Source organism: Hydrogenimonas sp., from assembly GCF_029932565.1.
Classification (GTDB): Bacteria; Campylobacterota; Campylobacteria; order Campylobacterales; family Hydrogenimonadaceae; genus Hydrogenimonas.
Map to the genome: position 1 here is coordinate 1 of NZ_JAOZPV010000003.1, position 57,671 is coordinate 57,671.

The window sequence follows — 57,671 nt, forward strand, 5'->3', positions numbered from 1 at the left end:
CAGATGCCGTTGCCGGCCACCTTGATCCGCACCTCGCCGGGTCCCGGTTCGGGCAGGGGAACGTCGACCAGCCGTGGCGGCTTTCCCCACTCGAAGAGACGATAGGCTTTCATCCTTTTTCCTTTCAGACTGTAACCCGATGTTACGCCAAAAGATGGTTTTGCGTAACGTCAGTTTGTAAAAAACAGGGTCAGATACCTTCGGCGATCATCGCATCGGCGACCCGTTTGAAGCCGGCGATGTTGGCACCGTCGACGTAGTTGCCCGTCACGCCGTATTCGTCGGCCGTCTGTGCGACATTGGTGCAGATATGGACCATGATATCCTTGAGCTCCGCATCGACCTTCTCGAAACTCCACCGCATCATCTGGGCGTTCTGGCTCATCTCCAGCGCGCTGACCGCCACGCCACCGGCATTGGCAGCTTTGGCGGGTCCGAAACAGATGCCGCTTTCAAGGAAATAGTGGATCGCATCGGGCGTGGATGGCATATTGGCCCCCTCCGTGACGCTCACGCAGCCGTTTTTGACCAGTGCTTTGGCGTCGGCCAGCGACAACTCGTTCTGTGTCGCGCACGGGAAGGCGGCGTAACAGGGGATATGCCAGGCGGCATGGCCATCTTTCGGATACTCCGAAACCGGAATGTACTGCGATTCCGGGTGTTTCCCGGCGTACTCTTCAAGCGATACTCTCTTCTCGAACTTCAGCTCCTTCAGAAGGTCGAGATCGACCCCCCGCGGGTCGTAGACCGTCCCTTTCGAATCGGAACAGGTCACGGGCACGGCACCCAGAGCATAGAGCTTTTCAATGGCGTGCAGCGCCACGTTGCCCGAACCGCTCACGGTACAGACTTTGCCTTCGAGCGGTTTCTTTCCTTCGATTTCGAGCATCTTTTCGGTGAAATAGACGACACCGTACCCCGTCGCCTCCGGACGCATCAGCGAACCCCCGAAAAAGAAAGGCTTCCCGGTCAATACCCCTTCGTAACTGGAGGTGATCTTCTTGTATTGGCCGAAGAGGTAGCCGATCTCTCTGGCACCCACGCCGATATCGCCGGCAGGTACATCGATACGCGGACCGATGTATTTGTGCAGCTCCTGCATATAGGCGGAGCAAAAATTCATCACCTCGAAATCTGTCTTTCCTTTCGGATCGAAGTCACTGCCCCCTTTGCCGCCGCCGATGGGCAGACCCGTCAGAGCGTTCTTCAGAATCTGCTCGAACCCCAGAAACTTCAGGACCCCTTCGTTGACGGAGGGATGAAACCGAAGCCCCCCTTTGTAGGGTCCCAGGGCGTTGTTGAACTGCACACGATAGCCCGTGTTGACCTGTATCTGATTGTTGCGGTCCATCCATTCCACTTTGAATTTGAAAATCCGGTCCGGCTTGACGAGCCGTTGCACGATGGCGTTCTCTTTGTATTTCGGATCGGAGAGGTAGAGTGGTGCGATGGAGAGGAGTACCTCTTCCATTGCCTGAAAGAAGACATCGTCCTCTCTGCAGTTCGGATTTCTCAAACTTTTGATGTACTTTCTCGCGCGTTCCAGATCTTTTTGATCGACGCTGGCCAGTCTGTTTTGTTTCATGTGTTTCCTTTGATTGATGTTATAGGCTGCAGGCTGTTGCGACCCTGTATTCCGACACTTTTCTCCCTTTCGTATCGACAATGTGAACGGCACACGCCAGGCACGGGTCGAACGAATGCACGACTCGCAAGACTTCCAGAGGTTTCGTCGGATCGGCAAGATGTATACCTATCAGCGACTCTTCGTACGGGCCTCTGATCCCTTTCGCATCTTTGGGCGACGCATTCCATGTCGTCGGCACGACGGCCTGGTAGTTACACACTCTGCTCTCTTCGATTTTCACGAAGTGCGCCAGAACACCTCGCGGCACTTCATGGATACCCCGCCCCTGCGCCGATTTTGGGAGTGTCTCAAACTCATATTTCGTCCAGGTCTCCTCATCGTAGTATTTGATGTTTTCGATCAGATCGCTGCAGAAGTCGAAAATGGTTTCACAGCAGATTTTCGCTTCGACAGCACGGGCGGCATTTCGGCCGATCGTGGAAGAGAAATCGATAAGTTCCATACCCGTCTCTTCCATGAAAGCCTCCACCGCAGGCTTGATGATAGTCGAATCTTTCAGATAACCGATGATCATACGTGCAGCGGGGCCCACTTCCATCGGTTCATTCTTGTAGCGTGGGGCCTTGACCCAGCTGTATTTTCCTTCCGTTTTGAGCGATCCGTCGTCGTTAAGGTCGGTATAGAACGGTACCGTCGATTCGTCGTAGGGCGATGTCGGTCCATTCTCTTCATACCATGAACGTGACGCTTCTTCCGTGATATGATCGTCGTCGAAGGATTCGATATGTTCGAAATCGTGTCGATAAATGACACCATTTTCAAACAGTACCGTACCGCTTGCGAGTCGGTATCCGCCGGCCGCCATGAAATTGCCGCTGCCGCGTCCGACTCCCTCTTTCATCTCCTGGTTGTACGCTTCGACGAGCAGTTGCATATCGGGGATATAGGCGCGCTCGATGAAATCACGTGTATCCTTCATGATGAACATGTAGTCGTTCAACCGCTGGGGGTTGAGCATATCGGCCACACTGGTGACACCTCCGACGACCAGATTTTGCGGATGGGGTGTTTTGCCTGCGAAAATGGCGACCGCTTTGCTCAAAACCCTCTGGACACGCAGCGCTTCGAAATAGTGGTTTATGAGAACGAGATTCTCCTCCGGAGTCAACCGGTAGGCGTCGTGTCCCCAGTATCCATTGGCGAAAAGCCCCAGCCGTCCCGCCTTGACAAAAGATGCAAGTTTCTCTTTCAATGACGAAAAATGACCGACCGACGATCGATAGGGATAGGAGTGATAGCGTTTCGCGACCTCCTCCGCTTTGGCGACATCCGCTTCGAGTGCACTGACGATATCGACATAGTCGAGTGAATGAAGATGGTAGAAATGGATGATGTGATCCTGCACGAAAAGTGAGAGCGTGACAAGATTGCGTATGATTTCGGCATTGGGCGGCGGTACGATGCCGTAGGCATCTTCAACCGCCGCAATCGATGCACGATAATGGACATTGGTGCAGACACCGCAGATACGCTGGGCAATCAGCCCCACATCTCTCGGGTCGCGTCCTTTCAGAATCACTTCGATGCCGCGGAAAAGCTGTCCCGATGCCCAGGCCTCCCTGACTACGTTTTCCTCGTCGATTTCGATTTCGATACGCAAGTGTCCCTCGATGCGGGTGATCGGATCGATCACGATTTTTTTGAGACGTCCGTTACTCATTTTCGGCCTCCTCTTCCAGCGGTCGTTCGTTGGCGTAAAGATCAAAGGCAATTTTCCCTTCGCCGCATGCGATACAACCGTGCCCAGCCTGAACCGGCCAGCTCGTCCCTTCGTTGAATTTCACCTGCGGGCAGTTGAGGTCGGCGTAGGGACCTTTGCACCCCATTTTGAAGAGGCACCATCCCTGTTTCGCCCCCTCGTCACCCCACTCCAGAACAAACTCCTCGAGATCGTAATGGCCGCGACGTTCACAGTTGTCGTGGATACGGTAGCTGTAGGCCCATTTCGGACGTCTCTTCTCGTCGAGTTCCGGGATCTCGTCGAACATGATGTAATAGATCAGTGTCCCGACGACATTGGCGGGATTGACGGGACAACCCGGCAGATGGATGACATCGTCGCGTTCCAACGCTTCCGATACGCCGACGGCACCCGTCGGGTTGGGTTCGGCCGCGACGACCCCACCGTCGAGGGCACAGGTGCCGACCGCCAGAACCGCTGCGGCACTCCCGGCCACTCTTTTCAGAAGTTCAATCCCGGTTTCTCCTTTCGGCCCGATTCGCAGATATTTTCCTTCCATTCCCAGCGGAACCGCCCCTTCGACGATCAGGACGAAGCCCTCTTTCTCGTTTTCAACAATCGAATCGAGTGTACGTTCGCTCTGATCGCCCGCCGCCGCCATCAGAAGATCGTGATAGTCGAGTGAGATATAGTTGAGAATCAGGTCGGTGATCTTTGGCTGCGCCGTTTTGATGAATGCCGTGGAATTGCCGGTACAGTCGGCCAGTTCCAGCCAGACGATCGGAATTTTGTTGAGCTGTCTGATCGCCTGATCGACCAGCTCTTCATGCCGGGGTGACAGACGCATACTCGCCGTGATCATCGAAACCCAGCGATTGTATTCACGGTTCATATCGAGCGCTTTGATCGCCTCTTCGAGATTCTCCGTCGTGATCCTGTTTTTGGGATGGAGACGGTTGAACTTTTCGATCCGTTTCCTGATCTTTTCCATTTCGGCCGCCTCGCGGGCCGCCTCTTTCTCTGCCCGGATTCGCGCCGCCTCCTCGGGATCGACCGGCGTCTTCGCGATGAGATCGACGATATCCTGTTTGCAGCGCCCACAGACCCTCCCCGCCTCGGTCAACCCTTTGAGTTCCGCGAAACGGGTGACGGCGTTCTCTTTGATGAGTTCGACGAGGTCGAATTCGTACGTACCGGTACAGCTGCAGACGAGCCGTCCCCTCTCGCCCACCTTCCGGCTATGGTAGAAGAAAGTGGGATCGACCGGCTCGTCCTTCTCCATGATCCGTTTGAGCTCCATGACATCGACATTCGAGTTGAGTCCAATGAAGCGCCGCAGCCGGTCGTCGTTGACGATATACTGATCGACCCGTTTCTCTTTTCTCGATTCGATGATGATATCTTCGTTTTCCGGATCACGGGGATCGTATTTCGGCGACGAAACGTCGGTAAAGAGAAAGGCACCCACTTTCAGCCCGTCGATGGCCGGCTCGTGTTCAAATCGTTCCGATTCGATCCCCAGGATGTTGGCGACCGCCACATCCGCTTCCTGTGTGCTTTCCCTGACACGACCCGCGACAAAACCGTCGCTTCGCAGCTGGGCCGCCTCCCCTACCGCATAGATGTCAGGATCGGAAGTCCGCATCGTCTCGTCGACAAGGATGCCCCTGTCAACCTCCAGAACACCTCTTGCAAAATCGACGTTGGGGGTGATACCGACACCGAAAATGAGGAAGGGATCGTCGATGGTATGATGCTTCGTCACGATCGTCGCAAGGCGGTTTCCCTCGATTTTTCTCTCGACGATTTCGTCGTGATAGGAGATCGTCACACGCGGATCGGCTTCAAAAATCTCCGATATCCACGCCACCGCCATCGGATTGAGTGCACGATCGTAGAGATGCGCTCCGCGTGAAAGAAGAAACATCCTCTTCGGATCGGGCATTTTGACCAGGGTGTCGAGAAGTTCCAGGCCGATGGGACCGACGCCGGAGATGATGACGTTACGCCCCTTGATGCCTTTCGCGATTTTGAAACTGTCATCGGCACTCCGAAAGGTCGCAGCGTTTTCGATCCCACCGATGTCGAAAAGCGTTTTCGGCTTCGAGCCGGTCGCGATGATCAGTTTGTCGTATCCGAAGAGGGCATTTTCGGTCACCACCTTTTTCTCTTCCGGCTCGATGGAGAGAACGCGTTGATTCAGCTCCACGTTTACATCGGGGTGGAGTTCGAGCAGAATATCTTCCAACGCCGCGCTTCCGTCGACCAGCCGGCAGAGATGAATCCGGTCGTAGGGCGGATACCTCTCGGCAGAGAGAATCACTACCTCGTGCCCCTTTTCCCGCTCCATGATGGTGTTCGCGGCGTGTGCCCCCGCGATACCCCCACCAATGATGACGATACGCATCTCAATCTCCTTTCGGGCCGGCAGGCTCACCTTTTCGGGCCGCTCTCTTTTCCGCTTTTTCGGCCTTTTTCTTCTCGGCATAACGTTCCCGGCTCTCTCGGGCAACCGTCTGCCAAACAAACCACTCATCGTTGACGTTCTCGGCCTTCGATGCGGGATTCGGCTTCTCGGAGGAGTGGGTCAATGCCTCGTCCGCTTTTGGACATGCCCGCACACACTCCCCACAATAGATACAGAGCCAGGGGTTGTATCGGTACTCCTTGTGCCCGTCATCGTGCTGGTAGAAGACGATCGCCTTTGGAGGGCACGCCTTCTCACACCGGTCACAGAAGATGCAATGCTCCACATCGTAGAGAATGAGTCCCCGATAGTCGGAAGGCACCTGCACATCCCCAACGAAAGGGTATTTCACCGTATGGGGTGGTTTGAACATATTGCTCCAGGCATTGGCCAGTGATCTAAACATCCAAATCTCCTTCTCTGCCATTCGATAAAAGCGAACCGCAACGACCCTTTCTCAATTCTTCACTCTTCACTTTCCACTCTTCACGCATCTATTTTGCCGTACACGACATACAGGGATCGAACGATGCCAGTATCGCCGGTGCATCGGCGTATTCGCTCCCTTTGAAAATTTCGACCATCGCCGGTATGCCGGAAAAAGTCGGAGTTTTGATACGTACACGGTCCAGGAAATTCTTGCCGCTGCCACGCACCAGATACATCAGTTCCCCCCGCGGTGCCTCGAGTCGGACGATCGCCTCACCTTTGGGTTTGCCTTTGATCTTCAGCAGATGCTCTCCCTCCGGCAGGTTCTGCACGATGTTTTTGCACATCTCGATGCTGTTGAGAATCTCATAGAGCCGCACCATATTGCGGGCGTGGATATCGCCTCCCTTCTCGAGAACCACTTCGAAACCGACCTCTTCGTAAGGCAGATCGGAACTCTCCAGACGTACGTCCGTCCGCAACCCGGCAGCGCGGGCGAGCGGCCCGAGGGTATTGTAGATGCACGCCTCCTCGTAGGTCAGCATCCCGACACCTCTGTATTTCAGTGAAAGGGACCAGTTTTTCGAAAACTCTTCCAGCAGTCGTTCGATTTTCGGTTTCAGCGCATCCAGTGTCGCCACGACCTCTTTCGCCGTCTCGGGCGAAATATCGCGATGGACACCACCGATGGCGATATAGTCAAACTGCACCCGGTTGCCGCTGATCGCCTCCTGCAGGTCCATAACCGGCTCCCGTGCCGCCATCACTTCCATGAACATCGCTTCGAAACCGGCATTTTCCGCTGTATGGGAGAGGCAGAGCATATGGGAGTGGATGCGATCGAGTTCCACCATCAGCATCCGCAGATAGTCGATTCGCCGGGTGCTTTCGAACTCCAGCATCTTTTCGACGGCGAGCGTAAATGAAAGCGAATGGGTGATGGCGCACAGACCGCATACCCGGGCAACCACGTAGGGGAGTTTTTTCCATTCGAACTGGGTCACACACGCCCGCTCTATTCCGCGATGGACGAATCCGACATCGGCTCCGACCTCGACAATTTTTTCGTTATGGGTCTTGAATTGAAAACGGACCGGCTCCAACAGAGAGATATGCTGGGAACCCAACGGTATATTGATCACTTTTTTCACACTTCACACCCTCCCAATCCCATCGTTTTCAGAGGGGTTTTAAGCGAATCGTCACTCAGGTAGAGCTTTCCTTCGATGCCTTCGATTGTCAAACCGAACATATCCACCACCTCACGCTCACCCATGATGGCCGAGGGAATCAGTTTCACGATAGAGGGTACCTCTGTTTCGTAATCGGTAATGCAGTAAAACACAACCGTTTCATCCTTTGCACCATATTTCGCAAAGATCCACTGCAGCTCGATCTTCCCATCGTCCAGGTCTATCCCGTTGAGAGTCAGAAAGTGCCACTCGTACCGATCGTAGAACTCTTCGATCGTTTTGACCACTCTTTCGAGAGTCGTTTCAATCTTTTTCATTTTTCCTCCCCAATACGTTTCGCCATTGTCAACCGGCTGATCTTTTTTCCGATCCTCTTTATCCCACCGAAGAGCCGGAATGGTTTTTCGATCGCTTTGTTTTTCTTCTCAAGTATCGACAACGCCTGCACGATCCCGTCGATAATGAGCTGTGGCGAGGCGGCACACCCGGGTACATAAACATCCACCGGGATGTACCGATCGATGCCGTCTTCAACATTGTACATACCACGAAAGACCCCGCCGGTCGAGGTACAGGCTCCGACAGCGACGACCACTTTGGGTTCGGGAATCTGACTGTAGAGTTCCACAAGTCGCTCTCTGGAGTGAAACGTTACGGGACCCGTCACCAGAAAAATGTCCGTCTGCTTCGGATTTCCCGTATTGACGATGCCGAAACGCTCCAGATCGAATCGGGGACTCAGCGCTGCGAGTATCTCTATGTCACAACCGTTGCAGCTGCCGGCATTGTAATGGAGAATCCAGGGTGATTTTTTCCTGAACTGTGCCAACCATTTCATGTGAGCATCCAGACGATGTTGATGCCTGCCAGCAGCAGTGCCAGCAGGTAGCTGATTTTGACCATATCGGCTGCACGGACTCGCGCGGTGGCATTGTCGACGAGGTTCACCAGGATGAACGTACCGATGACCAGCAGTGCCCCGAGCCAATAGTCCGCTCCTCCAAAGAGGAATACGAAACTGTAGATGAAGATATACTCCAAAAAACGTGCCATATAGAGAAACTCGAAGAAGAAACCGCTGTACTCCACTTCCACGCCGCCGACGATCTCCTGATGCCCTTCGACCACATCGAACGGCGACTTTTTCACTTTGATGGGAAGAATGACGAGCAGCGCCAGAAAGAGCAGTGGCATCTGCGACAGATAGCCGCTGTGGTGCAGAATGTCACCGATATAGAAACTACCCGCATACAGATAAAACCCGACCGTCACAAGCAGCAAAACCGGTTCGTAGGCCACCAGCGCAAGGAGTTCGCGGTTCGCTCCGATCTGGGAAAAAACCGAACGGACACTGTAACCGGCGATAACCAGCACGATCAGCGCAAAAAGATGCAGAAAGACAATATAGAGGAGATTCCAGCCAAAAAAGATGGCACCCACCGTAATCCATAGAACCAGAAAATGTACGACACCCAGCAATGCATGGGCGGAATGGATGACGAGCGTGCGTTTATCCATCAACTTGAACATGTCGTAAAAAGGCTGCAGCAGCGGAGGCCCCTGACGTCGCTGCATACGGGCACGCAACACCCTTTCCCCGCCATAGACCAGCCCGCCGAGCACCGGTGCCATCACGATCCAGAACCAGGTTGTCATGAGAGGGCTCCTGTCAACGCGACCGACACGAAAAGAAGTGTGAAGAACGTATAGATAGCCACCCGTATTTTCGGAGTCGGTTCGTAGTAATAGAGTGCTGCATCAAACGACTCCTTCTCGCCGCAGTGATAGCATTTCACACGATCAAAACGATCCATCCAACGATACGCCAGTGGCGCCAGAACGAGCATGGCGATGGGCACGAAAAAGAGTGTAAGATCGGCCACTTGCTGAACGGCCGCCAGCCGGATTGTCGTGAAGACGACCAGAACGGCGAGAATGGCAAGCGGCAGGAGAAACCCGGACGGCATCGCTTCATGCCCGAGACCGACGATGTCCGAAGGCCGCGAGAGGATGGCCGCCGTCACTTTGAAATAGAGAAGCACCAGCAGTGTGCTGCCGATCAGAATAGAGAGAAGCAGCAAGAAAAGCCCCGGATGGTCCGGCAGCATGTGAGAAACCTCTTCGATGGCAAACAGCTTGACGATAAAAAGACCAAAAGGCGGCAATGTCAGCGAGACGAATCCAAACAGAATGAAACGGGCACTTTTCGGTGCCGTTTCAATCAATCCTTTCATATCCTCGATATCTTTGAGATGGTGCAGTTTTTCGACCACACCCGCCGTCATGAAGAGCATCGCTTTGGAGAGCGCGTGAAAGAATATGAGCACCATCGTCAATATCGATGTCTCGGGCGTACCAATGGCTGCCAGCGCCATCATAAGTCCCAACAGTGCGATCGTGGAGTAGCCGAGGATCTCCTTGAAAACGGTACGCGAAAGGGCCAGATAGGATGCGGCGACAAATACGAAGCCGCCGAATGTCGAGAGCAGCAGACCCACACCCGTGCCTCCCAGAGCCGGAGAGAGTTTCAGAATGAGCCACGGGGCAATTTTCACCATTGTCGCCGAGTGGAGGATGGCACTGACGGGTGTCGGTGCCACCATGGCACCAAGCAGCCAGCCGTCAAAGGGGATCGACGCTCCTTTGACCAGCGCCGCCATACTTACCAGCGAGACACAGAGCAGAAGGGTGCCGCCGACACTCCCGGTCAATGCATCGAACCGTGTGGTGTCGTAACCGTAAATGGCGCAGAGCGTTCCGAGCAGAATGACGACACCTCCGATCTGATTCATCCAGAGTGCCTTGAGTGCGTTCTTCTGTGCCGTTTCGTCGCCTCTGAAACCGATGAGAAGATAGGAAGCCAGTGTCGTCATCTCGAAAAGGAAGAAGAAGAGCAGCAGTGAATTGCTTACCACGACAGCGTTCATAACCGAAAGAAAGAGAAGCAGATAGGCGATGAAAAGCCGCTTCTTCTCTTCGGAGATCTCTTCGTAGCTCATATACCGCACGGCGTAAACGACGATGATTCCGCCAACAATATTGATGATGAGAAACATGAAAGTCGACAGAGCATCGACGACGACTTCCGCACCCCCCTCTTCGGGAAGAACCGATTCTGCCCAGCCATAGAGCAGCAGCTGTATGACCGCCAGCAGTGTGATGATCCGCCGATCGAACCGTCGCCCCTGCCACAGGAAATAGAGAAGCAGCAACAGATCCGCAATTACGATGAATAGTTCGAGCCAATGGGGAAAATGGAAGGTCAGAACAGCACTGCCGAAGTAAAGCTTCAACGCCGTCGCAGACAGCAAAACGACGGTTGTCGCAAGAAGTATATATTGCATTTTTTCGGATCTGAACCATCTCAGGAGCAGTGTCGCAACAATCGGTAACAGAATAAGTAACATAGCACCTGGCATGACAACTCCTTGCATGCGCCCATCTGAGAATCATCTTAATGATCCAGCAGCCAGGGCCGCTCCAAAACTGCAACGGTATTCAGAGTAGCCTGATGTATTTAGTGTAACACAATATTCTTATAGACGTTTGATTAGATGCGGAGTTTTGTATATATTTGGTTAATTATGATCATATTTTATTCATCGTATAATGTTATATTATTACAAATTTCATATCCGAATTGAAGTTTCATTCAGCCAGAAGCGGGCAATCTTTTTCGGAAACATCGAAACGGAAAAGTTCTCGCTTCGTCGCAGCAGAGAGATAACGGTAGGAGATGGTGATACCGCTCTTGAGAAAACGCTGGGATCGGCTGCATATGCCGGCCGTTACATTCCGACGCATTCTCTCTTCACCCTCTTTGATGATCTGCTCATCGCTTTTTGGACCTGCTGCAATTTCAAACGTATAGATCAGCTTCTCGCCGTCGGCATCGATACCCACCAGTTGTGTATAGGGATCCACCCGTTTCGGCAACTCTTTGCCGAGTTCTTCCGCTGCCGCTTTGACGATGTTCTGATTCTGTATCCTGATTTTTTCTGCCATATCGTCCGTCGTGGCGAAAAGTACCACTCCGCACATCATACACAGCAACAAAAATCTTTTCATCCATTCCTCCATTTTTTGTATTGGTTGACAAGGCCGTTGGTGGAGCTGTCATGCGATTCTACGACTCCGTCGCCCTCCAGTTCCGGAAGGATCTTTTTTGCGAGCTGCTTACCCAGTTCCACCCCCCATTGATCAAAACTGTAGATGTTCCAGATAACACCCTGGACGAAAATTTTGTGTTCATACATTGCAATCAGTTTTCCGAGTACTTTCGGTGTCATCTTTTTCAGCAGTATGGAGTTGGTAGGACGATTGCCCTCGAAAATTTTGTGTGGAATCAGGTCAGCCACCTCCTCTAGAGTTTTTCCCGTCTCCAGAAACTCCCTCTCCACCTCTTCCCTCGTTTTTCCGAAAGCGAGCGCTTCGGTCTGTGCAAAAAAGTTGGAGAGGAGTTTTCTATGATGATCGCCAATCGGATTGAGCGATTCGGCAGGTGCGATGAAATCGCAGGGAATCAGTTTGGTACCCTGATGTATCAGCTGATAAAAGGCATGCTGGCCATTGGTGCCCGCTTCTCCCCAGATGACAGGACCGGTCTGGTACTCGACTTTGTTTCCGTTTCGGTCCACATATTTTCCATTCGATTCCATATCGCCCTGCTGCATATATGCCGGAAAGCGGTGCATATACTGGTCATACGGCAAGAGCGCATGACTTTGTGCACCGAAAAAGTTATTGTACCAGATACCCAGGAGTGCCAGAATGACGGGCAGATTGTCACGATACGGAGTGTTTCTGAAATGGTTGTCCATCTCGTAGGCGCCTTCGAGCAGTTCGACGAAACGATCAAAACCGATCGTCAACGCGATCGAGAGACCGATCGCGGACCAGAGTGAATAACGCCCGCCGACCCAGTCCCAGAATTCAAACATATTGTCGAGATCGATGCCGAATTCTCTGACGGCTTCCGCATTGGTCGACATCGCGACGAAGTGCTTCGCCACCGCCTTTTCGTCGCCGGTCGCTTTCAGAAACCAGTCGCGTGCCGTATGGGCGTTGGTCATCGTCTCCTGCGTCGTGAAGGTTTTGGATGCGATCAGAAAAAGCGTCGTCTCCGGATCGACTCTTTTGAGAGTTTCGGCGATATGCGTTCCGTCGACGTTGCTGACGAAATGGGGCTCGATATCGTCGCGTTTGTAGGCTCTGAGGGCTTCCGTAACCATGACCGGCCCCAGGTCGGAGCCGCCGATGCCGATATTGACGATATCCGTGATCGCTTTGCCCGTATAACCTCTCCACTCGCCGCTGTGCACTTTGGCACAGAATTTTTCCATCTGGTTCAAGACGGCGTTGACGTTCGGCATCACATCCTCTCCATCGACGAGGACAGGTCTGTTGCCGCGGTTTCGAAGCGCCGTATGCAATACGGCACGGTTTTCGGTACGATTGATCTTCTCGCCTCGGAACATCGCGTCCGCAGCCCCTTTCACATCGCATTCGGTGGCCAGATCGAGAAGCGTTTCGAAGATCTCCCCGTCGATCAGGTTTTTCGAAAAGTCGAGCAGTATCTCGTCGTCAAGCGTTCTCGAGAATTTCCCGAACCGTTGCGGATCTGCAGCGAACATATCGCGCAGATGTTTTCCCTTTTTCTCTTCGTAGAGTTTCCCCAGCCTCTTCCATGTATCGGTTCCGGTCGGATCGATATTTTTCAGCATACTCACTGACTCCTATACCAGTTTGAGATAGCTCACACCCAACGGGGGCAGCTGGAGAGTGAGCGAATGTTTGCGTCCGTGACATTCGATATCTTCCGTCTCTATCGGTTCCGGATTGGTGATATCCCACCCCTCGTAATGTTTGTACTGGGAATTGAAGATCTCTTTCCATCGACCCGGTATCGGCATACCGACCCGGTAGTTGTGATAGACGGTATCGGCAAAGTTGCAGACTACGAGAATCGTCTCCTCTTCCCTGTCGCTTTTTCGAAGAAACGCGAGCACATTGTGCTGATAGTCGGTATCGTCGATCCACTCGAAACCGGCATGCTTCTCGTCGTAGAGATGAAGCGCCCGTTCGGTTTTGTAGAGTGCATTGAGATCGCTCACCAATCGCTGGATACCGCGGTGGCACGGATTTTCCAGGAGGTGCCAGTCGAGACTCTGCTCGTAGTTCCATTCGGACCACTGTGCGAACTCCCCTCCCATGAAAAGGAGTTTTTTGCCGGGATGCGCCGTCATATAGGCGAAGAGTGCACGCAGGTTGGCATATTTCTGGTTGTCGTCTCCCGGCATCTTGCGAATGAGAGAACCCTTCATATGCACCACTTCGTCGTGGCTCAGCGGCAGAACGAAGTTTTCGTCGAAAGCGTACCACATGCTGAAGGTGATCTGGTGGTGGTGGTGCTGGCGGTAGATGGGATCGAGCTTGAAATATTTGAGTGTATCGTGCATCCATCCCATATTCCATTTGAATCCAAAACCGAGCCCACCGACATAGACCGGTCTTGTCACCATCGGGTAGGCCGTCGACTCTTCCGCCACCATGACGATGTCCTCATACTCTCCGTAGACCGTTTCGTTGAGCTGTTTCAAAAACGCAATGGCATCGAGATTTTCATTGCCCCCGAACTCGTTGGGAATCCATTCACCCTCTTCTCTCGCATAGTCGAGATAGAGCATCGACGCCACCGCGTCAACACGGATACCGTCGATATGGTATTTTTCAAGCCAGTACATCGCACTCGAAATCAGAAAAGCACGTACTTCGTTCCGTCCATAGTTGAATATGGCACTCTTCCATTCCGGATGGTACCCGAGACGCGGGTCGACATGCTCGTAGAGACAGGTACCGTCGAAATTGATAAGGCCATGACCATCGGTGACAAAATGCGATGGAACCCAGTCCATGATGACGCCGATATCGTGCTGATGCAGAATATCGACGAACTGCATGAATTCCTGCGGCGTGCCATACCGTGCCGTCGGGGCGAAATAGCCGGTTACCTGGTATCCCCATGAGCCTTCGAAAGGGTGTTCGGTAATCGGCATGATTTCGACATGGGTGTAGTTCATATCGGTGAGATAACGGGCGAGTTCGTGCGCCGATTCGATATAGGTCAGCGATCGGTTCCCCTCTTCCACAATTTTTCGCCACGACCCCAGATGAACCTCGTAAACGGAGATGGGTTTGTCGTGGGCATTGCGTTCTTTCCGCATCGCCATCCAGGCATCGTCGTTCCATTCGTAATCGTCGATCTCCCAGACGCGTGAAGCGGAATGCGGTGGTTTTTCGGCATATTTGGCATACGGATCCGCTTTTTCGAATGTGCGTCCATCCATTTTCGAGACGATATGATATTTGTAGGTCTGCCCTACATCCACATCTTCGATAAACCCTTCCCAGATACCCGATTCGTCTTCACGAAGTTTCAAGGGATGCGCCGCAGCATCGTAGCCGTTGAAATCACCGATGACACTCACCATCGCGGCATTGGGCGCCCAGACAGCGAAATAGACTCCGTCCATCTTATCTCTTTGCATCCTGTGGGAGCCGAGTTTGTCGTAGAGCTTGACATGTGTTCCCTCTTTGAAAAGATAGATATCCATATCACTGAATCGGGTGACGTCATAGTGTATTGCGTTCATAATAGCCTCACTTGTAATTTTTCACGCGTCTGCTGTAGAGCGTGTGGTAATAGAGATCCTCATATTTTTCCGCCGCACTTTCCCAGTCGAATCTTGCCTGCATCGCCGTTCTCTGCATAATCGCGAAGGCATCTTTTTCGTAGCGGTAGGTGTCTGCCGCCCATTTGACTGTATGATAGAGTGCGTCGTTGGTCGCCCATTCGAATTTGAAGCCGTTGCCCGTTTTCGTGGCAGGATCGTAGTTTTGAATCGTATCGTCCAGACCGCCGGTCGCCCGGACGATCGGCAATGTGCCGTAACGCAGCGAATAGATCTGATTCAGCCCGCAGGGTTCGAACAGCGAAGGCATCAAAAAGAGATCGCTGCCCGCTTCGATGACATGGGCAAGCTCGTTGGAGTAGCCGATGTAGCAGGCGAAACGGTCGGGATACTTTCCTGCGATATCGCTGAAGAACCCTTCGGCCCATTTTTCTCCCGTTCCGAGCATGACGATCTGAACATTCAGATGCAAGAGCCCCTCGATCGCGCCGGCGATCAAACCGATCCCTTTCTGTTCCGCAAAACGTCCGACGAAGCCGATAAGGGGTACATCGTCCCACACCGGCAGGTTGAATCGATCCTGCATGTCCGCTTTACAGACCGCTTTGCCGCTCATATCGTCCAGATCGTACCGTCTGGCTATAAAGGGATCGATGGCAGGACTCCACTCGTCATAATCGACACCGTTGAGAATGCCGTAGAGTTTGTAACTGTGCGCTCCGATATGCCCTTCGAGTCCGAAGCCGAATTCCGGAGTCTGGATTTCATGCGCATATTTGCGGCTCACCGTCGTCACGGCATCGGCATGTGCGATACCCCCCTTCAGAATATTCACCCCGTCCATCGATTCGAGTTCATGGGGATTGAAATGTTCCCAACCGGCTTCCATCACATCCATGACACCTTTGAAAAAGATCCCCTGATGCTGAAGATTGTGAATGGTCAATACCGATGCGCTCTCTTTGAAAAAGTCGTCGAACGCATAGCGTGAGTTTTTCAGAACCGGCTGCGCCGCCGTATGCCAGTCGTGGGCATGGATGATATCGGGTTTGAATCCGATTTTTTTGCATAGTTGGAATGCCGCTTTGCTCAGGAAAACGAACCGGTTGTCGTTGTCGGAATAGCTGAAACCCTGTTCATCGGCATAGAGACCCGATCTGCCATAAAACTGCTCATAGTCGATGAAATAGATCGGAACGTCACTGTTTGGCAGCGTATCCTTGTAGACACCGGCCCAGAGTTCCCCCATCGCACCCATCGGCACACCGAGCGGCCCGACGATATGTTCGAGTTTGTCTTTGTCGATACTGTAATAGCGTGGCATTACGACAATGACGTTGTGTCCAAGTGATGCCAGCGCTTTGGGAAGAGCACCGGCCACATCTGCCAATCCGCCGGTTTTTGCAAACGGTACAACTTCCGATGCGGTAAAAAGAATATTCAGCGCTTTATTCATATCATCTCCTTGCATTGAAGGGTAAATGGTGAACAGTCAACGGTGACGATCCGTTCCTCTTTTCGTGCACCGTCTGCCCTTCACCGTTCATCTCTTGGTTACATTGTATCCAACAACAGCTTCGCCCCTTCCAAAGAGGCGTTTTCGATATGGCTTGCCTCCAGTCGGAGATCCTCCATCGCAGCATGCAGTGCAAAATCGCCAAGTCTGGCGTTCAGAGACTCCAACACGAACGGATTGTGCCGGATCACTCCGCCTCCCAGCACGACGATTTTCGGGTTGCAGAGTGTCACGAGTGTCGCGGCGGCATACAGCAGGGCATCGATATATTTCTCGGCAATCGAACGGCAACTTTCACTGCCGGAACGAAAGAGCCTGTCGAGATCGACAGGCTCTTTGCAATCCAGATGGGCCATCCATTTTTCGATACCGCTGCCGGATGCATAGAGTTCGATGCAGTTGTGTTTTCCGCAGCCGCAGGCGAAGGGCGCTTCCCGATAGGGGATGTGTCCGATCTCCCCGGCAAGGCCTCTCGACCCATAAACGATCTCTCCTTTTTCAATGATGCCGCTGCCAAGCCCTGTGCCCGAATAGAGAGCCACCAGATTCTCCTCTCCCCAGTAAACCGATTCGGCCAACGCGGCACAGTTGAGATCGTTCTCTATCCGGACACGAATGCCATATTTCGATTCGAAATGGGCCTGGATGTCAACTATTTCGGTCTCGATGTTGGGGGCCGAAAGTATTGTGCCATCGTGCACCTGTCCTGCAAACGAAATCGCGACGGCGTCGATATCGGAATATTTTTCGATCATCGTCCCGATGAAGTGCGCTAGCTCTGAGTCCCGACTCGACATATTGCCGCACACTTCAGTTTCTCCAATGAGCTCATATCGCAAGTGTGTACCTCCGATATCGATCGCAAGCCGGCTCAAAAAAGAGTCCTGTAGAGTGATTCGTAACGTTGCGCGCATCGCCTTATGGAAAAGTCGCAATCCATATCAAACTTCCTGATTCTGCGGAATGTCCGCCTCGTGTCGTAAAGTTCTATCGCCTCTTCGATGGCGCGAACCAACCCCGAAGCACCGGGCTCGGAAAAAGAGACTCCTTTGCCGCACAGGGGCTCTTTCCCGTTCCAGGGATGGACGGTGTCGCGCAATCCTCCGATGCGGTGCACAACAGGGATGGTTCCGTAACGCATCGCGATCATCTGATTGAGTCCGCACGGTTCGAACCGCGAGGGCATCAACAGAAAATCGGCAGCCGCATACATGCGATGGGAGAGCGATTCGTCATAACCAATCTGCACATGGATATTGGAATACTGTTGTGAAAGCGCATCGAACAGCATCTCGTAACGTCTCTCTCCTCCGCCCAGTATCGAAAGAACCATCGGGAACTTCCCAATCACATTGGCTGCATCAATGATCCAGTCCAGACCTTTCTGCTCGACAAAACGTCCGATGAAAATAAAAAGAGGAAGCTCCGGCGTGTCGATATCGATTTCCTCGAGATAGGCCTTTTTGCACCGGCTCTTGTTGGCCATACGTCCGGCACTGAAATGGTAGGGCAGCGACGGATCGCCCGATGGGTCATACAGAGTCGTATCGATACCGTTGAGAATACCGGAGAGTTTTTCGTGATGCAACCGCAAAAATCCGTCGAGTCCACAGCCGAACTCCGGCAGCTGTATCTCGACCGCATAGCTCGGACTCACCGTCGTCACGGCGTCACTGTGGGCGATGCCGCCTTTCAACCAGTTGAGCGAACCATAGAACTCCATATCCTCTAGCGTGAAATGGTGTGGCGACAGACCCGTACGACTGATGGAGAGGGGCGGAAAGATACCCTGATAGGCGAGATTGTGGATCGTAAACACGATCCGGGTTTTCAGTCCGGCATCTTTTACGAGGGGCGCCGCGAGCGCCGTATGCCAGTCGTTGAGATGAAGCAGTTCGATCGAAAGGCGTTTGGAGAGCTCTACAATGGCATGAGAGAAAATAGCGAAACGGATATCGTTGTTCTCGTAACAACCTCCCGGTGGGCCATATATCCCTTCACAGTCGCAGAGTGTCTCGTTGTAGACGAAAAGATGTTCCACTCCCTCATAATGCGTTGAAAAAATCTCGACCGTATGGAGCGTCTCGCCAACGATCAGCGTCATCTCCATGCCGGTCGGTTCTATTTGGTATCTCTTTTTGTCGATGAAACGATAAAGCGGCATCAACGATACGACATCCAGGTGTTCCGAAAGCGCTTTGGGAAGAGCGTGTGCGATATCCGCCAATCCTCCTGTTTTGGCGAAGGGAAATATTTCGGCCGCAGTGAAAAGCACTCTCATCGTTTTCCTTCGACGACACTTCTCAAAAGGTCAGCCGCCTCTTCGGGCGAAACGGGGTTGATATGGACGCCGCTGCCAAATTCGAATCCACCGAGCCGAAAAAGACGCGGCACGATTCGAAGTCCGAAGCGCCACATCTGAGGCAGTGCATCGAAAAAGGATTCCGTCGTGACATTCTTTTGCACCGGAGGAGTATTGAATGTGATATTGAAATCGAAGTCGCCCAACTGTTGATAGAGCGCGTCGATCGTCTGCTTGAGAACATTCGCGAGATCCTGCAGCTTGATATCGTTCAAATCGGTCAACGATGCGGCACTTTCACGGCTGATAACCATCACTTCGAATGCAAATGTCGATGCAAAGGGGCAGATAGTCATAAAATGTTCGCTCTTTATAATGATCCGATCGCCATCATGCTCCTCCTCGGAGAGGACACTTTCGAAAATGTTGTGACGGCGCTCGAGGAAATAGCGGTGGGCCCGCAAGAGCTGATCCATCTTTCGTTTCGGCACAATCGGAAGCGCAATCAGCTGCGTATGGGGATGAGACTGGGTTGCGGCACCATAATGGCCGTGATTTTTGAAAAGCGAGAAATAGACGAGCCTGAAATCGTTTTTCAAGTCGTTAATGCGGGATCGCAACGTATAGAGCCAGTTGAAATATTCCTCATGTGTCCAGGCATCCATGCGTGTCAGATGGCGGGGTGTATCGACAATCACTTCATGGGCACCCAGACCTTCCCATGCCTGATAGATTCCCACCTCTTTGCTCTCCCACGCCGCTTCGATCTGTACCGCTTTGTAGAGGTTGGGGACGACACGGGTTTTCCATCCCGGCGTATCGGGTTCATTTTCACGGATGGCATAGATTTCGTGCGGCGTCATCGATTCGTGACCTTCACAGAAGGGACACGATCTTGTATCGTTCTCTTCTCCGCTCACATATTTGTAGCAGTCGGGCCGGTGCAGGCGTTCGGGTGCGATCAAAGCATACTCATCGTGTATCAGGTCATAACGGATTTCGGACATCCAGCGCTCCTACTCTTTTCGTGTTGCACACTTTTTCCTCCATCGATCATATAAACCAGTTTTTCGAATAGTCTTCCGTCAGATCGATGACAAGTTCGGAAACTCCGGGCAGTACCTGCACCACTTCCCCATCCTTGAGAATCTCCAGACGCAGAGAGGCCTGTTTGAGACCATGAAAATAGAGGCGCTTGTTGATGCCGATTTCGATGATCTTTTCGATGGCCATCGAGATGTCGCCCAACATTGGAGAGCGATTCAATTCGATATCGATCGTCTCGTTCAACTCCCTGACATAGAGACGCACCATACCGTTCTCTTTCAATGCATCGATATCACCGTCCAGACGTATGAAAACCGAATCGCGATCTTCACCCCAATGGATTGTCGAGATCGGTCCCCGTACTTTGTCCATTGTCGAAAAGATGCGGGTTTCATCGATCATACCGCTGCCGAGCCATTCGAAAAACGATGTGATATGGCCATCAATACGGGGCTGGATGGAAAATTTCGGTTCGTTGATCAGTGCATGCAGATCTTTTCTGTTGCCGGCGATCGGATTGAAGAGACTGCTCGGCGGAACCACATCCATCAGCTTGTAGATCGTGATCAGATGGCTGCGGAAGAGTTCGTCGAACTCTTCTGCATAATCGGTGTAGTGGTCTTCACCATACCACCAGAACCAGTCGGAACACTCGGCAGCGAGAAAATGGTCGGTAATCTGCGCCTTGACCTCTTCCGTCAATTGCGGTGCATGATGGTTGAAATCGTTTTTGGTCTGATAGATCAACTCCCATGCACTGTTTTTCTCCGGATGTCCCACCCATGTATCGAATGTTCCGTAAATCCATGAACCCGGATGGAGTCTCGGCATGTCGACATCGTGCTTCCGGCTCAGCTCGTCCATCGTAACAGTCCGGCACCATGGTGTATGACTCAATTTTCTATACAACGCATCGAAAAAGTCGAACGCATTGTTCTGATAGAATTCCCAGGCATTCTCACCGTCCAGAATGACGGAAATCGTAGCGTTTTCGACCTTTCGGTCGATTGCATGCAGGTGATGGATGAAATCGTCGGCGGCCCTGTCCCCTTCCCAGAAACGGTAGGTAAAACCAATAAGATCGCTCAATCTATGATCTCTGAATGCGATGAAAATATCGTGGTAGGCGTAACGTTTGTACAGCTCTTCCCTCTGCTCGGTATCCAATGAAAGCGACTTGAAAAGTATTGCTTCGTCCGTTGCGATCCATCGGAGTCCAAACTCTTTGTAGATCTCGACACTCTTTTCATCCACAGCACCCTCGGCTGGCCAGAATCCTGTCGGTCTGCAGCCAAAAACCTTCTCGTACAGATCGATGGCCCAGCGGACCTGTTCTCTCGCATCTTCCACAAGCGGAAAATGGTTGGCGGGAATTTCGGTATGGGGGTTGGAGATTTTTGCATTGGTCATGTCGATAAGTATCGGCAGGATCGGATGATTGAACGGGGTGGTCGCCAACGATATCTGACCCTTTTCCAGCAACTCTTTGTAGAAAGGCTTTATAGTCGTCAGAAAGTGCAACAGAGCGTCCATAAGCTCCTGTTTGTCGGCACCGGTATACCCGTGACCCTTGTGAATAAGACGGCTGACGGTCTCATCCTTTTCCCGCAGATAGTTGCCGCACCATGCCAGCATGAAAAGGACCTCGAGTTCGATGAATTCGTTGTCGTTCAGATCATCCCGTTTGAAGAGTTCCACATACCGGTGAAATGGTTTGACCATCGTGTCAAATTGCGGGGAATGGCATATTTTAATAACGTAACTTCGCTCGTCACTGCTCAGATCGCGCGGCTCTTTGATCCAGAGTGAGAGAAAGATGTCCCGTTCGATACCCTCTTCGATATAGATACGAAGCTGCTCAATCAGGGGAGGTGTGATATTGAATGTCGCTTTGAGTGTCGGATATCGCGATAGCAGCCACGGCATCTCATAGTAGTCTTTTATGGCATGCAGAAAGACCCATGGCATATGCATCTTCCCCTCCGCATTGCGGTAGTCCGGCTGATGCATGTGCCAGAAAAAATTGAGCGTTATCGCCATCTACTCGTTCATCCACTCTGCGATAAGAGCGGCATATTTTTTGTAGAGTCTCTCACCTGCGGCATCGTCTTTGGCCTGCAGGTATATATTCAGATAGTCGCCATAGGTATCCGGAATCATCAGAATCCAGTCGGTCTCATTCTCCCAGATTTTGACACCATCGATAGTCGAATGTTTTTTCTCTTTCGAAATCTCGATGAATTTTCTCATCATCTTGCCCTTCAATGCCTGTGGACAGGGAATCTTTATCGTTTTGTAATAGAACGGATGGATTTTGCTGCCGATTTCGGAGAGTTTGACGTCATGGCGAATGAGCATTTCCAATATTTTCAGTGCCGCATACATCGCATCACGATGGAGCGTGAAGTCGGTAAATGCAAAGTTGCCGTCGATTGTCGCGATAAGATCGTATTCACGCAGTTTCTCCGCTTTGAAGTTGCTATAGACACCCCGCTCGATGATCAGATGGTCATATTCGACGGTGTCGGGAGCCCACGTCGGAAGAAATACCTTCATATTGCGATTTTGCGATTTTGCTTCCAGATTGAGCAGATACAATACAATGGAGAGTCCCTCGATTTTGTCGAAAAAATTCCCTTTGTCGCACACGATAGCCACACGCTGCCCGCCGGAAAAAATGGCAAAGCCGGCATCGAGACCCAGTGAAGGCACGATTGTGGAAAGATCGCTTTTCGCCTTGCTGATCAGATGTTCGAGACTGCTGACGCTGCGCGTTTCGGCATGCGCATTGAGCGTGATGTTGTTGAGCCCGATGTCGCTCAGTATTTTCGGAAAGACATCGGCAGTGATGCCATGCATCAGGTCGACAGCGATTCGTACGTTTTTCGAACGCAGAATCTTTTGGTCCACTGCCAGCTCGATCGCCGTGCGATAGTCATGGCACTCTTCCCAGTTCAGACTCTCGTGAATGGCCCCGATTTTCGTAAATTCGACCCGTCTGAATTTTTCGTTGAAAAATGCTTTTTCGATCGATTTTGCCGTATTGTTGTCGATTCGAAGCCCGTCTTCGTTGAAAAAGTTGATCTCTGTCGATGTCGGATCATACATATTCCGGCGCACATAGGCACCACCCACAATATTCTCATTATGTGAAATCGAATAGCGTACAATCGACGGTGGAAGACTCTTTAGATCGACCACATCGATACCGGCAGAGAGAAGACCTCCGAGAAATGCCCGTTTGATCATACGCGAACTCTTGTCATGATCACGTCCCACCATCACGGTCGTTCCGGGCGGCAGTTCGGCAGCATAGGCTTCTGCCAGTTTCGTTGCCATTTCACAGCTGAGTTCAACATTGGATTTTCCCAATACGCTCCCATACTGGAAAATGGAGTTTTTGTATCTGCTGCCCCAGACGACGTTCCTGTTGACAATGGCAGCCGGTTCGATCTCTTTGTCCGGCCAGATCGTGACATCCTGCTCGAAGCGGACAAGTTTTCCGACTGTACACCCTTCGGCGAGTATGAGCCCCGCTTTCGCCGTGACGTTGTCGTCGATCCTGTTGTTGTTGCAGATGATACCGTTATCGAGAACGAATTTCTTGCCGATTTCGATGTTGTGCCACAGTACCGAGTTTCTGATCTGGCACTCTTCCCCCAGATTTACATTGTCGCCAATAACGACATTGTTCAGTTTGGTGCCTCTTCCGATATGGACATTCGCACCGATCACGACATTTCCGATTATTTCGATACTCTCATCCAGTCGGCTCTCTCCCGTCAGATAGAGAGTCCCGTCGGGATAGTCGACTTTTTTGCCGGGAATGTTGAAATTGAGACGTTCGTTGAGAATGTCGTCATGCACTTCACGATAGCTGTCCGGATTGCCGACATCGCGCCAGTAGCCGACTGCATTGAAACCCATCAGATCGATTCCCTCTTTCATCAGGAGAGGGAAGAGATCTTTCGCGAAATCGAAGTTTTCACCGACCGGAATGTATTCGAGAATCTCCGGTTCGATGATGTAGATACCGGTATTGATCGTATCACTGAACACTTCGCCCCAGCTCGGTTTTTCCAAAAACTTCTCGATCTTCCCCTCTTCGTTGGCAATGACGACGCCAAACTGGAGAGGATTTTCGACGGATGTCAGCGTTATCGTCAGTTTCGATCTCTTCGCCTCATGATAATCGAAGATCTCTTTGAAATCAAAGTCGGTCACCAGATCACCGCTGACGATCATAAAAGTGGTATCGAGATACTCCCGTCCAAGTCCCACGGCACCTGCCGTGCCGTAATCGTCGTCAGGCAGTACATAGTGAATCTGTATGCCCCTGTCGCTCCCGTCGCCGAAATGGTTTTTGATGACATCCGGCTTGTAATAGAGCAGAATGACCACTTCGTCGATACCGATTTCGACAAGCCGGTTAAGCGTGTGTTCCATCATCGGAAGATTGACGACCGGCAGCATCGGTTTGGGAACGGAATGTGTCAAGGGCTGGATTCGAGTGCCAAATCCACCGGCGAGCATCACCGCTTTGATTTTCTTCGACATCATAAAGTCCTTTGATAATTAAATTAATCTATCATTATTAATTCTACAGCTCCAAGACTGAATTTTTGCTTCCAAACGGTGTTTCTGCCAACGGAAGCTCATGGTCGGCAAGCCAGTCGCTTTCATCGACAAGGTAACCGAACTCAAACGACTCGCCGACTGGAAGAACTTTTGTGATGTAGAACTCACCGCTCTTTTTCTTTTTCATCGTTTCAGGTTCCCATTTGTTCCAACTCCCTTTGATCGCTACGCTATCACACTCCGTCGTCGGAGCCGTAAACGTCACCCACGCTTTTTTGCCTTTTTTTGTAATCTTAACCATTGATTTTCTCCTTTGATATTTGGTTGTTTTTCCGATCAGTCCAGAACATTGAGCATCGCCAGATGATGCGGATTGACCTGGTTTTTGTTGCTGACAACAGTATCGATGTCCAAAAGACCGAATTCGCCTTTGTTCCAGACCACGACTTTGTTCATCTCCTTCGACCGGCACAAATGGTCGATGGCATGAACCGTAAACTCAAACCCCATCATCCGATCGAATGTCGTGGGGACACCACCACGCTGGATGTGGCCGAGGATCGTCACACGGGTATCCATTCCAATCCTGTTTTCAAGCCACTTCGCAACTTCCCCGGTCATTTTCGTACCTTCTGCAACTATTGCAAGTACATACCGGCGGCCATTTTCGATCTCGCGAAGCAGTTTCTCCTCGATGGTCGGCAGTACAAAGTCGACCTCGGGAATCAGACAGATTTCCGCACCGGAACTGATAGCGGAAATCGCAGCGAGGTACCCACATTCTCTTCCCATCACCTCGACGACGAAGGCACGGTTGAACGTGGATGCGGTGTCATAGATCTTATCGAGTGCATCCCGTATCGTATTGAGTGCGGTATCGACCCCAAGGCAGTATTCCGTACCGTATATATCGTTGTCGATCGTCGTCGGAATACCGACAAAATTGATGGGAAAGTCCTCACTGAAGCGATCCATCGCACGAAAGGAACCATCCCCGCCCAGCACAACCAGTCCGTTGATATTGTATTTTTTCAAATTCTCATAAGCCTGTTGACGATACGTATACTCGAAAAACCGTTTCGAACGGGAGGATCGTATGATCGATCCGCCCCGGTGAAGAATGCCAGCCACATCCTTGTGTTCGGCCTTTTTGATCTTTCCATCGATCAATCCTTCGAGACCGTCAAAGACAAGGTAGGGTTCTTCCCCTTTATCGAATGCATAGTCAACAAATTTTTTGACCGCAGCATTCATGCCCGGAGCGTCTCCACCCGAACACATCACCGCCAATGCCATCTACTCTCCTTGGAAAATATAAATTTACTTTATATATATTCAACCGCCTGATGCTCGCGGTCAGCGTTTTCTCCGCTATTTTATACAGGGATACGGTTACAGTTCTATTACTGGGTTTTATGATATCATTTTATATCTGAAAATAACAAGAAAATAACAGCTATCAAGGAAAATCATGAACAGGAAAGTCAAAATCGTCGCCACAATCGGCCCTTCGACCAACAATCCCGACTCCATCGCATCACTGATCGATCACGGTGTCAACCTCTTCCGGCTCAATTTCTCATACGGTTCCTATTCGGAGCATGGAAAAACGATCGAAACGATACGATCCATCGCGGAAAAAAAGGGGCGTATTATTGGTATTCTGCAGGATATCTGCGGTCCCAAAATTCGTATACGCGGGATGGAAAGCCCCAGGGAGGTGAAAAAAGGGGAACGATGCGTTCTCGCTACGGAAGCAGAGGGCGATGCATTCACAATCAGTTTTCCCGGCATTATCGATGACCTGAAAGTCGATGATGAGATCTTTTTCGCCGATGGAACGGTTCAGACCCGGGTTGTCGAAAAGAGAGATGGAAGTGTCGTGCTCGAAATTCTGACTCCCGGACGCCTGATGGAGGGGAAAGGTGTCAATTTTCCGAAGGCCGACATCACTTTGCACGCGTTGACGGACAAGGACAGAGACGACATACGATTCGGAGCCCAAAAAGGTGTCGACTTCGTCGCCATCTCATTCGTCAGCAGCGAAAAAGATGTCATAGAGGCACGGAAAATCCAGCGTGAAGCAGGTGGGAAAGCCTGGATTATTTCCAAAATCGAGCGAACGACAGCCGTAGAGAATATCGACATGATCATCGATGAGAGTGACGCCATCATGGTAGCCAGAGGTGATCTGGGTGCCGAAGCGGGGCTTTCCAGAGTTCCCGTCCTTCAGAAGAAGATTATCAAAAAATGCAACATGAAAGGGAAGCCCGTTATCACAGCGACCCAGATGCTCACCTCGATGGTCAACTCACCCTATCCGACCCGTGCGGAGGTCTCCGATATCGCCAATGCCGTATTCGACGGGACCGACGCCGTCATGCTTTCCGACGAAACGGCGGCGGGCAACTACCCGAACGAAGCGGTCGATACACTGGTGGCCACGATTCTTCAGACACAGGAGTACTACCCCTACTACAAACAGTTCGACACGACTCCGGGCGAAGCATTTCCCCACGCAGCGGCTGCGCTGGCCCAGGTCTTGCCAAGTAACTTTATTGCAGCATTGACGATGTCGGGATATACGATGCTCCATCTGAGCAAATATCGTCCGAAAGAGCCGCTCTTCGCCATTACGACCGATCCTCTACTCATCAACAAAACGTCGTTGGTATGGGGTGTCGCCGGTGCAGTGTCGATCGACGAAACCAGTTTCAAAACGGAGCAGGAGCTGATCCGGGATCTTTTGGCAAAACATGCAAAGGACCCGGATGCGTTTTTGCTGGTTACCGGTTATCTCGGTGAGCGGATATCGATGGGTAGGAGCATCCGTTATATTCGCAGAGAAGACCGTATGCTGTAAGATAAAAAACAACTGCCGAGTATCGGCAGTTGTCAGGTCAAAGGAGCATGATCCTTGGCCAATCTGTCGGAAAGCCTTTTGGCTTCATACGGTTTGTAGTTATAGAGTTTTTCGTAATATTCCACAACCATCCGTGACGATGTAAAATAGCCATGGATATCATTCATGCCGTTTTTCGCGATTTTCACCCACTCCTTCGGATCATTGTAATACATCGGCAGGATGACATTTTCCAGTTTCTCCATCATCGCGAGATAATCCAGTTTGTCCTGCTCCTCGATAGGCAGTGAGGGATCGGCATGGGGAATCGTAAACGAATTGATGCCGTCTTTCTGAAACTCTGCATGCCATCCATCCGGAATCGAAAAATGTATCGACGCGTTGATACCTGCACTCATGCCGCTTGTACCGCTCGCTTCACGCCCCCATCTCGGTGTGTTGAGCCAGACGTCGGAGCCCTGCTTGAGCATCTTTGACAACCTGAGCTCATACCCTGTCAATACCGCGACATTTTTGAACTCTTTGGACATCAGGATCAGATCGTTGAACATCGACACAGCCCGATAATCGAGAGGGAAAGGTTTTCCGGCCCAGATAATCTGAATCGGCTGTTCCGTGTTTGCCAGGAGTGCTCTGAAACGCTCCATATCGTAGGTCAAAAGCCATGGCCGTTTGTATTCGGCGAAACGGCGTGCCCACACCAGTGTCAGCACATCCGGATCGAAAAGTTTGCCGGTCTGGTCGGCCACCTCTTCGAAAAGGATATGTTTGAGATGTTTTTTTCGACCGACCAATTGATAGTCTTCGTGTTCAAGCATCCAGCTCAACAGCTGTTTATCGGCCCAGTATCGCATGTTTTGGGCATTGGTGATACTGATGATTTCGCACTTTCCGGGAACACCCTTCCACATTTCATTGGCCACTTTCTCATGAATCTTCGAAACGGCATTGGAACGTTTCGATGTTTTGAGCGCACCGACCGTCAGAGAAAAATTTTCATCGAAATAGTCAAGTTTCTGCTGAATCTCCCCGACGGAAAAGTCATTGAAATACCCCATTCGTCCCAGAAAGTGGACATTGTGGACTTCATTGCCGGCCATCTCCGGTGTATGTGTCGTAAAAACGACATGGTTTTTGAGCTCTTCAAGTTCCGGATATCGTTTCATCAACTCAAAAACCATGGGGAGGGCATGTCCCTCGTTCATATGGTAGATATCGATATCGATATCCATCGCTTCCAGAACTTTGGCCCCGCCGATACCCAGTACGATCTCCTGAGCAATACGCGTCTCCTCATTGGGATCGTAAAGTTTGTGACTGATCGTCCGGGAGAGATAGTCGTTTTCGAAAATATCCGTCGTCAGCAGAATGACCGGAGCCGAATCGAACGTTTCGGCTGGCAGAAGATAGGCTTTGACATGAACCGGCTTTCCGTTGATCATGACCTCGACCGTGATACCTGTCTCCTGAAGAAAATAGTAGAACTTGCGCCGAAAATCGATTTTCAGCGTGTTGTCTTCGTGACGTCCCTGGTCGTAATAGCCATAACTCCACAGCATCCCGATACCGATCGTATGCTGTCGTTTGTCATTGACACTCCGCATATGGGAGCCGGCAAGAAAACCGAGTCCACCCGAATAGGTTTTCAAAGCCTGGTCAATCGCGAACTCCATTGAAAAATAGGCAACCTTTGTTTTGAACTGCTCATCAATGACATAGGGAAACAGATTTTTCACCATCTACTTGTCCTTTTCGAAAGTTTTCATAAGAATATTTTTGCCACGTTCCACGCCGGGCTGATCATAGGTATTGATATCGAGCATCGCACCCATTAGGGATGTAAGCAATTCATAGTATACTATCAATTCTCCGATATTTCGTTCACCTATTTTATCGAGCGTGATTGAATCGACGGGAATCCCCTCTTCCACAATACTCTGATGGGTCGCATCGCATTCCGCGTTGATCAGTTCGTTGAATGTATGGGCATTGATGTAATCGGTTTTTTCGATATGTTTCAGTGAAATGTCGGGGATTTGCAAATCGTTTTCAAAATCAGAAATCTTCAAAAACGTTACACTTTTATCCCGCGGGCCTTCCATGATGAGCTGCAGAAAAGAGTGTTGGTCGATCGAGCCGATCTGGCCGATGGGAGTCAATCCGATAGGCTCGCCGCTTCGGTTCCTCTTGCCGAGCGACTCTCCCAGTAACTGCACATACCACTTTGTGAAATTCTCCAGGCATGTCGAGTAGGAGAAGAGAACGTTCATTCGATACGTTTCCCAATGGGTTGCCAGAAATGCGGCCTTTTTTTCGATATGTTTCTCCCGACGCCCGAAAAAACGTGCAACCATATCGGCAGCACCCTGAAGTATCGAGCAGGTATCGTAGCCCGCCAACGTCAGGGGCACCAGGCCTACGGCACTGAGTACGGAAAAACGTCCACCCACATTGTCGGGAATCGTATAGGCTTTCACACCATGATAGTCGGCAAAGTGGCACAATACCGAACCTTCATCTGTCACAACGATAACCCGTGATTTCTCTTTTTCATCGAGATCCAGTGCGAAGTGCGAAATCGCCGCTTTGAAAATTGACATCGTTTCGATCGTGGAACCCGATTTTGAAACGACGATAAACAGCGTCTTCTCTTTCTCTATCGTGGCAAACTTTTGACTGATGTCGACAGGATCGGGATTCTCCAGAAAAACCAGCCGTTTGAGACCCGGTGTTTTGTGCCGCAACATCGCGTCCACAGCTTTTGTACCGAGTGAAGAACCGCCGATACCGATAACGGCTATCGTGTCACAATCCATTATCAGCGGGTTGGAAGCGGCATATGCGCGTATCTCCGTATTCAGCAGTTTCGAATCTTCCGGCAGATGATAGTAGCCGGCAACACCGGTTTCACGCTCCTCGGTGATTTTGCCATATGCCTCTGCCATCAAGATTTCGGTCGCTTCATCCGGTGTCCAGTCGTACTCAAGTGAATAGGTTATCATGCATTTCCTTTTAGCTGATCAGCTCTGTGACGATCTGTTGTGCAGATCGTTGGATATTGGCAAGATGATCTTGAGACAAAAAACTCTCCGCATAGATCTTATAGATATCTTCGGTACCCGAGGGACGCATAGCGACCCATCCATTCTCCGTAACCAGCTTCAGACCGCCGATCGGTGCTCCGTTTCCGGGGGCATTCGTAAAGATTCCGAGAATCTTTTCCCCAGCCAGATCTTCCACTTTGATATCTTCCGGACTCAACCCTTTCAGTTTCGCTTTCTGTTCCGGAGTGGCTGCGGCATCGATACGCGCATAATAGGATTTCCCGAACGACGTTTCGAAATCGGCATAGATTTCGGCCGGATCACGGCCTGTCACCGCCTTGATTTCCGCTGCAAGAAGATTCATGATGATCCCATCCTTGTCGGTTGACCAGACTGCACCGTCGAAGCGCAGGAAAGATGCCCCTGCACTCTCCTCACCTCCAAACCCGAGCCATCCTTCATAGAGTCCGTCGACGAACCATTTGAAACCGACAGGCACTTCATATACTTCCCTGCCGATCTCTTTCGCGACACGGTCGATCATCGAACTCGATACGAGTGTTTTGCCGATTTTCAACCCATCGGGCCATGCGGTGCGGTGTTTGAACAGATACCAGATCGCCACACTCAGATAATGGTTCGGGTTCATCAGCCCGCCCGCCGGTGTCACGATTCCATGCCGGTCGGCATCCGTGTCGTTGCCGAATGCAATGTCGTAATCCTCTTTGAGTCGCACGAGCGATGCCATCGCATAGGGAGAGGAGCAGTCCATACGGATTTTTCCATCGTGATCGAGTGTCATGAAGGAGAAGGTCGGATCGATATAGGGATTGACGATCTCCATATTCAGATCGTAGACCTCTTTGATCTTTTTGTAGACACCCAACGCCGAGCCACCGAGTGGATCGGCTCCGAGCCTGAGGCCCGACTGTTTGATCGCATCGATATCGATGATCTCTTTCAGTGATTCGACATAGGGAGTTATGAAATCATACGGTTCCACATAGGGCGACCGGAGTGCTTCCTCGTAACTGAGTGCCTTGACATCCTGCAGTCCCTTTTCAAGAATTTCGTTTGCACGTTTTTCCACGACAGCCGTCACATCGGTATCTGCGGGTCCTCCATTGGGCGGATTGTACTTGAATCCGCCATCTTCCGGGGGGTTATGTGACGGGGTGATGACGATGCCGTCAGCCGTTTCGGTCGAAACCCTGTTATGCTGAAGGATGGCGAATGAGACCAGCGGTGTCGGAGTGTATTCGTCATCTTTTGCGATCCGTACCGTCACCTTGTTGGCCGCACAAACCCTCAGCGCCGTCATCTGTGCCGGTGTGGAGAGCGCATGGCTGTCTATTCCCATATAGAGAGGACCTTTGTATCCCTTTTCGTTTCGGTATTCGCAGACCGCCTGGGTAATGGCAAGTACGTGATTTTCGTTGAAACTCTTTTTCATGGCACCGCCCCGATGCCCGGATGTTCCGAAGGCGACCCGCTGAGTCGGAACAGAGGGATCGGGTTCGAATGAAAAGTAATCACTGACCAGTCGGGGCAGATTGATGATTCTCTCTTTTGGAACAGGTTGTCCTGCAAGCTTGTCAGCCATGATGTATTTCCTCCTTCACATCGATTTCAGGGTGTATGATCACTTTCTCTTTGTGGTGTTCCATAATCCAGTGGAAAAACATGATCTGGGCAAAAAATGGAGCAAAGATATTGATCACGGGCAAAAAATTGAGAAACGACGAGAATGCGGCAATGGACCAGATTGTAAAACGGTGGTGTCGCAAAATCTGATAATCTTCATCTGTGCAGTATAGGTTGCATGTACTCAGAAAACAGGATTCTCTATAAAGCCATGTCCAGAGAAAAAGCTGCATAAAGACATTGGCGATGGGAATAAAAAGAATCGGAAAGGCGATAATGGAAAAGAGAACGAACAATATCGAATCGATCAGAATCCGCCCATGATGTTTCTTGCTGACTTCCGCACTCCCGATGACGATATGGGGATAGTCGAGCTCCCGGATCGTTTCCAGGTAGGGCTTTCTGAAAAGCGAAATAATGAAAAAGAGTGTCAAAATGAACGCATTGTAGAAAAAGTAGAAAGCCAGCAACCACGCCGACGCATCAGCAACGGTCTGGAACGGCAGCAATGTAAGCAACCGCTGAATTTCACCGAAAATATAATTCCATTTCATCAGTATCACAAATGCCCAGAACGTCGAGAGCAACAGGAGCATTGTAAATGTATAGATATACTGTGTTCTCTCTTTCAATCTGCGCAACAGCGGAGGACCGATCAATGCGGTAAACGCTGCAAACGAAACCAGCACTGCGATGAACCAGATAAAAAAGATGATGAACAGTGCACCGTTCGCCTTGACGATGGAAAAAGGAATCCAGCTGATGATCATCGAAGTAATCGTAACGGCATAATCCCATGCTTCCATACTCAGCCATAGCCAGACAGCCATGAGCGGTATACCGATAAACAGCGTGTATCGGAGCACATTCCACTTCAAAATATCGCTTATACTCCGAATCAGATAGCGGTTGATCTGCTTCATCGTCCTCCCTTGTCAGGCACATTCATATTAAAGTCTAACAAATTCAACCATAAAGTTTTATTTCGGACGCGATATTGAGGAAACTTATAGTAAAATTTCGAAAAATAGGAGTATTGTTGTGTATATTTTTTCAGATCGGCTTCAGAAAAAGGATGAGATCGTTCTCGATGATGACAAAACCCAGATCGTTTTCACGACAATCGACAACAGAGAAATCCTCGATTGGCTCGAAAGACACAGTTTTCCAGAAAGTTTTATCGAAGATATCACCAATGAGGACCAGAGTGTCACCTATGAAGAGAACAATGATTTCAAACTCACCATACTGAAATATTTTCAACAGGATCCCGAAGACAACCTTCTATTCCATTCACGCAATGTCGTCATCATACTGAGCGAAAACAAATTCATCTTTCTCGCAAAAGAGAGAAAGCTGATCAAAACGATTACCAATACCCTGTACAAACGGTACAAACCGACCGATTCTCTCGAATATATCATGTATTCCGTCATTGATATCCTGGTGGACCATACAATGGGCATTGTCGATATGATCGACGAACGGCTGGAAGAGCTCGAAGACAGAATATTCGATCAGACACTGGATGAACAGGAGGTACAGAAAAACCTCTATTTCGCAAGACGAACACTGAACCGGATCGGCAAAATTTCCGTTCAGCACAACGACATCGTCAACAAAATCATCAACCATTTTCCAACCGATATACGCAGAAAACTCCAATATGAATTTATCGATCTGAAAGAGCACCTTTCATTCCTGATAAACGAGTCGAAAACATATCTCGACAGAACCGGATATCTTCAGACACTTCTGATGGGATTTCTGAGCAACCGCATGAATCAGGCGATGCAGCGCCTCGCCGCCATCTCACTCATTTTCCTGCCGTTGACGTTCATCGTCGGCAATTATGGAATGAATTTCAAATATATGCCCGAACTGGATTGGCAATATGGTTATATTTCGGTCTGGCTACTGAATCTTGGAATCGCATATATCATATTCAAATGGCTCAGGAAAAAGAGATGGATATGACATCGACATTAACAACATTTATTCAATTTTAATTACTTATTATGTATAATCGGCACATCATTGCTAGAAGGAGAGTAAGAATGACTAAGAAAGTGGGATTCATGCTGCTAAGCATAGCTGCAGCAACGACCATGATGGCACAGGATTATACAAATTCTGTAACCGTGACAGGCGGTGGCTACAGCCCAATGAACAAAGAGTGGATTGACGATGCGTGGACACTGGGTGCCCGCCTTGGATTGATCGAAGGTGATACTCACGGCCTCGAACTCGAGTACGACTTCATCAACAATGTCGATCTCGACAACAGCAAAGGCGATGGCGATACATATGGCAACCAGATTTTCGCCAATTATCTCTACCATTTCCAGGATCAGTCCGAAAAGTTGCGTCCTTATCTGCTTGCAGGTCTCGGCTACGAAACATGGACGGCAAACGAACTGGATGACGGTGGTGTCGGTGCCATCGGTGCAGGTATCAAATATGCGGTCAACGAGTGGCTGAACCTTCGCGCGGAAGTCAAAGATGTCATTCGCTTCGACGACGGCGGTCAAACGCTCGCCTATACTGCCGGTATCCTGATTCCTTTCGGTGAAGTCGAAAAAGCTGCGCCGGTCGCTGCGGCACCTTTGACATCTCTCGACAGTGACGAAGATGGCGTCATCGATACAAAAGACAAGTGTCCCAACACACCGATGGGAACCATCGTCGACGACAACGGATGCCCTGTGACGACAGATAGTGACGGAGACGGTGTTATCGATCCGCTCGACAACTGTCCGAACAGCAAAACCAATCAGGTCGATGAAAATGGATGCCCTCTTGATACCGACAAAGACGGTGTGCCCGATTATCTCGACCAGTGCCCGAATACACCGCCAAAATTCAAAGTGGATGCACAGGGTTGTACAATCGGCGTAACACTCTATTTCCATTTCCCGTTCGATTCAGCTGAAATTCCGAGCAATGAATTCATGGATGTTGACCGTGTTGCGGAATTCATGAAAAAGCATCCGGAAGTCACTGCGATTCTTGAAGGGCACACCGACAGTACCGGTCCTGCAGCCTACAACATGAAGCTTTCCGAACGTCGTGCTGACTCTGTCAGAAAAGCTCTGATTGAGCGTGGCATCGATGCATCACGTCTCAAAGTCGAAGCTTTTGGCGAAACCAAGCCGATCGCTCCGAACGATACCGAAGAGGGACGCGCGAAAAACCGCCGCGTTGAAGTTGTACTCGTACCTGGTAAAGGTCAGTAAACTCTCTCGACACTTTTCCGCATCTGCGGAAAAGTGTCACCAATCTCCCTCGTTTTTTCACCTTTTTTCAGATCTGTTTCCAACTTTTCCCGAACAATACAGACCGAACCCTATTCCTGATATTTCAACAGATTGAGAGGTTCCATCCTGTACAATTGCGCCAGCATCAATGGGTAACAATATCAGGAGGTGGGCATGGACCGCAATATCGATGATCTCAGTATAGAGATCGAACGGCGTATCAAACTTTTCCGGGAAGGAATGGACGAAAGTGCCCAGGCTTACGAGATTGCCGAACTGCTTGAAGATGTCCGTACCCAGAACAAATCGCACTTCGTCGAACTGCTCATATCACTTCCCGAAGATCTGAAAGCCGAAGCCCTTTCGGAACTCTCCAAAAATGCCCAGGAGGATGCCCTCGAAGCGATCGATGCCAAAGAGCTGGCAGAGATTATCGAGGAGATGGACACCGATGATGCAGCCGATATCGTCCAGCAGATCGAAGAGATCGACGAAGAGAAGGCCGAAGAGGTTCTGGACGAAATCGATGCCGAAGAGAGCAAAGTCATCCGCGAACTCATCAGTTACGACGAGAATGAAGCAGGTGCCTACATGCAGACGGAGCTCTTCAAAGCCAATATCAATGAAGCGGTGGGCAACTCCATCAAACGGCTCAAAGAGATGAAGAGAGAGGGAAGCCTGAACAATGCCTACCATGTCTTCATCGTCGACAACAAGGATCGCTTCCTCGGTATGATGCCGATGGAAGATCTGGTTCTTCACGGCCCCAATGAAATCTACCGAAATATCATCGATAAAGAGGGAGCATTGACTGTCGCCGTCCACCCGCACGACCCGATCGACAAGGTCATTGAACTTGCTGGTAACTACAACATGAACGTTCTTCCGGTCATCGACGAATTCGACATACTTCTCGGCCGTATCACCGCCGACGACATCTACGACCTGATGGAGAAGCAGGCAACGGATCAGATTTACGGAATGGCCGGTGTCCAGGAGGAGTCGGAAGAGAGTGAAAACATCATCGAAGCGGGTAAAACCCGGGCCATATGGCTTGGAGTCAACCTTGTGACGGCGATCGCTGCATCGATCGTCATCGGCTTTTTTGATTCGACCATCCAGTCGATCGTCGCACTGGCCGTTTTAATGCCGATCGTCGCGTCAATGGGCGGCAATGCAGGCACCCAGTCCCTGACGGTAACCGTTCGCCAGCTCGCACTTGGCGACATCGACCCCACAGAAGCGAAAAAGGTCATTACCAAGGAGGTTCTGCTCTCATTGGGAAACGGTCTCATCTATGCCATCGTCATGGGTCTCATCGCATTTGTCTGGTTCAATATCCCGCTGCTTGGTGTCGTTATCGCCCTCTCGATGATCATCAACCTTCTGGCTGCCGGTTTCTTTGGTGCGACGATTCCACTCATTCTCAAAGGACTGGGTATCGATCCGGCCGTCGGTTCGACCGTTCTGCTTACCACGGTAACCGATGTGGTGGGATTCTTCAGTTTTCTGGGACTCGCAACGATGATTCTGCTGTAACTCTATTATGAGAGTGCTTCGGTTTTAAGCGTCTGCATTTCCAGCAACACATTTCGAAGGGATTTCGAAAAACTTTTGCTCAAATGAAGATCGTTGATTGCGATCGTCGTCATTTCCGATGGGATAGACCGGTTCTTTGCAATATCCCCGATTGTCTCCATACTGTTTTTGTAGGATTGGGCTATGCGTTTGTAAAAACGCTCCATTTCATCAAGCGATTTCACGTCGAGGCTTACAAATGCTTTGTGAAAAGCCTGAACGCTTTTGATAATCTGATACCTCAAATTGCGCAGAAAATCCAACTCTTCCGGATGCTCTACATTGTACCATCGTTCAAGATCGTGAAGCATATCTTTGATCGCTTTGGCGGCGGTAGCCAGATAGGCCGTCACCCTGGCAATGCGGTCAAGATCCGCCTGAAACACTTCACCTCCGCCCTGGACAGAGAGCTCCGTGATAAAACGCAGTATTTCTCCTTCCAGGCGACGGATATGGGCATAAAGCCGATGGTAGGAAAAATTGATGTTCTCGTTATACTCGTCCAGCAGCTTGTCGATCGGCATGGAATCCTTCAACACTTTCTCGGGCGGTGTGTTGACAGCGAGCAGTGCAAAATTTTCTACCTCTTCAGCCAGATGGGCGATCTCCTTTTGCAACGCATCCATCGCAACATCGGGCACTTCCACGGAAACATTGTGAATATAGTGAGTCACATGGGCTTTCTCTTTTTTGAAAAAATGTTTCAACCACTCGGCAAGTACCTTGATAAACGGATACCATATGATAATACCAAGGAGATTGAAGATCGTGTGAAACAGTGCAATACGTATGACTGCATCGGAATCTGGCAGCAGTATATCGGTGATCTTTACGAGAGGATTCAGTGCAGCGAGTGTGAGCATACCGGTCGACACATTGAAGAGAAAATGGGCCAGTGCCGTTCTTTTTTTATCGGGTGATCCGCCAATGGCGCCCAGCATCGCCGTAACCGTCGTTCCCACATTCGAACCGACGACAAATGCCGCTGCCGCTTCGAAACCGATAATATGTGCATAGAGTGCACTCTGTACAATTGCGATCGTCGCGGAACTCGATTGAATCAACGCCGTGATTCCAAGTCCGATCAATGCATACCAATAGAGATGGTCGACACGATAGCTTCCGATATCAACGTGATCGGCAAAAATAGAGAAACTCTCCTTCATACCCTCGAGACCGAGAAATATGAGACCGAATCCGACCATCGCATTGAGTGTATTTCTCGTCCGACTCCCCTCTTCCATCAGAACACTGCCAAGTCCCCCGATACCTACAAAAGCGAACGAGAGAAGTTTGATATCCATTTTGAATCCAACGATGCCGACGATCCATGCCGTTACCGTGGTTCCGATATTGGCCCCGAAAATGACCGCGATGGCATGTTCCAGATTCATCAACTGTGCACCGATCAGCGAAAGTGCCATCAGGGTCACGACGGAGGAGCTTTGGAAAATGGCTGTCGTAAAAAGACCGGCCAGGAAACTCTTGAATCGTGTACCCGTGGCCATACGTACCCATCTCCGGAATGCACGGCCGGCTGACAGTCTGATCTGGGTCTCGAGATAGATCATTCCGAACAGGAAAAGTCCCAGGCCGGAAAAGGCTTCGATCGCGAGTTTCAAACCTTCCATCTCTTATTGACGTTCCATCCGTCAATCAGGGTCGTCGGAACGGTCCATATCTTTCATAAAACGTCCCATGGAGAGCAGAAGGACCCCATCGAAAAAGAGACTGATACCGATAAAAAGACCTACCAGCCAGACCGAACTGAATGGCCAACCCACGATAAAAATGATGGCGAGAATCAATGAAAAGAGTGCATTCAAAAGCCAGAGCCACCATCCCTTTCCGGGTTTCAGGGAAAAAGCGATCGCACTGGAACCAAAGGCATCCATCAACAGGTAGATTGCAAGCAGCAGTCCGATGGCTGCAATGCCGGGAAGCGGATGGATAACCAGCAGCAGCCCCGTCATCACGAAGATAAACGTTTTCAGCCATCCAAGCCATTCGCCTCTGTCCGTCACATAGGTAAAATAACCGATAAGCACGCCTCCGAAGACAAAAAGCCAGCCGATCAGATAGACGGTCGCGATCGACAGGAAAGCGGGAAAAAGCATACCGACAATTCCCAGCACGATAAAGACAATACCTGCCATCGTTGCGTGTTTGCTGAACCGTTTGATCAGATCTTTCTCATACGGATAATTCCACATTTCTCATCCTTCAGATATGAATTTTTTCTTTCAATTTGACGATGTGGGCTTTTTTCCCCAACTTTTTTCTGATCACTTTTTTGAAAATCATCTGTTTTTCTCTCTCCCCGTGAATCAGACAGACATGACCAAGTTTTTTGATGTGCTGCATCCACTCGATCAGCTCATGTTGGTCGGCATGGGCCGAAAAACCGTTGATCGTGAAGATTTTCGCACGGATTCGGATATCTTCCCGGTAGATACGCACCCATTTTGCACCGTCGACGATCAACCTTCCGAGTGTACCTTCCGCCTGAAAACCCACGAAAATGACACAGTTGCGATCGTTCCAGAGCCGATTTTTGAAATGGTGAAGTATCCGCCCGCCGGTACACATGCCGCTGCCCGCTATAATGATGGCTCCCCGTTCGATTTCGTTGATCTTTTTCGACTCTTCCACATCACATGTAAAATGGAGATACGGAAAGCCGAAAACATCGCCGTCTTCCTGATAGAACTGATTGCATTTGGGGCCGAGTTCCTGATGGAATTTTGAAAAAAGATGGGTCGCTTTGATCGCCATCGGCGAATCGAGAAAAACTTTGCAGTGCGGCAGTTCCCGTTTGCGATACATATCTTTGAGTATACACAGAACTTCCTGGGTCCGTTCAATGGCGAACGACGGTATGATCACGTTGCCACGGTTCAGCAGCGTCCTGCGGACGGCCTCTTTGAATTCCGTAATGGTATCTTTGATATTTTTATGGTTTCGGTCCCCATAAGTCGATTCGATGAAGAGCATATCGGCTTTCGGAACATCTTCAATATAGGGCATGACGAGATCGTTTCTATTCCCGAGATCACCGCTGAAAACAACCGTTTTGTTTGTCTGGTCCTCTTTGAAACGGATGGTGATCGTTGCAGAGCCCAGAATATGCCCGGCATTGCGAAACAGAACCTGTACACCTTTCGCGATCTTGAGAGGCTTGTCATATTTTGCATGGATATGGGTAAGGAGATAGGTATCTTCAACATCTTCAGTGGTATAGAGGGGCTTCGGTACGCGTTTTTCTTCACCGCGGCGCTGCGCCTTTCGGAACCTCGTTCTGTACTCTTCCTCCATAAGTTTGGCACTGTCCAGCAGTACAACCTGGCCAAGCTCGAATGTCGCTTTCGTTGCGACAATGACACCCTCGAATCCCTCTTTTACAAGCTTGGGAATGCGTCCGACATGGTCAAGGTGCGCATGTGTGATGAGCAGCAGATCGATTTTTTTTGGATCAAAGTCGAAAGGCTGTGCATTTTTTTCCTCTTCCTCTTCTCCCTGAAACATGCCGCAGTCGATCAGAATCCGTATACCGTTTTTGAGCTTCAGGAGGTGACATGAACCTGTTACCTCTTCCGCGGCCCCGTATGATTGAATGGTTGCCATTCCACACCTCCTTGTTGCAGTGTAAAAGCCGCGATAACCGGCTGGTTAACGCTGGCAGGATTCCTCTTTGGCTTTGATCGTTTCGAGCCGCTTGAGAATGTGATCGAGTTCCGCAAGATTTTCTTCACACTCTTTTTGCAGTTTTTCCCGTTTGCTCAGAATCAGATCGATCTGTTTCTGGAGATCTTCCAGATCGATTTTGCACTTCTGTGCAGCCTGCTCCTCTTTGTCCAGAACCCATTCGGTCGCCTTTTTCAAAAATTCCATCATCATTGACTCCTTGGAGGGTATGATAGAGTGTATCAAAAAGTAAATTAATCGAGGGATTTGAAAAGTTCTGCCGTATCGAGACCGTAGAAGGTTTTAAACTCATCGTAAAGGTCGGGAAAGTGCTCTTTCAGCCCTCTCGGATTCTGGAAAAAGAGTTCGGTGACGACGGCGAAAAATTCGGCTTCATTGGTTGCGGCATACGCACCGATAAAACGGTACGCTTCCAAATCGCTGCGCCTTCTGCTTTTTTCCCTGAGCTCTTTGTAGCGCCGATAGAGAACCTGCGTCCATTTGTGGTATTGTGAACGCTCCACGGGCGGCACACCGTCTGGAGCACCGTTTTCGAAATCGAGCACATGTGCGAATTCATGCAAAATGAGATTGTGCTGATGGATATGGAATGCTTCTCCTTTTGCCTCATTCCATGTGACGACAACGGTATCTCCCGCCGACAGCCCCTCCAGTATCAGTTCCTCTTCCCTGAATATTCCGTCCTCGGCCTCGATCCGTTTCACCACCACGTCATAGGGATAGACCAGAATCGTAAAAAGCTCGCCGTAGCACTCATCGGGTATATTCACGACCATCAGGCAGGCATAGAAAGAGATGACGGCCTTCATCTCGTCGGTCACTTCGATTCCCACCCCTTTGAACTCTTTCGAGCGGGCAAAAAACAGCAGCCTCGGACGAATTTTTTCCTTCAACTCTTCCGGCAGCAACCTGTAGGGGGGAATCTTCTCCAGGGCCTCCCTGTAACTTTGCGGCAGCGGCATCGACCGGACCTTTTTCCAAAGCCACATGTTTCTGAAATAGGTCATCGCCTGCCATATCATTACCACGGCAAGCACCGCGAGCAGCAACTGTGTCAACACCAGGTAGTAGGTCATCGCCGGTCTGCCAGAAACGCTTTGACCGCTTCCTCATTGCCACGAAACATAATCCGGTCGAACCGTTTTTCGATCTGATAGTCATACATCGGATCATAATACTCTTTCAGGAGATAGGCGATCCAGATCTTATGACTCTCCGTCTCCCCGCTTTTTTGCTGCGTGCCATAGGCCTTCGCTATCATCTGTCGCACCCGCATATGGCGCTCCCCACCAAGACGTCTGCGTATCCTGTCGACCGCGAGCAGCATATCTTCGAACCACTTTTCCATCGGATTGTCGAAACCCGCCTCTGCATACAGATTCTGTGCCTGAAGAACATACTCCTCAAACGTTATCTCGACCCGCTCTTCCAATGGCGTTTCCAGAATGACAAGCGGCGCCTCGGCCAGAGAGCCGCTCAAACGGTCGGGCAGATAGAGACGTCCGACATTTTTCCCCTCGTCTTCAAAGATCAGGTGACGGTAATGCCCGCGGCTCTTTTCGATCAGTTCGTACGCCAATGCATTCTCGAACGCGATCTGGGTCGGTTGCGGGGAGATTTTTCTGCCAAACGACGATCCCCGGTGGTTGGCGAGATGCTCCAGGTCGACGCTGTTGTCCAATGTATGCAGAAGCAGCGTTTTGCCCGAACCCGTCCGGCCGCCCAAAACGATGGGCTCAAACCGTTCGACAGATCGATCCGATTCGTCGATGAGAAACCGCCGGAAGGCTTTGTAGCCTCCTTCGATGCGAACCACCTCGCAGCCCGCCTCGTAGATCCAACGCTGGGCGATCTGCGACCGCTGGCCTCCCCGAAAACAGTAGAGCAGCGCCTCGGAATGTTTTTTCAAAAAATCGCACCACATCCGTACCCGATCCTCTTTGACCTCACCGCTAACCAGTTCGTGACCCAGGGCCACCGCCGCTTCGTTGCCCTCCTCTTTGTACGTTATCCCCACCAGGTGACGCTCCCGGTCGCTCATCAGAGGAAGATTTACGGCACCGGGGAAGGCCCCTTTGGCAAACTCCATGGGGGCACGTACATCGATCAGAGGCCGTCGTTCCAGGACGATGGAGAGGTAGTTGTCACAAAGAGGCAGATCCACCCTATACCACCTCGATGGTGTGTTCGCCCGCTTCGTGGGTTTCTCCGATAGGCTCAAGCTCCAGGCCATGGCGCTCTGCAATCTCGTTGAAGGCTTCGACACCGGATTTGTCTACTACGACAAGCAGGCCGCCCGAGGTCTGGGCATCACAGAGGATCTCGCGCTCTCGCAGACTCATGTCGGAGATTTTGTGCCCATAGCTCTTGAAGTTTTTCCGCGCACCTCCGGGGATGCACCCCAGCTCTCTGTACTTTTCCACATTGGGCAGCAGTGGCACCTTCTCGAACCATATCGTCGCACCGATGCCGCTTCCTTCGCAGATTTCACTCAAGTGTCCCAGTAGACCGAAGCCTGTGACATCGGTCATGGCACTGACGCACTCCAGTTTCGCGAAATCGCTGCCAGCCTTGTTGAGCGTGGTCATCGCCTCGATGGCGGGGAGGATCTCGTCACCCTCGATCTTTTTCTGTTTCTGAGCTGTCGACAAAATACCGATGCCGAGAGGTTTGGTTAAAAAAATGTAGCTCTCTTTTCTGGCCGTGTCGTTTCGCATCAGAAACCGGTTCTCCACAATCCCGGTCGCCGCCAGTCCAAAAATAGGCTCAGGCGAATCGATGGAGTGTCCGCCGGCAAGGGGAATACCGGCCTCCTCACATACGGAGCGTCCGCCTTCGATCACCTCCCTGGCAACATCCGCCGAAAGTTTGTCGACCGGCCAGCCGAAAATCGATATGGCCATAAGCGGTCTTCCTCCCATCGCGTAGATATCGCTCAATGCGTTCGTGCCGGCAATTTTGCCGAAAAGAAAAGGATCGTCGACGATCGGCATGAAAAAATCGGTTGTCGAAAGCACCGACATGCCGTTTCCAAGATCGTATGCCGCAGCATCGTCTCTGCTGTCGTTTCCAACCAGCAGCTGCGGATATGCGCGAACCGGCTCCACACCTGCCAGAATCTCTTCGAGCAGCATCGGCGAAATTTTGCAGCCGCATCCGGCCCCGTGGCTATATTCGGTCAGTTTCACTTTTTCGGACATTCTTATACCTTCTTGGATATACTTTTGGAAATTATATCACTCGGGAGTTAAAAGTGGTTATCGATATCCCCTCTCACAAAACGCTTGACATCCGCCATATCGTCTGTGACTACAACGGCACGATAGCAAAAGACGGCAAACTCCTCGAAGAGGTTCCCGAACTGTTTCACAAACTTTCCGAACGCTACACGGTCCATGTCGTAACGGCCGACACGTTCGGAAGCGTCGAAAAGGAGCTCGAAGGGACCGATGCCAACATCAAAATCCTGACAACGACAAACCATACGAAAGAAAAAGAGGATTTTGTCCAACTGCTTGGAGCCGACCGGTGTGCCGCTGTCGGCAACGGCAGCAACGATGCAGATATGCTGAAAAGTTCGGCGATCGGAATATCGATAGTGGGAGGCGAGGGGTGCAGCACACGCGCACTGATGAACAGCGATCTTGCGTGCAATACAGTTCGGGATGCTCTGGAACTCTTTCTCTATCCAAAACGTCTCATCGCCTCGCTGAGGCGATGAGAACGGCCCATTATGCGAGCAGGTCGTTGATGACCGGATTGCCGTGTGTCAGAATTTCAGGGTTTTTGATTCCGTACATTTTATAAATGGTCGCGGCAATACTGAACGCCTGGAAAGTATAGGAACCGTTTTTCGGCCTTGTATAGATACGTGCATTGCTTCCTGTCACTTCCGTTTCGCCAACGATACCCAGATGGTTCATATAATCACGTCCCCCGAACCAGTAGACATTCTGATTGTTGCCGTGATCCCATCCGAGTGAGTTGTTGTAATTGACATTTCGGCCAAATTCGCCGAAAACAACGATGTTGATATTGCTTTTTCCCGCCGCCTGCATATGAGCCAGCGCCGCTTCGATCGCTTCCATCAGTTGTGTCATACGTCGGGTATAACGGTCGATGGCGTTGGAGTGGTCATCCCACCCACCGAGACCCGGACTGCCCATACTGACGACTTTCGTATGTTCGTTGAAGATCAGCAGATTCATCGCTGTTTTCAGACGGCTCGCAAATACATTGTTTTCCGGATAGGTGACACCCGCCGGCAAAGCGATATTGTTGATATCGTTCGCAAACTGCTCAAGCGTCACACGCCGCTCGAACGCTTCCCTGATTTTTCCCGTCGGATTGTATTTCTGCGCCATCGTATCAAGATAGTTCGCCACCGTCTGATTCGTCTCCTTGTTCAGAACACGTGATTCGCTGCAGGACATGGACCGTTTGTAGGGGTTGTCCGAACCACTGCCGAAGGCGACGGGTTTGAGAAAGGCATTCAGATTCAGATCATCTTCATAGAAAAACGTCGATTCGCCCTCCATCGTGACAAAAGGAATACTTTTTCCAATATCGTCCGTCCCGGAAGGTTCATCCACCATACCCTTGTGGTAGAGAATCGAAGCGAGATTGGCAACGACACCCGCTCCCCCCTCGGTATCTTTCCCGCGCTGCGCCTGGGATGTACACTCGCCATGGGCCTTGAGATTGTCGACCGTGCGGTAGCATGTCCTGAAAATGTTCATATCGCCGGATGCGAGCATCCGTTCCATTGCATCACCACCGGCATTTCCCCAAAACTTGTTTGTGGTAATACGCATGTAGTTGTCGTTACCGAGTGGATAGGGATTTTGACTCTTTTCGCTGATCTCCTCGATGTTGGTCAAATTGCCTGCCAATTCGGACGGTCCGCCATAGAGGTAGACAATGATTGTCTGGGCATTGTTGTTTTCGTAGACGTTTGGATCAAACTGGATGCTGCTGTAATCAAGATCGGCACTTTTCAACGAGAGTGGCATGATCGAGGAAAGACCCAGGGCACCCAGCCCTTTCAGAAAATGTCTCCGGTTAAAGTGTGTTTCGTTCAAACTGTTTTGTTTCATCATAACTCCCTATTTCACTGCTTCAAACTCATAAATAGTGCTGAGCCTGGAAAGATAACTCAGGACAACCTGTGAAAAGTATCCTCGCTCTTTGAGATCGTCGACCTCCTTGCTGTTGCCGTAGATATCGAGCCAGCTGTTATTGTCGAATCGGTTGTCGTCGTCTTTGCTGTTGTCGATCAGGTCCACAAGAAACTCCAGCTCTTCGCTGTTGGCTTCACGCCCTGCAATCGGAACGAACAGGTGATTTACAATATATTCCGCACGAAGACGTTCGTTGGCATTCCATTCGTCCCGATCGATGATCTTTCTGCTGTTCAGATCAAACTCCGTCGCGCTGAAAAGCGACTGCGGCATATTTTCGAACAGCTCTTTCAACGGCCAACCATCGTCGCTGCTTTCAAACGAAAGGTCCTTTGTATAGTTGATCATGATATTGTCCCGAATCGTTTTATGGAACCACGCAAACGACTGGGAGTCGAGAGGCACCTCCACTTTTCGCCCCAGCTTGTAGCGCATTGTCGATTGGTGCATTTTGTCGAGGTTTTTCGCGATATAGTAGAAAGAGTTCTTTTTCGGAACCCAGTGAAGCGTCTTGGCAATCTGGAAGAACGCCTCTTCGAACGATTTCGTTTTGTTCGAATTGAGCAGATACGCTTTCGAATAGACGATCTGTTTCAGCAATCCGGTCCATGTCGCCGGACGGCTCGAAATGATCTGATTCACGACGCTCTGTTTCTGTGATTCCGTATAGTTCGGAAAATAGATATCGACAAGTCGTCGTGTAACGGTTGGCACAAAACTTGGCTGAAGTACGAGTGTGCTGTAGAAATCGGTTCCGTTTCGGATCACGCGACCGGGAAAGAGATCGGTGATCGGCTCGACATTTTCGTCGAGTGTAACAACCAGTGTATTGGATCGGCGGTCGAGTTTCCAGTTCTGCAGAGCTTTTCCGGCAAGCGGGACGTGTGCATCTTCAAAATCCATGTTGTATATTTCGAGCATTTCACGGCCATTGTCTTCCGGACTTCTGAAGCGCCGCCAGTTCTCATCTGTCATCATATGGGTAAAGGTGACCCACTGCAGGCTGAATCCCTCATCGAAATCGCGTACGAGATCGCCATAGACATCGATCGCATCGACGGTATAGACCGTATCCAGTTCGTATGCCGGCGAAAAGAGAATGGTCTGGCTCAACACATAGGCAGCCCAACGATTGAGGTAGGCACGGCCCGGCTCGAGGAAATAGATGCGTCCAAGCATTTTCGCAACGAGCTTGTGATCACCCCAGCCACCACTGTAATCATAGAGTTTCTCTTCGATTGCGGCAATGTCGGATTTGCTGTTGTCACGATCGAAAAGTGCCCGTGTTTCCGAAATGAATCGGCCGGAATTGACCGCTTCCGTAAATTGCTCATAGTCGGCACCGTAGAAAAAAGTACCATAGAGTTTCAACGCAACTTCATATTTTTCATCTTGTGAAAGGGCATTGAACTCTGAATCCGTAAGCGGGGCGAGACCGTATTGATCGTAATCGAGCTCTTCTCCCATCACCGGAATATTGTACAGGACGGGACCCGATGCATACTGGTTGAACGCATTTTCGTCGGTCAACCGGATATCGTGTCCCTTTCCGATATCGATATATTTCGCATAGGTTTCCTGCAGATGCGCCTCCGCCTCCGCATAGGAAACGGGTGTAATCTCAAGGGAAGGAAGTTTGTCTTTGATATCGGCTATTACCTCTTCAAGATCGTCTTCGTTGTCCGGCACATCTACGATACCGTTTTGATTGAGTACATCGACAACCTCCTGCTTGATTTCGATTCCGTTCGAAGGATCACCGTCGGCATCGCACGACTGCAGCAGTGCCGCGACTTTCGGATTGCTCTCGATGATGACGGCACCCTCGGCCAACTCTGTGGCTTTGAGAGTCCGAAGGGCGATGTTTCCGAGCTTGAACGAACACTCTTTTCCGACTTCGAAATGGAAGGCTCCTTCACTGTCCGTCGTTCCACTCAGCCCGCCACATCGATACGTGACTCCGCTGACTGCGGCATCGATATAATACGCCTTTCCGCTGGCGGTGGTGGATGAAGAGCCACCACCTCCGCAACCTATCATGAAAACCCCGGCCATGGCGATCATGGCATGCTGTATTGAGAAAATATGTCTACTCATATTTCTTCCTTTATTTGATGAATCGCACGCGTACCCGACTACACATTGAGAATAAATAGATCTCATGTGTACTCAGGTATTGAACAATCCTATTATATAACCAAGCAAAACGTTTTTGTTCCGCTATTCACAGTGATTAACCAGGTGTTAATGAAGAGGGAGAGAAAAGACATTGAAAGGTTACAAGGGAGTAACATACTCTTACCTTTATGGCGGTAAAGAGGCAACCTGGCGATCTTCCAAACAGATTTTCGAAGACCCATGGCTTTCCGTCCCTGCTTCACAACAGGTTTGGCAACTGAACTCCCAATTCTAACTTAAGGAGACTTAATTGTTTTTAAGTAATAAAAATTAGCCTGTTTACATTTATTTATATTACTCCTCCAGTTCCCCCACAATCTCGGCCATCCATGCTTTGTCGATTTTGTGCCGGGCGCCACGATAGATATTTTCTTCGAGTTTCTTGAGAGCCATCTCTATCTCTCTGTCCTCTTTGGCATAGGGGAGAAGAAGATTGAACAGCTCTTTGTCGCTCCTTGCCCGACGAATCTCTCTGACGATATCGATCTCCTTTTTACGACCCATCCGTTTCTTCAGATATCCAAAGCCATACACAATACCTCCCCCCAGCACCATACCAAGAATCAGCAATCCGATAGACGCCCAGGTTGGAACCATACCCGTTGACGACACGGATTCCTCGGTGGCGTTGTGACTCGCCGTCGATTCGCTTTTTTCGATTCCATTGCTCTTTTGAATCTTTTCGGCCTCTTTCGTGCCGGCTTTTACCCCGCCAACAACATGGATGAAAATAGGAGCTGTCCTCTTTTCGACGACCTTCTGTTCCCGCTTGTCGAAATAGCGCAGAACGAATGACGGTACCATGAAGTCCCGGTCCGCCACGACCGTGATATTCTGCTTGAACGTACCGCCGTATACACCGTTTTTCAGCCACTCCTTGACGATGGGTTCGTCGGCGTAGACGACCGCGCCCGAAATCTCTGGTTCGAACTTTTTGATATCTTCGATATTCCCTTCCCCCTCTACACTGACAGTGATACGCACCGGCTTGTTCACTTCGACATCCGTCCGGTCGGCCTCGGCACGTATTGTAAACGTGCCATAGAGCTCGACCCCGCCCGGAAGCGGATCGACATCGATCGTGACGCTGTTGGAGGCAATACGGGTCCATTGAAGTCTCGCAAAAAACCCGTTAAAGAAATCGTCGTCGAAAAAGGGATCGTTGATGGGCGGTTTTACCCGGACACGTTTGGCGATTTTCGCTGTAAGAGGTCCCAGTTTGTAGCTGCCGGGTTTCTGGGGAAATATGAGATAGCGATGTTTTTCGACAATATACCCGTTCTCATGCAGACGCTCCACATCGCCAACCTTTTTGATCCAGAAATTGGCAAACTCCGGTTTCTGCAGATCGATCTGGGCAAAATTGCTCCCCTCTTTGTATCGCATCGAGAGGATCATTTCCACCGGTTCGCCCACGACCACGTGTCGTTTGTCCACCTCGATGCCGAGCTTCGCTTCGCCATTCTGCCCACCGGAAGGTTTGGGTGCACCGGTCACGCGGACTTCCAGCGGATCGGTTTTCAGCTCATCACCATCGACTTTTACGGTCAGTGCAGGAATTGTCACGCTGCGCATCGGTGCGAATGTGTAGCTTTTGGTGAAACTCTTGTCGATATGGCCGTTGACGATGGAGATGCTGGACCGCTGGGACGTCCCAAGTACCGGGAATCCACCGATCTCTTTGACAACCGGGAACTCCACATCCTGACCCTGGGCGGTGATCGAGAAGGTCACGGTATCACCAGATACCACCTCTTTTTTGTCGACACTGACGGAGACGCCGCCCGCGAAAAGCTGCAGCATTGCCGTCAGAAGTATCGCCACAATCATGTTACCAGGGAGTCGTCTCATCCTCACTCCTTTCTCCCTTTTTCGTCGGCACAGGCAGCATCAGCGTATGAATATCCCGCCGGTTCAGCACCTTCTCCCATTTTCTCAGCTCCATGTCGCTTATCGGTTCGTTTTTTTGCATCGCCTGTCGCATCGCTTCCATCTCTTTTTTGTCGCTCGATTCTCTCTTTTTCTTCTCTCTCTTTCGCTGTCCATCTTCCGCTTTTTGTTTCTCACCGTCCCTCTCTCTCTTTTGACGCTCTTTTTGGCCCGCATGGTCCCGATCGTTCTGCTGACTCTTGCTTTGCCCTTTCTGACGGCTTTGCTGATCCTGCTGATCCTCTTGATTCTGCTGATTTTGTTGGTTCTTTCCGCTCCTGTTCTGGTCTTGCTCTTTCTGCTGCTTCTGCTCTTTCTTCTTCTTTTTTATCGTTTTGAGCAGTTCCAGATTGAAACGGGTATCGGCATCCTCTTTGATCTTCAGAGCCTCTTCGTAAGCCATGATCCCTTCGTCCAGATTGCCGAGTCTGGCATAGGTATTGCCGAGATTGTGCCATTTTTGAAACTGCAGTTCGGGTTTTTGTACCGATTTGAAGAGCTCCAGGGCTCTGGAATAGTCACCCGCTTTGTACCAGGCATCACCCGCATCGAGTTTCGCTTCGTCGGCACCTGTCGCCTTCACGGCCTCTTCATAGAGTTTCGCCGATTTTTCGAATGCTTTGGCCTCGTAGGCATCCCGCGCCTTCTTGAGCGTCCAGAAATCGAGCATACCCCCCTGCAATGTCATCGTCGTGAGAAGTGAGAGAAACATCCACGATCTCATCCCCTCTCCTTTCCTCTCACTGTACGTTCACGCCGGGGGAGCGACGTGCCCGAGAGCAGAAAGAGGAGTGTCGCCGCAGCCAACGGATAGTAAAAAAGCTCTTCGCGGTCGTGTATGACGCTCTCTTTGCTCTCTTCGGGTGTCAGACGGCGGCGTATCTCTTCGGCCAGGCGCGCCATATCCCCTTTGCCGAGTGAAAAGCGCATGTAAACACCTCCCGTCTTCTCGGCCAGTGCCGCCACAGCAGGGTTGAGACGGGTGACGACCACATTCCCGTTCCGGTCACGCACGACACCGCCGTCCAGTTTCATGACACCCCCCTTTTCGGTTGCAACGGCGTAAACGAAAACCCTGATACCGCGGCTTTTGGCATAGGCAATCTCCTCGGAAAAATTCTTTTTGTCGCCGCCATCGGTCAAGAGCAGCAACGCCTTCTCTTTTTTCTCTTTGAGCAGATTCTCGGTCACCTCCAGCGGCGCCATCATGTCGGTTCCTTTGAGGGTGACGTAGTCGAATCCCATCTGCTTCACCAGATATTTCAGCGACGCGTAGTCACGTGTCATGGGGGCGATCAGAAAAGCGCGGGAACTGAAACCGATGACACCCACCCTCGTCTGCTTCAGGTCGTCCAGAAGATCGAAAAATTTCCGTTTCGCCAGTTCAAAGCGGTTCGGATAGATATCATTCGCGAACATGGATCGGGAGATGTCGAATGCGACCACCAGATCGACATTCTGTTCCCTGACCTTTATCTCACCGCGGTCGATGACAGGCCGCGCCAGCGCCACAATACCCAGTGCCATCGCCAGCAGCAGAAGCGCACGCCGCGTCCGTCGGCTCACTCCTCCGCCGGATGTGACCATCTTTTTGTAGAGATCCGGTGCAAATTTCCTGCGCAAGGCATCGCCTCCTTTGGAAGTAAGCAGCCAGAGTGCCGGCAAAAGAAGCAAAAGAAGCAACGCTTCGGGATGGAGCAGAGTCATGCCGCACCTACCCGCCGGCGGCGTGCCGTACCTTCGAAAGCCAACAGAAGCATCAGCGCCAGCGCCCCCGACAGAGGCCAGGCGAAGTAGTAGCTCTTCCTGATATACCTGTTCCCTTTGATTTCGCTTTTTTCCAGCCGGTCAATGGTTTGGTACACCTCCTTGAGCTTCTGCACCGAATCAGCCTCGTAAAATTTGCCATCTGTCTCCTCGGCCATCTTTTTCAGCACATAGGGATTGTAATCGCCCGGTTGCCCCACACCGATCGTGTAGACCCTGATACCGTACTTTTTCGCGGTATTGATTGCCACCTCCAGAGGCACCGTGCCGGCATTGTCGACACCGTCGGTGAGCAAAATGGCGATTTTGTGCCTGGCATGAGAGTGTTTGAACAGCTTCGTACTCATAAAAAGTGCCTCGTAGAGTGCCGTACGACGCGTACCTGCGATCCCCACTTCGATTCTGTCCAGCAGTCGAAGCAGCGAGTGTTTGTCGTAGGTCAGCGGTACCGCCACGTAGGCGAAATCGGCAAAGATCGTCAGACCGATTTTGTCATGTTTGCGCTCCTTCACGAACTGGGTCACAATCTCTTTGACGATGTCGAACTTTCCACTCTGCGCCATCGAACCACTCGCATCGAGGATCAGAGATATCTCATACCCCCTGTCGTGCTGAACCATTGTCTCATTTTCCACCACCGGACTGGCCAACGCCGTCACAAGCAGAGCAAACGCCAGAAATTTCAGCAGTATGGTTGCCGATTGTCTGCCTCTGCCTATCCGGGCCATCCGGTCGCTGCCCGGAAACCAGATGCTCTCGAATCGCGGTTTGCACCACCTGGCACAAAGAAAGAAAAGGAGCAATAGTCCGAAGACCGAAGGATTTTCGAAAACGATCTCACCCATACCGCATAGCCTTTTCGATCAGGGTCTGCATCGCCCTCTTTTCGTCACGACCGAGTTTCGGGACCTCTTTTTTGTATTTGTAACGTTCAAGTTTCGGCTGCAGCGCATCGAATGCGTCGATCAGCTCTTTTCTGTCACCGATGAGCACCGGCAGATATTCGTCGAATGTATAGACCGCCTTTTTCGTATCGGAAAAATCGATGGCTCGAAGCATCTCTTTCGCGATACTTTCCGGATCTTTATGTCGGCGTCGGCGTCGAACGGGCCCTCTTTTCCAAAGATAGAGAAGAGCCGACAGGATAAGCAGTAACAGCAGGAGAAGAGCCAGCAGCTGCCACAGTGAATCGTCGGGTACATCCACCGGCGGTTTGATATCGCGCAGCTGCTGGAGCATCTCCTTCACTTCAAAAGCTCCCGTAGTTTGACGAACGGCTCTTCGTCCGTATAGATTTTCGTATAACCGATACGATGCTTCAAAAAGTGTTCTCCTATTTTTCTGTCATGGGCGAGCAAATCGTTCCGGTACGCCGATACAAGGCTCCCGTCCATATCGATACGGTGATGCCTGCCGCTGACGGGATCGACGAGGTCATATTCGCCCGCCATTTCCGGGTTCTCTTCGAAACGGTCGCGCACGACAATGGCATAGACTTCATGTTTCGCACTGAGGAGAGCCAGGTCGATCTCATCATAGAAATCACCCAGCAACAGTACGATGGAACGCTCCTTCAGGGTATGCAGAAGGAAGTCGGCGAATTTCTGCATATCCCCTTTGCGTCCCAGCACATCCAGACTCAGCGCGTAGTCGAGCGCGGCATAGACGATGTTGGGGCTCTTCGACGGTTTGAACCACTGGTCGACAGCGGTATCGAAAAAGATCGAGGTAACCCGGTCGGAATTTTTGAGTGCTGCAAACCCGAGCAGTGCCAAAATTTCCGCCAGCACCTCCTGTTTCTGCCGAACGGAACCGAAATAGATACTTCCCGAAACAGAAAATCCGATGACGATATTGAGCTCCCGCTCTTCGTTGAAGACATTGAGATAGGGCTTCTGCTGTCGTGCCGTCACTTTCCAGTTGATTTTGCGGACATCTTCACCATATATGTACTCCTTCAGCTCAGCAAAATCGATCCCGTTGCCCTGGAATGTCGAAATGTTGTTACCGATATTCTGACCAAACAGACGTCGCCTGGTTTTGATAAGTAGTTCTTTCGCTTTGCTGTTCATATCAGATTTCCATATTCCGGTTCACGATTCACGCTTTACGATCCCCGCCTTTTTACGGTACTCTCACGGCTTTCTGAATCGATTTGACAATATCGTCACTCGTAAGACCGGCCGCTTCGGCTTTGTAGTTGAGTATGATCCGGTGTCGCAGCACATCGTGCAATACATCGGCGATATCGACCGGCGTGACGTAATCCTTTCCCCGTATCAGTGCGACGGCTCGACTCGCCTTGTAGAGGTCGATGGAGGCGCGGGGACTCGCTCCGAATTCGATATACTCCGCCATATCAGAAAGACCATACTCCTTCGGATAACGCGACGCGAAAATGAGTTTAAGCATATATTTTTGGACGGCATCGTCGACATGGATGTCGTGAAGCGCCTTTTGCATCGCGGCGATTTCCGGCTTTCCGGCCACCGGCGCTATCTCGCCAAACCCTTTCGCCGCGACCCGGCTGACAATCTCGAACTCCTCTTCGATCGAATTGTAGCCGATATTCACCTTCATCATGAAGCGGTCGAGCTGCGCTTCGGGCAGACGGTAGGTTCCCTCCTGCTCGACGGGATTCTGTGTCGCGAGTACCAGAAACGGACGGTCGACTTTGTAGGTATCCTCGGCGATCGTCACCTGCTTCTCCTGCATCACCTCGAGCAAAGCGGACTGAACTTTCGCCGGAGCACGGTTGATCTCGTCCGCTAGAAGGAGGTTTGTAAAAACCGGGCCGTGTTTGACCTTGAATTCACCGCTTTTCTGGTCGTAAATCTCCGTACCCGTAATGTCGCTGGGCAGCAGGTCAGGCGTAAACTGCACCCGTTTGAATCCCAGTCCCAATGCCTGGGCCAGTGCATTGATCGCCGTCGTTTTCGCCAGCCCCGGCACCCCTTCGACAAGCAGATGTCCTTCGCACAGCAGTGCAATCAGCATCGCATCGACGAGATGCTCATGTCCGACAATGACTTTGCCAACCTCTTTCTTGATCGATTCAATCGCTTGGTTCATAGAGATACTCCATGTCTCATTTCTGTAAATTTTTTGAAAAACATTATAAAACGTTACCTCTAACAGAGGCTAATTGAGAGTAAACGGAAGGTAAACATGGACCGCTTGGCCCATGTTTGTTTCATATACTGTCTGTTCTTCGCAGAACATGAGCAAACCCCATGTTCTGGCAGGGACCGAACTCTCCTGCAAGACACCACAACGTCGCAAACATACGTTTTCGAGATGATTTCACACAAATCTCCGTAATTTGCATGAAATCGGTTATATATTGACGTGACGCTCTTTCATCGTCTGTTCGCCGATATTGCAGATATGCATGATTTCCGAAACAACAGCTTCAAGATACATCAGACTGCTGAGTTCGAACGATGTCCCCAGTGGAATCTTTCGATCTTTCCTCTTCAGCTTCTTGCGTTTCTTTTTATTTCTGGAATCCATAATGACGGCAAATTCGGCAGTCTCTTTCAATGGTCCGGTTGGATTTGCCGTCACTCCGACGATCGTCGCACCGTGTCCCTTTGCGGTTTTGGCGGCGTTCAGCACACTGCTGGTCGTTCCCGATGCCGAAATACAGACAAGTATGTCACCTTTCTGAATCGAGGGAGTATTGGTTTCACCCAGAACGAAAACCCTGTTACCCAAATGCATCAGGCGCATCGCGAAAAACTTTCCTACCAGACCGCTTCGACCCGCACCGCTGATGAATATTCTTCTGTTTTGAAGAAAATATTTGACAAATGTCTGAAAATCTTCATCATTGGCATTTTGCAAACCGCATTTGACCTGTTTGACAAGATGCTTTGCGATCATTCATTTGCCTTTGATTTTTTTCGCTATCGCTTCGGCCGCTTTTTTGGGATTTTTCGCACCGGTGATCGCACCGCCGACGACAATGACCGCCGGTTTCTGCGCCTTGATCTTGTCGATCGTATCGAGATTGATGCCTCCCGCGACGACGAGTGGGATCTTCACTTTTTTCGAAACACTTTTCAGATCTTCGAGCGGAGACTGTCCGGCATTCTGCTGATCGATGCCGGAATGGATTCCGACATAGTCGGCACCGAGCTTTTTCACCTCTTTGGCCAATGCAACCTTGTCGGCCACGTTGATCATATCGACCAACACTTTTTTTCCGTGTCTCTTTGCACTTTTGATCGCACCCTTGATCGTATTGATATCGGCCACACCGAGAACCGTTACGATATCCGCACCCGCCTCGAAACAGAAATCCGCCTCGTACTCTCCGACATCCATCGTCTTGAGATCCACAAGAAGCGTCTTTTCCGGGAAAAGCGCCTTCATCAGTTTGACAAGCCGAATACCTTCATGTTTGATCAGGGGTGTTCCAATTTCGATAATATCGATATATTTTTGTGTCTTTTGCGCAAGTACCAGCGCCTCTTCACTCGTCAATACATCGATAGCCAACTGTAGTTTCATTTGCTCTCCTTTTTTATACCGGTATGGTATACATCTACGTATGTAAAAAATCGATCGTCAAGGCCACATCGATCGATTCTGAACTCTCAATTATACATACACAACATTATAATTCTCTCAATCAGGCTAAATTGGGTCAAAAACGTTTCCAGAACGATGATGTAAAGAGAATGAAAACAGTATAACACTCCAGACGTCCGATAATCATCCCGATCGAAAGAATCAATTTGTCAATATCACTGAAAAACCCGAAATTTTCAGCTGGACCCACATGGCCGAAACCGGGCCCTACATTCCCAACGATCGCAAGAGCACCGGAAATCGCCGTCATTTCATCGTAGCCCCGGGCATAGATATAGATACTCATCAGGCCGACTGTAAAAACGAAGAGAGTAAAAAAGCCAAAGGTCGACGCGAGAATATGCCGTTCCAGTTTGATACCATCGATGAAGACCGATATGAAAGCTTTGGGGTGAAGAATGCGTTTGAGTTCGGCAAAGAGTGTTTTGAAAATCACGACATAACGAATGACTTTGATGCCGCCCGCTGTCGACCCGGCATTGCCGCCTATCAGCATGGCAAGGAGAATGATGGCAACGGCCAGATGGCTCCATGTGGCGTAGTCGATTGTGGCGAATCCCGTCGTCGTCATCACGGATGCGATCGTAAAAAAGGCGTGGGTCGATGCATGGAACAGCGAATCCCCGCCAATCTCCATATGCACCGCCGTCAGCATGCCTCCAAGTATCAGAAAGAGCAGAAGATACCATCGCACCTCCTCGCTCCGGTACCCGCTCGTATCACGGTATAGGAGTTTCAGATGCGCCAGAAAATTGATGCCCGAAACCATCATGAAAAAGGTGGTCACCCAGATGATCCAGGGGCTCTGGAAATAACCGAGAGAGCTGTTTTTTGTCGAAAAACCGCCGGTAGAAAGTGTTGAAAAGGCGTGATTGACAGCATCGAACCAATTCATCCCAAACAGTTTCAGAAGCAGCGTATCGACCAGTGTCAAAAGCAGATAGATAGCCCAGAGGCTCAGTGCCGTATCTTTGATTTTCGGTCGCAGTTTCTCGATCTGTATACCGGTCGCTTCCGCTTTGAAAAGAGAGAGACTTCCCGTCGGGTTGATCACCGACAAAAGTCCGACCCCCAGCACAATGATTCCGACACCGCCAAGCCAATGCATCAGGCTCCGGTGAAAAAGAATCATATGGGGTAGATGCTCGATATCGGTGTAGACTGTCGCTCCGGTAGTGGTAAAGCCGCTTATCGCTTCGAAAAAGGCGGACGAGAATGTTACCGGTGTATAAAGAAAAAGGGGAATGGCTCCCGCCATCCCGATCAACACCCACAGGAGATTGACGACCAGTATACTCTCACGGATCTTCAGGACAACCGCATGGCGACGCAGCAGGAGAAATATCACGAGATTCAGGCCGATAAACAGCATATCGAA

The 57,671-nt window shown here is 50.6% G+C and carries 48 protein-coding genes and 1 riboswitch (1 of these 49 running past the window's edge); of the genes, 5 read left to right on the top strand and 43 right to left on the bottom strand.

What is annotated here, in order from left to right; translation table 11 throughout:
• Positions 1-190: 190 nt before the first annotated feature.
• The 20 genes from gdhA to Q1K24_RS00925 all read right to left on the bottom strand — a co-directional run bounded on the left by gdhA (position 191) and on the right by Q1K24_RS00925 (position 25,848).
• Entirely contained in the window at positions 191-1,585 is a 1,395-nt protein-coding gene (gdhA, locus tag Q1K24_RS00830) for an NADP-specific glutamate dehydrogenase (protein WP_300364683.1), read from the bottom strand.
• Between the two features lie 19 nt (positions 1,586-1,604).
• Complete coding sequence (locus Q1K24_RS00835; RefSeq protein ID WP_300364685.1) at positions 1,605-3,308, bottom strand: nickel-dependent hydrogenase large subunit; 1,704 nt, start codon at positions 3,306-3,308, stop codon at positions 1,605-1,607.
• The gene (locus Q1K24_RS00840; protein WP_300364687.1) at positions 3,301-5,736 is read right to left on the bottom strand and encodes a hydrogenase small subunit; all 2,436 of its coding nucleotides are present in this window, start codon (positions 5,734-5,736) and stop codon (positions 3,301-3,303) included. Before Q1K24_RS00840 ends, Q1K24_RS00835 begins: the two co-directional genes overlap by 8 nt.
• A 1-nt stretch (position 5,737) precedes the next feature.
• On the bottom strand, positions 5,738-6,202 hold the full coding sequence (locus tag Q1K24_RS00845) for a 4Fe-4S dicluster domain-containing protein (RefSeq protein ID WP_300364689.1): 465 nt from the start codon (positions 6,200-6,202) through the stop codon (positions 5,738-5,740).
• A gap of 88 nt (positions 6,203-6,290) precedes the next feature.
• Positions 6,291-7,376 (bottom strand): nickel-dependent hydrogenase large subunit, encoded by a 1,086-nt coding sequence (locus tag Q1K24_RS00850; RefSeq protein ID WP_300364691.1) that lies wholly within the window; start codon positions 7,374-7,376, stop codon positions 6,291-6,293.
• Positions 7,373-7,735: an NADH-quinone oxidoreductase subunit C gene (locus tag Q1K24_RS00855; RefSeq protein WP_300364693.1), complete on the bottom strand. Its 363-nt coding sequence runs from the start codon at positions 7,733-7,735 to the stop codon at positions 7,373-7,375. The genes Q1K24_RS00850 and Q1K24_RS00855 overlap by 4 nt, the downstream gene beginning before the upstream one ends.
• A complete protein-coding gene (locus Q1K24_RS00860) occupies positions 7,732-8,256 on the bottom strand; it encodes an NADH-quinone oxidoreductase subunit B family protein (protein ID WP_300364695.1) in 525 nt (174 codons plus the stop codon). The genes Q1K24_RS00855 and Q1K24_RS00860 overlap by 4 nt, the downstream gene beginning before the upstream one ends.
• Positions 8,253-9,074, bottom strand: coding sequence for an NADH-quinone oxidoreductase subunit H (locus Q1K24_RS00865; protein WP_300364697.1), 822 nt, complete (start codon positions 9,072-9,074; stop codon positions 8,253-8,255). Before Q1K24_RS00865 ends, Q1K24_RS00860 begins: the two co-directional genes overlap by 4 nt.
• Entirely contained in the window at positions 9,071-10,837 is a 1,767-nt protein-coding gene (locus tag Q1K24_RS00870) for a proton-conducting transporter membrane subunit (RefSeq protein WP_300364698.1), read from the bottom strand. The genes Q1K24_RS00865 and Q1K24_RS00870 overlap by 4 nt, the downstream gene beginning before the upstream one ends.
• Positions 10,838-11,066: 229 nt before the next feature.
• Positions 11,067-11,486: a hypothetical protein gene (locus Q1K24_RS00875; RefSeq protein ID WP_300364699.1), complete on the bottom strand. Its 420-nt coding sequence runs from the start codon at positions 11,484-11,486 to the stop codon at positions 11,067-11,069.
• The gene (gene pgi / locus Q1K24_RS00880) at positions 11,483-13,141 is read right to left on the bottom strand and encodes a glucose-6-phosphate isomerase (RefSeq protein WP_300364700.1); all 1,659 of its coding nucleotides are present in this window, start codon (positions 13,139-13,141) and stop codon (positions 11,483-11,485) included. Before pgi ends, Q1K24_RS00875 begins: the two co-directional genes overlap by 4 nt.
• A gap of 12 nt (positions 13,142-13,153) precedes the next feature.
• Positions 13,154-15,070, bottom strand: coding sequence for a 1,4-alpha-glucan branching protein GlgB (gene glgB, locus Q1K24_RS00885; protein WP_300364701.1), 1,917 nt, complete (start codon positions 15,068-15,070; stop codon positions 13,154-13,156).
• Between the two features lie 7 nt (positions 15,071-15,077).
• Positions 15,078-16,565: a glycogen synthase GlgA gene (glgA, locus tag Q1K24_RS00890; RefSeq protein ID WP_300364702.1), complete on the bottom strand. Its 1,488-nt coding sequence runs from the start codon at positions 16,563-16,565 to the stop codon at positions 15,078-15,080.
• A gap of 98 nt (positions 16,566-16,663) precedes the next feature.
• Positions 16,664-17,539: an ROK family protein gene (locus tag Q1K24_RS00895; RefSeq protein WP_300364703.1), complete on the bottom strand. Its 876-nt coding sequence runs from the start codon at positions 17,537-17,539 to the stop codon at positions 16,664-16,666.
• A complete protein-coding gene (locus Q1K24_RS00900) occupies positions 17,497-18,906 on the bottom strand; it encodes a glycogen synthase (RefSeq protein WP_300364704.1) in 1,410 nt (469 codons plus the stop codon). The genes Q1K24_RS00895 and Q1K24_RS00900 overlap by 43 nt, the downstream gene beginning before the upstream one ends.
• Complete coding sequence (locus Q1K24_RS00905) at positions 18,903-19,934, bottom strand: galactose-1-phosphate uridylyltransferase (RefSeq protein WP_300364705.1); 1,032 nt, start codon at positions 19,932-19,934, stop codon at positions 18,903-18,905. The genes Q1K24_RS00900 and Q1K24_RS00905 overlap by 4 nt, the downstream gene beginning before the upstream one ends.
• A 46-nt stretch (positions 19,935-19,980) precedes the next feature.
• On the bottom strand, positions 19,981-22,014 hold the full coding sequence (locus tag Q1K24_RS00910; RefSeq protein ID WP_300364706.1) for a glycoside hydrolase family 57 protein: 2,034 nt from the start codon (positions 22,012-22,014) through the stop codon (positions 19,981-19,983).
• Positions 22,015-24,531, bottom strand: a complete 2,517-nt coding sequence (locus Q1K24_RS00915; RefSeq protein ID WP_300364707.1) for a sugar phosphate nucleotidyltransferase — start codon at positions 24,529-24,531, stop codon at positions 22,015-22,017.
• Between the two features lie 43 nt (positions 24,532-24,574).
• Complete coding sequence (locus Q1K24_RS00920) at positions 24,575-24,853, bottom strand: isoamylase early set domain-containing protein (RefSeq protein WP_300364708.1); 279 nt, start codon at positions 24,851-24,853, stop codon at positions 24,575-24,577.
• Between the two features lie 35 nt (positions 24,854-24,888).
• The gene (locus Q1K24_RS00925) at positions 24,889-25,848 is read right to left on the bottom strand and encodes a 6-phosphofructokinase (RefSeq protein WP_300364709.1); all 960 of its coding nucleotides are present in this window, start codon (positions 25,846-25,848) and stop codon (positions 24,889-24,891) included.
• Positions 25,849-26,023: 175 nt separating this feature from the next.
• Between Q1K24_RS00925 and pyk the strand changes: the two genes are divergently transcribed.
• Complete coding sequence (pyk, locus tag Q1K24_RS00930; RefSeq protein WP_300364710.1) at positions 26,024-27,415, top strand: pyruvate kinase; 1,392 nt, start codon at positions 26,024-26,026, stop codon at positions 27,413-27,415.
• Between the two features lie 32 nt (positions 27,416-27,447).
• Here pyk and glgP read toward each other — a convergent pair whose 3' ends face one another.
• The 4 genes from glgP to Q1K24_RS00950 are packed head-to-tail and all read right to left on the bottom strand — an operon-like array spanning position 27,448 to position 33,026.
• Entirely contained in the window at positions 27,448-29,154 is a 1,707-nt protein-coding gene (gene glgP, locus Q1K24_RS00935) for an alpha-glucan family phosphorylase (protein WP_300364711.1), read from the bottom strand.
• On the bottom strand, positions 29,155-30,417 hold the full coding sequence (locus tag Q1K24_RS00940) for a glucose-6-phosphate isomerase (protein ID WP_300364712.1): 1,263 nt from the start codon (positions 30,415-30,417) through the stop codon (positions 29,155-29,157).
• 10 nt (positions 30,418-30,427) lie between these two features.
• Positions 30,428-32,062, bottom strand: coding sequence for a phosphoglucomutase (alpha-D-glucose-1,6-bisphosphate-dependent) (gene pgm / locus Q1K24_RS00945; protein WP_300364713.1), 1,635 nt, complete (start codon positions 32,060-32,062; stop codon positions 30,428-30,430).
• Positions 32,055-33,026 (bottom strand): EI24 domain-containing protein, encoded by a 972-nt coding sequence (locus Q1K24_RS00950; protein WP_300364714.1) that lies wholly within the window; start codon positions 33,024-33,026, stop codon positions 32,055-32,057. The genes pgm and Q1K24_RS00950 overlap by 8 nt, the downstream gene beginning before the upstream one ends.
• Before the next feature lie 118 nt (positions 33,027-33,144).
• Here Q1K24_RS00950 and Q1K24_RS00955 point away from each other — a divergent pair, with 118 nt between their 5' ends.
• The 3 genes from Q1K24_RS00955 (at position 33,145) to mgtE (ending at position 36,899) form a co-directional block, all read left to right on the top strand.
• Positions 33,145-34,080 (top strand): magnesium transporter CorA family protein, encoded by a 936-nt coding sequence (locus Q1K24_RS00955; protein ID WP_300364715.1) that lies wholly within the window; start codon positions 33,145-33,147, stop codon positions 34,078-34,080.
• Positions 34,081-34,160: 80 nt separating this feature from the next.
• Positions 34,161-35,339, top strand: a complete 1,179-nt coding sequence (locus Q1K24_RS00960) for an OmpA family protein (protein ID WP_300364716.1) — start codon at positions 34,161-34,163, stop codon at positions 35,337-35,339.
• Positions 35,340-35,534: 195 nt separating this feature from the next.
• Entirely contained in the window at positions 35,535-36,899 is a 1,365-nt protein-coding gene (gene mgtE, locus Q1K24_RS00965; RefSeq protein ID WP_300364717.1) for a magnesium transporter, read from the top strand.
• Between the two features lie 5 nt (positions 36,900-36,904).
• Here the strand turns inward: mgtE and Q1K24_RS00970 are convergent, their stop codons facing one another.
• The 7 genes from Q1K24_RS00970 to selD are packed head-to-tail and all read right to left on the bottom strand — an operon-like array spanning position 36,905 to position 43,843.
• On the bottom strand, positions 36,905-38,569 hold the full coding sequence (locus Q1K24_RS00970) for a Na/Pi symporter (protein ID WP_300364718.1): 1,665 nt from the start codon (positions 38,567-38,569) through the stop codon (positions 36,905-36,907).
• A gap of 21 nt (positions 38,570-38,590) precedes the next feature.
• On the bottom strand, positions 38,591-39,151 hold the full coding sequence (locus tag Q1K24_RS00975) for a DUF308 domain-containing protein (RefSeq protein WP_300364719.1): 561 nt from the start codon (positions 39,149-39,151) through the stop codon (positions 38,591-38,593).
• Between the two features lie 10 nt (positions 39,152-39,161).
• Positions 39,162-40,562, bottom strand: coding sequence for an MBL fold metallo-hydrolase (locus tag Q1K24_RS00980; protein ID WP_300364720.1), 1,401 nt, complete (start codon positions 40,560-40,562; stop codon positions 39,162-39,164).
• A 45-nt stretch (positions 40,563-40,607) separates the two neighbouring features.
• Positions 40,608-40,832, bottom strand: coding sequence for a hypothetical protein (locus tag Q1K24_RS00985; RefSeq protein ID WP_300364721.1), 225 nt, complete (start codon positions 40,830-40,832; stop codon positions 40,608-40,610).
• 44 nt (positions 40,833-40,876) lie between these two features.
• Positions 40,877-41,719 carry a M90 family metallopeptidase gene (locus Q1K24_RS00990; RefSeq protein WP_300364722.1) on the bottom strand — a complete coding sequence of 281 codons (843 nt, stop codon included), beginning with the start codon at positions 41,717-41,719 and terminating at the stop codon, positions 40,877-40,879.
• Positions 41,716-42,807, bottom strand: coding sequence for a tRNA 2-selenouridine(34) synthase MnmH (mnmH, locus tag Q1K24_RS00995; protein ID WP_300364723.1), 1,092 nt, complete (start codon positions 42,805-42,807; stop codon positions 41,716-41,718). Before mnmH ends, Q1K24_RS00990 begins: the two co-directional genes overlap by 4 nt.
• Before the next feature lies 1 nt (position 42,808).
• Positions 42,809-43,843 carry a selenide, water dikinase SelD gene (gene selD, locus Q1K24_RS01000; RefSeq protein ID WP_300364725.1) on the bottom strand — a complete coding sequence of 345 codons (1,035 nt, stop codon included), beginning with the start codon at positions 43,841-43,843 and terminating at the stop codon, positions 42,809-42,811.
• Positions 43,844-43,896: 53 nt separating this feature from the next.
• On the opposite strand from selD, the gene Q1K24_RS01005 reads away from it, so the two are divergent.
• Positions 43,897-44,364 carry a haloacid dehalogenase gene (locus Q1K24_RS01005; RefSeq protein ID WP_300364727.1) on the top strand — a complete coding sequence of 156 codons (468 nt, stop codon included), beginning with the start codon at positions 43,897-43,899 and terminating at the stop codon, positions 44,362-44,364.
• Between the two features lie 10 nt (positions 44,365-44,374).
• Here the strand turns inward: Q1K24_RS01005 and Q1K24_RS01010 are convergent, their stop codons facing one another.
• From Q1K24_RS01010 to Q1K24_RS01065, 12 genes are all read right to left on the bottom strand, one after another.
• The gene (locus Q1K24_RS01010; RefSeq protein ID WP_300364728.1) at positions 44,375-45,739 is read right to left on the bottom strand and encodes a DUF1501 domain-containing protein; all 1,365 of its coding nucleotides are present in this window, start codon (positions 45,737-45,739) and stop codon (positions 44,375-44,377) included.
• A gap of 9 nt (positions 45,740-45,748) precedes the next feature.
• Entirely contained in the window at positions 45,749-47,920 is a 2,172-nt protein-coding gene (locus Q1K24_RS01015) for a hypothetical protein (RefSeq protein WP_300364729.1), read from the bottom strand.
• Between the two features lie 219 nt (positions 47,921-48,139).
• A riboswitch (cyclic di-GMP riboswitch) is annotated at positions 48,140-48,226 on the bottom strand.
• A 69-nt stretch (positions 48,227-48,295) separates the two neighbouring features.
• Positions 48,296-49,852, bottom strand: coding sequence for a BatD family protein (locus Q1K24_RS01020; RefSeq protein WP_300364730.1), 1,557 nt, complete (start codon positions 49,850-49,852; stop codon positions 48,296-48,298).
• Positions 49,833-50,654: a tetratricopeptide repeat protein gene (locus Q1K24_RS01025; RefSeq protein WP_300364731.1), complete on the bottom strand. Its 822-nt coding sequence runs from the start codon at positions 50,652-50,654 to the stop codon at positions 49,833-49,835. Before Q1K24_RS01025 ends, Q1K24_RS01020 begins: the two co-directional genes overlap by 20 nt.
• Entirely contained in the window at positions 50,651-51,637 is a 987-nt protein-coding gene (locus Q1K24_RS01030; RefSeq protein ID WP_300364732.1) for a VWA domain-containing protein, read from the bottom strand. Before Q1K24_RS01030 ends, Q1K24_RS01025 begins: the two co-directional genes overlap by 4 nt.
• Entirely contained in the window at positions 51,634-52,542 is a 909-nt protein-coding gene (locus Q1K24_RS01035) for a VWA domain-containing protein (protein ID WP_300364733.1), read from the bottom strand. Before Q1K24_RS01035 ends, Q1K24_RS01030 begins: the two co-directional genes overlap by 4 nt.
• On the bottom strand, positions 52,535-52,936 hold the full coding sequence (locus Q1K24_RS01040; protein ID WP_300364734.1) for a hypothetical protein: 402 nt from the start codon (positions 52,934-52,936) through the stop codon (positions 52,535-52,537). The genes Q1K24_RS01035 and Q1K24_RS01040 overlap by 8 nt, the downstream gene beginning before the upstream one ends.
• A gap of 5 nt (positions 52,937-52,941) precedes the next feature.
• The gene (locus tag Q1K24_RS01045) at positions 52,942-53,769 is read right to left on the bottom strand and encodes a DUF58 domain-containing protein (RefSeq protein ID WP_300364736.1); all 828 of its coding nucleotides are present in this window, start codon (positions 53,767-53,769) and stop codon (positions 52,942-52,944) included.
• Positions 53,770-53,821: 52 nt separating this feature from the next.
• A complete protein-coding gene (locus Q1K24_RS01050) occupies positions 53,822-54,769 on the bottom strand; it encodes a MoxR family ATPase (protein WP_300364738.1) in 948 nt (315 codons plus the stop codon).
• Positions 54,770-55,033: 264 nt separating this feature from the next.
• On the bottom strand, positions 55,034-55,582 hold the full coding sequence (gene hxlB, locus Q1K24_RS01055) for a 6-phospho-3-hexuloisomerase (protein WP_300364740.1): 549 nt from the start codon (positions 55,580-55,582) through the stop codon (positions 55,034-55,036).
• On the bottom strand, positions 55,583-56,212 hold the full coding sequence (gene hxlA, locus Q1K24_RS01060) for a 3-hexulose-6-phosphate synthase (RefSeq protein WP_300364742.1): 630 nt from the start codon (positions 56,210-56,212) through the stop codon (positions 55,583-55,585).
• A 136-nt stretch (positions 56,213-56,348) separates the two neighbouring features.
• Positions 56,349-57,671: the 3' portion of a TrkH family potassium uptake protein gene (locus Q1K24_RS01065; RefSeq protein ID WP_300364744.1), read on the bottom strand. The gene runs 120 nt beyond the window's last position; the window shows 1,323 of its 1,443 coding nt (coding positions 121-1,443); its start codon lies beyond the right edge, outside the window; the stop codon is at positions 56,349-56,351.

Coding starts and splice junctions, on each gene's coding strand:
- gdhA (WP_300364683.1), bottom strand. CDS start 1,585: ATGAAACAAAACAGACTGGCCAGCGTCGATCAAAAAGATCTGGAACGC.
- Q1K24_RS00835 (WP_300364685.1), bottom strand. CDS start 3,308: ATGAGTAACGGACGTCTCAAAAAAATCGTGATCGATCCGATCACCCGC.
- Q1K24_RS00840 (WP_300364687.1), bottom strand. CDS start 5,736: ATGCGTATCGTCATCATTGGTGGGGGTATCGCGGGGGCACACGCCGCG.
- Q1K24_RS00845 (WP_300364689.1), bottom strand. CDS start 6,202: ATGTTTAGATCACTGGCCAATGCCTGGAGCAATATGTTCAAACCACCC.
- Q1K24_RS00855 (WP_300364693.1), bottom strand. CDS start 7,735: ATGAAAAAGATTGAAACGACTCTCGAAAGAGTGGTCAAAACGATCGAA.
- Q1K24_RS00860 (WP_300364695.1), bottom strand. CDS start 8,256: ATGAAATGGTTGGCACAGTTCAGGAAAAAATCACCCTGGATTCTCCAT.
- Q1K24_RS00865 (WP_300364697.1), bottom strand. CDS start 9,074: ATGACAACCTGGTTCTGGATCGTGATGGCACCGGTGCTCGGCGGGCTG.
- Q1K24_RS00870 (WP_300364698.1), bottom strand. CDS start 10,837: ATGCCAGGTGCTATGTTACTTATTCTGTTACCGATTGTTGCGACACTG.
- Q1K24_RS00875 (WP_300364699.1), bottom strand. CDS start 11,486: ATGAAAAGATTTTTGTTGCTGTGTATGATGTGCGGAGTGGTACTTTTC.
- pgi (WP_300364700.1), bottom strand. CDS start 13,141: ATGCTGAAAAATATCGATCCGACCGGAACCGATACATGGAAGAGGCTG.
- glgB (WP_300364701.1), bottom strand. CDS start 15,070: ATGAACGCAATACACTATGACGTCACCCGATTCAGTGATATGGATATC.
- glgA (WP_300364702.1), bottom strand. CDS start 16,565: ATGAATAAAGCGCTGAATATTCTTTTTACCGCATCGGAAGTTGTACCG.
- Q1K24_RS00895 (WP_300364703.1), bottom strand. CDS start 17,539: ATGCGCGCAACGTTACGAATCACTCTACAGGACTCTTTTTTGAGCCGG.
- Q1K24_RS00900 (WP_300364704.1), bottom strand. CDS start 18,906: ATGAGAGTGCTTTTCACTGCGGCCGAAATATTTCCCTTCGCCAAAACA.
- Q1K24_RS00905 (WP_300364705.1), bottom strand. CDS start 19,934: ATGTCCGAAATCCGTTATGACCTGATACACGATGAGTATGCTTTGATC.
- Q1K24_RS00910 (WP_300364706.1), bottom strand. CDS start 22,014: ATGGCGATAACGCTCAATTTTTTCTGGCACATGCATCAGCCGGACTAC.
- Q1K24_RS00915 (WP_300364707.1), bottom strand. CDS start 24,531: ATGTCGAAGAAAATCAAAGCGGTGATGCTCGCCGGTGGATTTGGCACT.
- Q1K24_RS00920 (WP_300364708.1), bottom strand. CDS start 24,853: ATGGTTAAGATTACAAAAAAAGGCAAAAAAGCGTGGGTGACGTTTACG.
- Q1K24_RS00925 (WP_300364709.1), bottom strand. CDS start 25,848: ATGGCATTGGCGGTGATGTGTTCGGGTGGAGACGCTCCGGGCATGAAT.
- pyk (WP_300364710.1), top strand. CDS start 26,024: ATGAACAGGAAAGTCAAAATCGTCGCCACAATCGGCCCTTCGACCAAC.
- glgP (WP_300364711.1), bottom strand. CDS start 29,154: ATGGTGAAAAATCTGTTTCCCTATGTCATTGATGAGCAGTTCAAAACA.
- Q1K24_RS00940 (WP_300364712.1), bottom strand. CDS start 30,417: ATGATAACCTATTCACTTGAGTACGACTGGACACCGGATGAAGCGACC.
- pgm (WP_300364713.1), bottom strand. CDS start 32,062: ATGGCTGACAAGCTTGCAGGACAACCTGTTCCAAAAGAGAGAATCATC.
- Q1K24_RS00950 (WP_300364714.1), bottom strand. CDS start 33,026: ATGAAGCAGATCAACCGCTATCTGATTCGGAGTATAAGCGATATTTTG.
- Q1K24_RS00960 (WP_300364716.1), top strand. CDS start 34,161: ATGACTAAGAAAGTGGGATTCATGCTGCTAAGCATAGCTGCAGCAACG.
- mgtE (WP_300364717.1), top strand. CDS start 35,535: ATGGACCGCAATATCGATGATCTCAGTATAGAGATCGAACGGCGTATC.
- Q1K24_RS00970 (WP_300364718.1), bottom strand. CDS start 38,569: ATGGAAGGTTTGAAACTCGCGATCGAAGCCTTTTCCGGCCTGGGACTT.
- Q1K24_RS00975 (WP_300364719.1), bottom strand. CDS start 39,151: ATGTGGAATTATCCGTATGAGAAAGATCTGATCAAACGGTTCAGCAAA.
- Q1K24_RS00980 (WP_300364720.1), bottom strand. CDS start 40,562: ATGGCAACCATTCAATCATACGGGGCCGCGGAAGAGGTAACAGGTTCA.
- Q1K24_RS00985 (WP_300364721.1), bottom strand. CDS start 40,832: ATGATGGAATTTTTGAAAAAGGCGACCGAATGGGTTCTGGACAAAGAG.
- Q1K24_RS00990 (WP_300364722.1), bottom strand. CDS start 41,719: ATGACCTACTACCTGGTGTTGACACAGTTGCTGCTCGCGGTGCTTGCC.
- selD (WP_300364725.1), bottom strand. CDS start 43,843: ATGTCCGAAAAAGTGAAACTGACCGAATATAGCCACGGGGCCGGATGC.
- Q1K24_RS01010 (WP_300364728.1), bottom strand. CDS start 45,739: ATGAAACAAAACAGTTTGAACGAAACACACTTTAACCGGAGACATTTT.
- Q1K24_RS01015 (WP_300364729.1), bottom strand. CDS start 47,920: ATGAGTAGACATATTTTCTCAATACAGCATGCCATGATCGCCATGGCC.
- Q1K24_RS01020 (WP_300364730.1), bottom strand. CDS start 49,852: ATGAGACGACTCCCTGGTAACATGATTGTGGCGATACTTCTGACGGCA.
- Q1K24_RS01025 (WP_300364731.1), bottom strand. CDS start 50,654: ATGAGATCGTGGATGTTTCTCTCACTTCTCACGACGATGACATTGCAG.
- Q1K24_RS01030 (WP_300364732.1), bottom strand. CDS start 51,637: ATGACTCTGCTCCATCCCGAAGCGTTGCTTCTTTTGCTTCTTTTGCCG.
- Q1K24_RS01035 (WP_300364733.1), bottom strand. CDS start 52,542: ATGGGTGAGATCGTTTTCGAAAATCCTTCGGTCTTCGGACTATTGCTC.
- Q1K24_RS01040 (WP_300364734.1), bottom strand. CDS start 52,936: ATGCTCCAGCAGCTGCGCGATATCAAACCGCCGGTGGATGTACCCGAC.
- Q1K24_RS01045 (WP_300364736.1), bottom strand. CDS start 53,769: ATGAACAGCAAAGCGAAAGAACTACTTATCAAAACCAGGCGACGTCTG.
- Q1K24_RS01050 (WP_300364738.1), bottom strand. CDS start 54,769: ATGAACCAAGCGATTGAATCGATCAAGAAAGAGGTTGGCAAAGTCATT.
- hxlB (WP_300364740.1), bottom strand. CDS start 55,582: ATGATCGCAAAGCATCTTGTCAAACAGGTCAAATGCGGTTTGCAAAAT.
- hxlA (WP_300364742.1), bottom strand. CDS start 56,212: ATGAAACTACAGTTGGCTATCGATGTATTGACGAGTGAAGAGGCGCTG.